This is a genomic window from Kitasatospora sp. GAS204B, from assembly GCF_029892155.1.
Classification (GTDB): domain Bacteria; phylum Actinomycetota; class Actinomycetes; order Streptomycetales; family Streptomycetaceae; genus Kitasatospora.
The window spans coordinates 1-54,761 of record NZ_JARZAG010000008.1 but is presented as its reverse complement, the minus strand read 5'-3'; the positions used below and the strand labels follow the sequence as shown (position 1 = coordinate 54,761).

The 54,761-nt window shown below is 72.0% G+C and carries 56 protein-coding genes (1 of these 56 running past the window's edge); 17 read left to right on the top strand and 39 right to left on the bottom strand.

Annotation, left to right across the window (positions count from 1 at the left end):
• From P3T41_RS13140 to egtA, 5 genes are all read right to left on the bottom strand, one after another.
• A protein-coding gene (locus P3T41_RS13140) for an alkaline phosphatase family protein (protein ID WP_280689960.1) crosses the window boundary here: on the bottom strand, positions 1-664 show its 5' end (the start). It extends 1,211 nt beyond the left edge of the window; the window shows 664 of its 1,875 coding nt (coding positions 1-664); its start codon is at positions 662-664; its stop codon lies off the left edge, out of view.
• A 161-nt stretch (positions 665-825) separates the two neighbouring features.
• Positions 826-1,800, bottom strand: coding sequence for an L-histidine N(alpha)-methyltransferase (gene egtD / locus P3T41_RS13135; protein WP_280689959.1), 975 nt, complete (start codon positions 1,798-1,800; stop codon positions 826-828).
• Entirely contained in the window at positions 1,797-2,570 is a 774-nt protein-coding gene (gene egtC, locus P3T41_RS13130) for an ergothioneine biosynthesis protein EgtC (RefSeq protein WP_280689958.1), read from the bottom strand. The genes egtD and egtC overlap by 4 nt, the downstream gene beginning before the upstream one ends.
• Entirely contained in the window at positions 2,570-3,892 is a 1,323-nt protein-coding gene (gene egtB / locus P3T41_RS13125; RefSeq protein ID WP_280690197.1) for an ergothioneine biosynthesis protein EgtB, read from the bottom strand. Before egtB ends, egtC begins: the two co-directional genes overlap by 1 nt.
• A gap of 86 nt (positions 3,893-3,978) precedes the next feature.
• The gene (gene egtA, locus P3T41_RS13120; protein ID WP_348533654.1) at positions 3,979-5,274 is read right to left on the bottom strand and encodes an ergothioneine biosynthesis glutamate--cysteine ligase EgtA; all 1,296 of its coding nucleotides are present in this window, start codon (positions 5,272-5,274) and stop codon (positions 3,979-3,981) included.
• A gap of 383 nt (positions 5,275-5,657) precedes the next feature.
• On the opposite strand from egtA, the gene P3T41_RS13115 reads away from it, so the two are divergent.
• The 3 genes from P3T41_RS13115 (at position 5,658) to P3T41_RS13105 (ending at position 9,184) form a co-directional block, all read left to right on the top strand.
• Complete coding sequence (locus P3T41_RS13115; protein ID WP_280689957.1) at positions 5,658-6,338, top strand: TetR/AcrR family transcriptional regulator; 681 nt, start codon at positions 5,658-5,660, stop codon at positions 6,336-6,338.
• 154 nt (positions 6,339-6,492) lie between these two features.
• Positions 6,493-7,998, top strand: a complete 1,506-nt coding sequence (locus tag P3T41_RS13110; RefSeq protein WP_280689955.1) for an MFS transporter — start codon at positions 6,493-6,495, stop codon at positions 7,996-7,998.
• Between the two features lie 142 nt (positions 7,999-8,140).
• Entirely contained in the window at positions 8,141-9,184 is a 1,044-nt protein-coding gene (locus tag P3T41_RS13105) for an LD-carboxypeptidase (RefSeq protein ID WP_280689954.1), read from the top strand.
• Between the two features lie 66 nt (positions 9,185-9,250).
• Here P3T41_RS13105 and P3T41_RS13100 read toward each other — a convergent pair whose 3' ends face one another.
• Together P3T41_RS13100 and P3T41_RS13095 are read right to left on the bottom strand one after the other, a co-directional pair.
• Entirely contained in the window at positions 9,251-10,537 is a 1,287-nt protein-coding gene (locus tag P3T41_RS13100; protein WP_280689952.1) for an MFS transporter, read from the bottom strand.
• The gene (locus P3T41_RS13095) at positions 10,534-11,775 is read right to left on the bottom strand and encodes an aminotransferase class V-fold PLP-dependent enzyme (RefSeq protein ID WP_280689951.1); all 1,242 of its coding nucleotides are present in this window, start codon (positions 11,773-11,775) and stop codon (positions 10,534-10,536) included. The genes P3T41_RS13100 and P3T41_RS13095 overlap by 4 nt, the downstream gene beginning before the upstream one ends.
• Here P3T41_RS13095 and P3T41_RS13090 point away from each other — a divergent pair.
• Complete coding sequence (locus tag P3T41_RS13090; RefSeq protein WP_280689950.1) at positions 11,774-13,189, top strand: PLP-dependent aminotransferase family protein; 1,416 nt, start codon at positions 11,774-11,776, stop codon at positions 13,187-13,189. The two genes, P3T41_RS13095 and P3T41_RS13090, sit on opposite strands and share 2 nt — an antisense overlap.
• 33 nt (positions 13,190-13,222) lie before the next feature.
• Here P3T41_RS13090 and P3T41_RS13085 read toward each other — a convergent pair whose 3' ends face one another.
• Genes P3T41_RS13085 through P3T41_RS13075 form a run of 3 tightly spaced genes read right to left on the bottom strand, consistent with a single transcriptional unit; the run spans position 13,223 to position 14,888 of the window.
• The gene (locus P3T41_RS13085; protein ID WP_280689949.1) at positions 13,223-13,672 is read right to left on the bottom strand and encodes a GNAT family N-acetyltransferase; all 450 of its coding nucleotides are present in this window, start codon (positions 13,670-13,672) and stop codon (positions 13,223-13,225) included.
• A 29-nt stretch (positions 13,673-13,701) separates the two neighbouring features.
• Positions 13,702-14,301 carry a class I SAM-dependent methyltransferase gene (locus P3T41_RS13080; protein ID WP_280689948.1) on the bottom strand — a complete coding sequence of 200 codons (600 nt, stop codon included), beginning with the start codon at positions 14,299-14,301 and terminating at the stop codon, positions 13,702-13,704.
• A gap of 14 nt (positions 14,302-14,315) precedes the next feature.
• Entirely contained in the window at positions 14,316-14,888 is a 573-nt protein-coding gene (locus P3T41_RS13075) for an alpha/beta hydrolase (RefSeq protein WP_280689947.1), read from the bottom strand.
• Positions 14,889-15,080: 192 nt separating this feature from the next.
• Between P3T41_RS13075 and P3T41_RS13070 the strand changes: the two genes are divergently transcribed.
• Entirely contained in the window at positions 15,081-17,030 is a 1,950-nt protein-coding gene (locus tag P3T41_RS13070; protein ID WP_280689945.1) for a phospholipase C, phosphocholine-specific, read from the top strand.
• A 127-nt stretch (positions 17,031-17,157) separates the two neighbouring features.
• On the opposite strand, the gene P3T41_RS13065 is transcribed toward P3T41_RS13070, so the two are convergent.
• Positions 17,158-17,508, bottom strand: a complete 351-nt coding sequence (locus P3T41_RS13065) for a hypothetical protein (RefSeq protein WP_280689944.1) — start codon at positions 17,506-17,508, stop codon at positions 17,158-17,160.
• A gap of 69 nt (positions 17,509-17,577) precedes the next feature.
• The gene (locus P3T41_RS13060; protein WP_280690195.1) at positions 17,578-18,441 is read right to left on the bottom strand and encodes an NAD(P)H-binding protein; all 864 of its coding nucleotides are present in this window, start codon (positions 18,439-18,441) and stop codon (positions 17,578-17,580) included.
• 94 nt (positions 18,442-18,535) lie between these two features.
• Between P3T41_RS13060 and P3T41_RS13055 the strand changes: the two genes are divergently transcribed.
• Positions 18,536-19,252: a helix-turn-helix domain-containing protein gene (locus tag P3T41_RS13055; protein WP_280689943.1), complete on the top strand. Its 717-nt coding sequence runs from the start codon at positions 18,536-18,538 to the stop codon at positions 19,250-19,252.
• Between the two features lie 104 nt (positions 19,253-19,356).
• Here the strand turns inward: P3T41_RS13055 and P3T41_RS13050 are convergent, their stop codons facing one another.
• The gene (locus tag P3T41_RS13050) at positions 19,357-20,346 is read right to left on the bottom strand and encodes a CehA/McbA family metallohydrolase (RefSeq protein WP_280689942.1); all 990 of its coding nucleotides are present in this window, start codon (positions 20,344-20,346) and stop codon (positions 19,357-19,359) included.
• Between the two features lie 103 nt (positions 20,347-20,449).
• Between P3T41_RS13050 and P3T41_RS13045 the strand changes: the two genes are divergently transcribed.
• On the top strand, positions 20,450-20,800 hold the full coding sequence (locus P3T41_RS13045; protein WP_280689941.1) for a PadR family transcriptional regulator: 351 nt from the start codon (positions 20,450-20,452) through the stop codon (positions 20,798-20,800).
• Entirely contained in the window at positions 20,797-21,798 is a 1,002-nt protein-coding gene (locus P3T41_RS13040) for a hypothetical protein (protein ID WP_280689940.1), read from the top strand. The genes P3T41_RS13045 and P3T41_RS13040 overlap by 4 nt, the downstream gene beginning before the upstream one ends.
• Positions 21,799-22,024: 226 nt before the next feature.
• Here P3T41_RS13040 and P3T41_RS13035 read toward each other — a convergent pair whose 3' ends face one another.
• The 3 genes from P3T41_RS13035 to P3T41_RS13025 are packed head-to-tail and all read right to left on the bottom strand — an operon-like array spanning position 22,025 to position 23,319.
• Complete coding sequence (locus tag P3T41_RS13035; RefSeq protein ID WP_280689938.1) at positions 22,025-22,234, bottom strand: DUF397 domain-containing protein; 210 nt, start codon at positions 22,232-22,234, stop codon at positions 22,025-22,027.
• A gap of 22 nt (positions 22,235-22,256) precedes the next feature.
• Positions 22,257-22,463 (bottom strand): DUF397 domain-containing protein, encoded by a 207-nt coding sequence (locus P3T41_RS13030; protein WP_280689937.1) that lies wholly within the window; start codon positions 22,461-22,463, stop codon positions 22,257-22,259.
• Complete coding sequence (locus P3T41_RS13025; protein WP_280689936.1) at positions 22,456-23,319, bottom strand: helix-turn-helix transcriptional regulator; 864 nt, start codon at positions 23,317-23,319, stop codon at positions 22,456-22,458. Before P3T41_RS13025 ends, P3T41_RS13030 begins: the two co-directional genes overlap by 8 nt.
• Positions 23,320-23,396: 77 nt before the next feature.
• Between P3T41_RS13025 and P3T41_RS13020 the strand changes: the two genes are divergently transcribed.
• From P3T41_RS13020 to P3T41_RS13010, 3 genes are read left to right on the top strand one after another with little or no spacing between them, the layout of a single operon-like run.
• Positions 23,397-23,648: a hypothetical protein gene (locus P3T41_RS13020; protein WP_280689935.1), complete on the top strand. Its 252-nt coding sequence runs from the start codon at positions 23,397-23,399 to the stop codon at positions 23,646-23,648.
• Positions 23,645-23,890 (top strand): hypothetical protein, encoded by a 246-nt coding sequence (locus tag P3T41_RS13015; protein WP_280689934.1) that lies wholly within the window; start codon positions 23,645-23,647, stop codon positions 23,888-23,890. The genes P3T41_RS13020 and P3T41_RS13015 overlap by 4 nt, the downstream gene beginning before the upstream one ends.
• Positions 23,887-24,090 (top strand): hypothetical protein, encoded by a 204-nt coding sequence (locus tag P3T41_RS13010; RefSeq protein WP_280689933.1) that lies wholly within the window; start codon positions 23,887-23,889, stop codon positions 24,088-24,090. Before P3T41_RS13015 ends, P3T41_RS13010 begins: the two co-directional genes overlap by 4 nt.
• On the opposite strand, the gene P3T41_RS13005 is transcribed toward P3T41_RS13010, so the two are convergent.
• The 5 genes from P3T41_RS13005 to P3T41_RS12985 all read right to left on the bottom strand — a co-directional run bounded on the left by P3T41_RS13005 (position 24,062) and on the right by P3T41_RS12985 (position 29,855).
• Entirely contained in the window at positions 24,062-24,769 is a 708-nt protein-coding gene (locus P3T41_RS13005) for a class I SAM-dependent methyltransferase (protein ID WP_280689932.1), read from the bottom strand. The two genes, P3T41_RS13010 and P3T41_RS13005, sit on opposite strands and share 29 nt — an antisense overlap.
• 193 nt (positions 24,770-24,962) lie before the next feature.
• On the bottom strand, positions 24,963-25,391 hold the full coding sequence (locus tag P3T41_RS13000) for a hypothetical protein (protein ID WP_280689930.1): 429 nt from the start codon (positions 25,389-25,391) through the stop codon (positions 24,963-24,965).
• 86 nt (positions 25,392-25,477) lie between these two features.
• On the bottom strand, positions 25,478-26,347 hold the full coding sequence (locus P3T41_RS12995) for an NAD(P)-dependent oxidoreductase (RefSeq protein WP_280689929.1): 870 nt from the start codon (positions 26,345-26,347) through the stop codon (positions 25,478-25,480).
• A gap of 142 nt (positions 26,348-26,489) precedes the next feature.
• On the bottom strand, positions 26,490-28,715 hold the full coding sequence (locus tag P3T41_RS12990; RefSeq protein WP_280689928.1) for a hypothetical protein: 2,226 nt from the start codon (positions 28,713-28,715) through the stop codon (positions 26,490-26,492).
• 522 nt (positions 28,716-29,237) lie between these two features.
• Positions 29,238-29,855 (bottom strand): helix-turn-helix domain-containing protein, encoded by a 618-nt coding sequence (locus P3T41_RS12985; protein WP_280689927.1) that lies wholly within the window; start codon positions 29,853-29,855, stop codon positions 29,238-29,240.
• Positions 29,856-29,926: 71 nt separating this feature from the next.
• Here P3T41_RS12985 and P3T41_RS12980 point away from each other — a divergent pair, with 71 nt between their 5' ends.
• Positions 29,927-30,574, top strand: a complete 648-nt coding sequence (locus P3T41_RS12980; protein ID WP_280689926.1) for an SDR family oxidoreductase — start codon at positions 29,927-29,929, stop codon at positions 30,572-30,574.
• A gap of 20 nt (positions 30,575-30,594) precedes the next feature.
• Here P3T41_RS12980 and P3T41_RS12975 read toward each other — a convergent pair whose 3' ends face one another.
• Entirely contained in the window at positions 30,595-31,149 is a 555-nt protein-coding gene (locus tag P3T41_RS12975; RefSeq protein ID WP_280689925.1) for an AAA family ATPase, read from the bottom strand.
• 95 nt (positions 31,150-31,244) lie between these two features.
• Between P3T41_RS12975 and P3T41_RS12970 the strand changes: the two genes are divergently transcribed.
• Positions 31,245-31,760: a DinB family protein gene (locus P3T41_RS12970; protein WP_280689924.1), complete on the top strand. Its 516-nt coding sequence runs from the start codon at positions 31,245-31,247 to the stop codon at positions 31,758-31,760.
• 37 nt (positions 31,761-31,797) lie between these two features.
• Here P3T41_RS12970 and P3T41_RS12965 read toward each other — a convergent pair whose 3' ends face one another.
• On the bottom strand, positions 31,798-32,466 hold the full coding sequence (locus P3T41_RS12965) for an MSMEG_1061 family FMN-dependent PPOX-type flavoprotein (protein WP_280689922.1): 669 nt from the start codon (positions 32,464-32,466) through the stop codon (positions 31,798-31,800).
• Positions 32,467-32,514: 48 nt separating this feature from the next.
• On the opposite strand from P3T41_RS12965, the gene P3T41_RS12960 reads away from it, so the two are divergent.
• Positions 32,515-33,921, top strand: coding sequence for an FAD-binding oxidoreductase (locus tag P3T41_RS12960; RefSeq protein WP_280689921.1), 1,407 nt, complete (start codon positions 32,515-32,517; stop codon positions 33,919-33,921).
• Positions 33,922-34,099: 178 nt separating this feature from the next.
• Here P3T41_RS12960 and P3T41_RS12955 read toward each other — a convergent pair whose 3' ends face one another.
• Positions 34,100-35,845 (bottom strand): carbohydrate binding domain-containing protein, encoded by a 1,746-nt coding sequence (locus P3T41_RS12955; RefSeq protein WP_280689920.1) that lies wholly within the window; start codon positions 35,843-35,845, stop codon positions 34,100-34,102.
• Between the two features lie 716 nt (positions 35,846-36,561).
• Here P3T41_RS12955 and P3T41_RS12950 point away from each other — a divergent pair.
• Complete coding sequence (locus tag P3T41_RS12950) at positions 36,562-37,371, top strand: transglycosylase SLT domain-containing protein (protein WP_280689919.1); 810 nt, start codon at positions 36,562-36,564, stop codon at positions 37,369-37,371.
• A gap of 117 nt (positions 37,372-37,488) precedes the next feature.
• On the opposite strand, the gene P3T41_RS12945 is transcribed toward P3T41_RS12950, so the two are convergent.
• The 10 genes from P3T41_RS12945 to P3T41_RS12900 form a co-directional block, all read right to left on the bottom strand.
• Positions 37,489-38,403: an ABC transporter substrate-binding protein gene (locus P3T41_RS12945; protein ID WP_280689918.1), complete on the bottom strand. Its 915-nt coding sequence runs from the start codon at positions 38,401-38,403 to the stop codon at positions 37,489-37,491.
• A gap of 46 nt (positions 38,404-38,449) precedes the next feature.
• Entirely contained in the window at positions 38,450-39,115 is a 666-nt protein-coding gene (locus tag P3T41_RS12940) for an ABC transporter permease (RefSeq protein WP_280689917.1), read from the bottom strand.
• A complete protein-coding gene (locus P3T41_RS12935) occupies positions 39,112-39,780 on the bottom strand; it encodes an ABC transporter permease (protein WP_280689915.1) in 669 nt (222 codons plus the stop codon). Before P3T41_RS12935 ends, P3T41_RS12940 begins: the two co-directional genes overlap by 4 nt.
• The gene (locus P3T41_RS12930; protein WP_280689914.1) at positions 39,770-40,993 is read right to left on the bottom strand and encodes an ATP-binding cassette domain-containing protein; all 1,224 of its coding nucleotides are present in this window, start codon (positions 40,991-40,993) and stop codon (positions 39,770-39,772) included. The genes P3T41_RS12935 and P3T41_RS12930 overlap by 11 nt, the downstream gene beginning before the upstream one ends.
• Positions 40,994-41,214: 221 nt before the next feature.
• A complete protein-coding gene (locus tag P3T41_RS12925; RefSeq protein ID WP_280689913.1) occupies positions 41,215-41,613 on the bottom strand; it encodes a rhodanese-like domain-containing protein in 399 nt (132 codons plus the stop codon).
• Positions 41,607-42,125, bottom strand: a complete 519-nt coding sequence (locus tag P3T41_RS12920) for a cysteine dioxygenase family protein (RefSeq protein ID WP_280689912.1) — start codon at positions 42,123-42,125, stop codon at positions 41,607-41,609. Before P3T41_RS12920 ends, P3T41_RS12925 begins: the two co-directional genes overlap by 7 nt.
• 526 nt (positions 42,126-42,651) lie before the next feature.
• Complete coding sequence (locus P3T41_RS12915) at positions 42,652-42,897, bottom strand: hypothetical protein (protein ID WP_280689911.1); 246 nt, start codon at positions 42,895-42,897, stop codon at positions 42,652-42,654.
• Positions 42,894-43,307: a hypothetical protein gene (locus P3T41_RS12910; RefSeq protein ID WP_280689910.1), complete on the bottom strand. Its 414-nt coding sequence runs from the start codon at positions 43,305-43,307 to the stop codon at positions 42,894-42,896. Before P3T41_RS12910 ends, P3T41_RS12915 begins: the two co-directional genes overlap by 4 nt.
• 126 nt (positions 43,308-43,433) lie before the next feature.
• Positions 43,434-44,897, bottom strand: a complete 1,464-nt coding sequence (locus tag P3T41_RS12905; protein WP_280689909.1) for a HAMP domain-containing sensor histidine kinase — start codon at positions 44,895-44,897, stop codon at positions 43,434-43,436.
• Entirely contained in the window at positions 44,894-45,631 is a 738-nt protein-coding gene (locus P3T41_RS12900) for a response regulator transcription factor (protein ID WP_280689908.1), read from the bottom strand. The genes P3T41_RS12905 and P3T41_RS12900 overlap by 4 nt, the downstream gene beginning before the upstream one ends.
• Positions 45,632-45,872: 241 nt before the next feature.
• Between P3T41_RS12900 and P3T41_RS12895 the strand changes: the two genes are divergently transcribed.
• Entirely contained in the window at positions 45,873-46,139 is a 267-nt protein-coding gene (locus P3T41_RS12895; protein WP_280689907.1) for a GlsB/YeaQ/YmgE family stress response membrane protein, read from the top strand.
• A 125-nt stretch (positions 46,140-46,264) separates the two neighbouring features.
• Here P3T41_RS12895 and P3T41_RS12890 read toward each other — a convergent pair whose 3' ends face one another.
• The 5 genes from P3T41_RS12890 to P3T41_RS12870 all read right to left on the bottom strand — a co-directional run bounded on the left by P3T41_RS12890 (position 46,265) and on the right by P3T41_RS12870 (position 51,829).
• The gene (locus tag P3T41_RS12890) at positions 46,265-46,774 is read right to left on the bottom strand and encodes a hypothetical protein (RefSeq protein ID WP_280689906.1); all 510 of its coding nucleotides are present in this window, start codon (positions 46,772-46,774) and stop codon (positions 46,265-46,267) included.
• On the bottom strand, positions 46,771-47,154 hold the full coding sequence (locus P3T41_RS12885; protein WP_280689904.1) for a type II toxin-antitoxin system RelE/ParE family toxin: 384 nt from the start codon (positions 47,152-47,154) through the stop codon (positions 46,771-46,773). Before P3T41_RS12885 ends, P3T41_RS12890 begins: the two co-directional genes overlap by 4 nt.
• A gap of 177 nt (positions 47,155-47,331) precedes the next feature.
• The gene (locus P3T41_RS12880) at positions 47,332-49,341 is read right to left on the bottom strand and encodes a putative Ig domain-containing protein (RefSeq protein WP_348533651.1); all 2,010 of its coding nucleotides are present in this window, start codon (positions 49,339-49,341) and stop codon (positions 47,332-47,334) included.
• 695 nt (positions 49,342-50,036) lie between these two features.
• Entirely contained in the window at positions 50,037-50,666 is a 630-nt protein-coding gene (locus P3T41_RS12875; protein WP_280689902.1) for a TetR family transcriptional regulator, read from the bottom strand.
• A 131-nt stretch (positions 50,667-50,797) separates the two neighbouring features.
• The gene (locus tag P3T41_RS12870; RefSeq protein ID WP_280689901.1) at positions 50,798-51,829 is read right to left on the bottom strand and encodes an aldo/keto reductase; all 1,032 of its coding nucleotides are present in this window, start codon (positions 51,827-51,829) and stop codon (positions 50,798-50,800) included.
• A gap of 290 nt (positions 51,830-52,119) precedes the next feature.
• On the opposite strand from P3T41_RS12870, the gene P3T41_RS12865 reads away from it, so the two are divergent.
• Positions 52,120-54,627 carry an RICIN domain-containing protein gene (locus P3T41_RS12865; protein WP_280689899.1) on the top strand — a complete coding sequence of 836 codons (2,508 nt, stop codon included), beginning with the start codon at positions 52,120-52,122 and terminating at the stop codon, positions 54,625-54,627.
• The last annotated feature ends 134 nt before the right edge of the window (positions 54,628-54,761 follow it).

Genomic DNA, 54,761 nt, shown 5'->3' with positions numbered 1-54,761 from the left:
TGATCAGCAGGCTGTTGTGGGTCTTCGCCCACTGGACGTAGCTGTCCAGGTTGTTCTTCAGCCAGGTGTCACCGGTGGAGATCGAGCAGTCGTGGATGTCGTCGCAGAGGTTGGGGATCACCCAGGAGACCGTGGGCAGCTTCGTGTAGTCGGTCGGGAAGGCCGAGAACGGCTGGCTGTCGGTGGCCGGCACGTTGCTGAAGTTGGTCCACGGCACGTGCTTGCGGGCGTACTCGCCCGAGGTGCAGGCCGTGGAGCCGACCGACGGCAGGCCCTCCGAGTAGCCGGTGAAGGTCAGGCCCTTGGCGATCAGCTGGGCGCCTTCGTTGTCACTGCTGAAGGTGTGCGGGCAGGAGTCGTCCGACACGCCCTGGTCGGAGCCCGAGAAGAGGTCCAGGTAGTTGGGCTGGCTGGGGTGCGAGATCGCGAACGAGTTGGTGAAGTTCGCCCCGGTGTTGGCGAGTTGGTTGAAGTAGGGGGCGCTGGAGTTGCCGACGATGGAGCTCTGTGAGGTGTTCTCGAAGAGCACGACGACGACGTGGTCCGGACGTGGTACCGAGGCGGCGGCGAGGGCCGGTTGCGCGGCGGTGGTGACGCTCGCGGTGAGACCGCAGAGCAGGCTCAGGGCGGCGGTGAGGCCGGCAGCCAGACGGGGAAGGCGCACGAAGTCTCCTCGGGGAGGCGGGTGTTGAGTGCCCATCATTCGCACTTGACGGTGTCCCTACAAGGGTCGTGCAGCGAACACCGTGCGAACTCCCGCTCCCCGAGGAGTGCTTCGGCCGACCCCGGTGCCACACCGGCTCGGCCGACCTCGGCGGTGAGGTCCTACATCGGCTCAGCCAGCGACAGCCCGAACCGCCCTTCGGGGTCGGTCCACCAGTGCCGCAGCGCGAAGGAGGCGGCGGCCAGCTCCGAAGACACCCTGTCACGGCGGAACTTCGCCGAGATCTCGGTGCGCAGCTGCTCGCCCTCGGCGAACTCCACCGTCATCCCCAGCGCCGGGATCGCCACCTGCTGCGCGAAGCGTGAGCGCAGCCGCATCTCGATCCACTCCTGCTCCGCGTCCCAGAGCGCCACATGATCGAAGGCGGCCGGGTCGAAGCTCGCGTCCAGCTCGCGGTCCAGCACGTTGAGCACGTTCTTGTTGAACTCGGCGGTCACGCCGGCCGCGTCGTCGTACGCCGCCACCAGCACGGCCGGGTCCTTGACCAGGTCGGTGCCGAGCAGCAGCGCGTCGCCGGGTGCCAGTTCGGCGCGAAGCGCGGCCAGGAAGCGGGACCGCTCAGCCGGCAGCAGGTTGCCCAGCGTGCCGCCCAGGAAGGCGACCAGTCTCGGCGCGCCCACCGCACGCGGCAGGGCCAGGCTCGCGGTGAAGTCGGAGACCACCCCGTGGATCGCCAACTCCGGGTAGTCGGCGGCCAGGGCCGCGCCGGCCTCGCGCAGCGCGCTCTCCGAGACGTCCACCGGCACGTAGGTGTCCAGGGTGCCGAGGTCGCGCAGCGCGTCCAGCAGCAGCCGGGTCTTCTCCGAGGAGCCGGAGCCCAGTTCGACCAGCGTGCGGGCCTTGGTGGCCTGCGCGATCTCGGTCGCCCGCTCGGTGAGGATGGCCCGCTCGGCACGGGTCGGGTAGTACTCGGGCAGTTTGGTGATGTCCTCGAACAGCTCGCTGCCCCGCTTGTCGTAGAACCACTTCGGCGGCAGCCACTTGGCCGGCGCGGTCAGCCCGTGCCGCACGTCCGCGCGCAGCGCCTGGGCGAAGTGGTCGGTGGGGAGCAGGCGGGTGAGCTCGAAGGCGGTCATCGGATCCGGTCCTCTCGGGAAGCGGCGGTGGCATCCAGCGGGCGGATGGTCACCGCGTCGGGGGTGGCCAGCAGGACGGAGCGGTCGGGCACCGGGGTCCAGCCCGGGCCGTCGTCGCCGGGTTCGGAGGCGACCAGCACGCTGCGGCCGCGCTCCAGGCGGTGGAACAGGGTGTCGCCCCAGGTGGTCGCCGCGATCGAACGACCGTCAGTGACCAGCAGGTTGAGCCGGGAGTCGGTATGGCTCGCGATCTCGCCGACGGTGGCCGCCAGCGCGTCGCCCACCGCCTGCCCGGCCCGCAGGCGCCGCCGCAGCAGTGCCCAGACCAGCACGGAGTCGCAGTGCGCCTCCAGCCCCAGCAGCTCGGCTGGTTCGAGCAGCGCGGCGAGTTCGCCGGCCGCCGCCGGCCAGCCGCCGATCACGCCGTTGTGGCTGAACAGCCAGCCGTCCCCGGTGTACGGGGCGGCCGCCGCCTCGCTCGCCGTGGTCCCCGCGGTGGCGGAGCGGACGGCCGCCAGCAGGGCCCCGGTGCGGATCACCCGGGCCAGATCGGTCAGGTTCTCGTCGGCCCAGATCGGCACCGCCCGCCGGTAGCGGGCCGGCAGCGGATCGCCCTCGGCGTACCAGCCGAGCCCGAAACCGTCGGCGTTGACCGTCCCGTGCCGCTGCAGCCGCGGTGACCAGGACTGCCGGTAGAGCCCGTAGGCCGGCTCGACCAGCAGCTCGGCCGGGCTCACCGGCTCGCCCAGGTAGGCGAGATGACGGCACATCAGCTACCGTCCAGCAGGTCGCGGGCAGTTCGGAAGCCGGCGAAGATCTGCCGCCGGATCGGGTAGTCCCAGTTGCGGAAGGTGCCCCGGCAGGCCACCGGCGCGACCGCGAAGCTACCGCCCCGCAGCACCTTGTACTCGGCCGGCTCGCCCGGCGGCGCGAAGAAGACCTCCGAGTACTCCCGGTAGGGCCAGGCCTTGAACCCCGGGTAGGGGGTGAAGTCGCTGGCCGTCCACTCCCACACGTCACCGATCAACTGCCGCACGCCGTACGGCGAGGCGCCCTCGGGGTAGCTGCCGACCGGGGCCGGCTGGAGGTGCCGCTGGCCCAGGTTGGCGTGCTGCGGCCCCGGTGCCTGGTCGCCCCAGGGGAAGCGGCGGGAGCGGCCGCTGACCGGGTCGTGGCGCGCGGCCTTCTCCCACTCGGCCTCGGTCGGCAGCCGCCGGCCGGCCCAGCGGGCGTAGGCGTCCGCCTCGTACCAAGTGACGTGCAGCACCGGCTCGTCGGCCGGGACGGGTTCTAGCTGCCCGAACCGGCGGCGCAGCCACTGGCCGTCGGTGCGGCTCCAGAACAGCGGCGCGGTCAGCCCGGCGGCCATCCGGTGCGTCCAGCCCGCCGGACTCCACCAGCGTGGCTCCTGGTAGCCGCCGTCCTCGATGAACCGCTGGTAGGCGGCGTTGCTGACCGGGGTGGTGTCGATCGCGAACCCCGGCAGCTCGACCTGGTGGGCGGGGCGCTCGTTGTCCAGTGCCCACGGCTCGGTGTCCGTGCCCATGGTGAACGGCCCGGCGGGGATGACGACTTCGGCGGGCAGCCGGCCTGCCGGTGCCGGACCGGGCGCCGGGGCGGTGAGCACGGCGGCGCCGGTGCGCAGCTGATGGGTGATCAGCATGGTCTCGTCGTGCTGCTGTTCGTGCTGGGCGATCAGCCCGAAGGCGAAACCGGCGGCCAGCAGCGGCCGGCCGGACAGCTGCACGCCGTCCAGCAGGTCGAGCACCCGGCCGCGCACCTCGTGGGCGTAGCCGCGGGCCTCGGCGGGCGGCAGCAGCGGCAGCGTGGGGCGTTCGGCGCGCGGGTGCTCGAAGGCGTCGTAGAGCGGGTCGATCTCGGGGTGCATCGGGTCGCGGCCGCCGACGTTGCGCAGCAGCCAGAGTTCCTCCTGGTTGCCGATGTGCGCCAGGTCCCAGACCAGCGGGGACATCAGACGCGAGTGCTGGGCGGTCAGTTCGTCGTCGGCCACCGAGTCGGTCAGCAGTCGGGTGCGCTCCCGGGCGGCCAGCAGCTCGGCGGCGATCGTCTCGCGCAACCGCTCCTCGCTCAGATCGGCGAGGCCGGTCGGTTCGGCGAGGCCGGTCGGTCCGGCGAGGTTCGGTTCGGCGAGGTGGTGCGCGGTGGTGGGGTCGGGGTTCAGCACGGTGCGTCCTCCTCGGGCGAGGGCTGGCGGAGCGCGGCCGGCGCCTCCAGCAGGTCGTCGGCCGGACATCGGCCCCTGGTGGTGTAGCGCTCGGCGAACTCGCCGACAGCCGACCGCAGTTGTCCGGCGGCGGGCTGGCCGGCCCGCTCCTGGTCGGCCAGCACCTGATCGGCCGCCGCGAAGCAGTCGAGCGCGGCCCGGCGCAACACCGGGTCGTCCATGCCCCGGGTCGCGGCCCTGGTCCAGGCCGGACCCCGCGGCCCCGGCTCGGCGGTGGCCGCCGCGAGCGGCTCCACGGCGGCGAGCGCGGCGTCGGCGGCCCGCGGGTCGGCGAACAGCGCGGCGGCCAGCGCCGCCGGGACCATCCAGCCGTCGCCCGGCTGTGCGTCGATCATCCGCAGCTCCAGGTAGCCGCGCGGTCGTACCGGGGGGAAGAGCGTGGTCATGTGGTAGTCGAGGTCCGCCAGGGTCGGCCGCTCGGCCTCGGGCCGGTCCAGCCAGTCGCGGAAGGTCAGCCCGTGGGGCGCGGTCCAGGAACGGCCGTCCGGCCGGCGCACGCAGAGCACCGCGGCGTCCAGCACGTAGCGGGCCCAGGCCGCGCGCGGATCGCCGTCCGCGCCATCGCCGTTCAGGACGCCGGGCGCCAGCGTGCGACTGGGGTCCATCCGCGACCAGACGGCCTGCCGGGTGGACCGGTAGCCGGTCGGCCGCCCGTCCAGCAGCGGGGAGTTGGCGAAGGCGGCGACCAGCACCGGGCCGAGCCGGTGGGCCAGCTCCCAGCGGGCCCGGAAGCCGTGTCCGGTACCGGGAGCGCTCTCGTCGTCGGTGCCCGCGTCCAGGCAGACCTGGGTGGACGCGGTGGCGCACATCATGATCTTGCCCCAGGGGCCGGCGCGCCCGAAGAACTCCTCCATCGCCAGGTAGCGAGGCTGGCGCAGGGTCACCTGACGCTTCCTCGGATGGGGTTCGGTGCCGTAGCCGGCGAGGGTCAGGCCCTGGGCGGCGAAGGCGGCCCGCAGGATGCCGAGGTCCAGGCTGGTGATCTCGATGCAGCCGGCCAGATCATCGGCGGCGGGGGAGCTGAGCTCGACCTGGCCGCCGGGCTCGCGGGTGAGCCGGGAGCCGTGCGGGAGAAACGGGTGATCGGGGGGTAGCCGCAGAGCGTCGAGGGCGGCGGTCACCCGATCGGGATCGGGTAGGGCGTGGGGACGACCGGGGTCGTGGACGAGCCATTCCAGCTCGACTCCGACTTGTCCGGGTGGTCCGATCTTGAAACACGTGCTGGCCACGTACGCCTCGGCGGACGACTGGGTCAGCGGGGTCACCGTCGGCGGTGCCTCTGGCTCGGTGTCGAGCGGGGAGCTCGACGGCCGTGCGACGTTCACTGCGTTCACCGTCCTCGTGCTGCGGATCAGGGCTTGTGCGGATCAGGGCTGACGGGGGTCAGCGCAACCAGACCTTCTTGCCCAGTCTGCGGCGGCCTATCCGGCGTTGCCCGGCCGTTTCGCCGCACCATCTCGATTCCCCGAGGTCAGCGCGGGCAACCGGGTGAGGTGAGGTGGCTCACACCTGACGCAACGGGCGCCTGGGCCGGAATATGTGGGGAGCTTCTCCCCGTTTGCAGGTACAGTTGAGCGAAGTGGGGACGGATTCCCCGGAAAGGAGTGCCGCGATGGGAACCAAGCAGGCGGGGACATGCACCTCCGCGATCGCTGCGGGCATCCGTGCGGCGGCACCCCGGCTCCGGAAGGACGCCACCCTCAACCGGGAACGGATCCTGGACGCCGCCAGGGAGCTCTTCGCCGACGCGGGCGACGACGTGCCGCTGGACGAGATCGCCAAGCGGGCCGGGGTCGGCAACGCGACGCTGTACCGCAACTTCCCCGACCGCACCGCCCTGGTCCACCAGGTCGCGCTGCGGGCGATGGAGGGCGGGGTGGAGCGGGCCCGGGAGGCGCTGGCCGCCCCGGGCGACCCGTTCGAGGCGATCTGCCGCTTCGCGCACGAGGCCGCCGACGAGCAGATCGGGGCGCTCTGCTCGCTGCTCTCCGACCACCTGGTGCTGCACGACGACGAGCAGCTCTTCGCCACCCGGGCGGAGATGGAGCGGCTGGTCGAGGAGCTGATGGCGCGGGCCCGGCTGGCCGGCTCGCTGCGCCCCGACGTGGGCCCGGGCGACCTGCTGGTCGCGCTGGCTCGGCTGACCCGCCCGCTGCCCGGCAGTGCCAACTGCCCGGACCACGACATGTTCGTCCGCCGTCACCTGCAGCTCTTCCTGGACGGGCTGCGCGCACCGGCGGCCTCCGTGCTGCCCGGACGCGCGGCCACCCTGGAGGACCTGCGCCGCTCGTGACCCGCTGACCCGCTCATGACCTGCTGACCCGCTCATGACCCCCACGTCGAACCGCTGATCCCGTTGCCGGCACCGCCCGGCCCTCGACTTCTCCTTTGACGCGGCACCGCCGCGCCGACCCGTAAGCAATTCCTGCCGTTAGGTGAGTACCTCCATGTCTCAAACCGTCCCGCAGGCCGACCCCAGGCGCTGGAAGGCACTGGGCTTCATCGGTCTGGCCCAGCTGATGGTCGTGCTGGACGCGACCATCGTGAACATCGCCCTGCCGTCCGCCCAGCGCGCGCTGCACTTCACCGACGCCAACCGCACCTGGGTGATCACCGCCTACGCGCTGGCCTTCGGCGGGCTGCTGCTCTTCGGTGGCCGTATCGCGGACCTCTGGGGACGTCGGCGCACCTTCATCACCGGCCTGATCGGCTTCGCCGCCGCCTCGGCGATCGGTGGCGCCTCGCAGAGCATCGGGATGCTGATCGGCGCCCGCGCTCTGCAGGGTCTGTTCGGCGCGCTGCTCGCGCCGGCCGCGCTCTCGCTGCTGACCGTCATGTTCACCGAGGCGAAGGAGCGGGCCAAGGCCTTCGGCATCTACGGTGCGATCGCCGGTGGTGGTGGCGCGCTCGGTCTGATCCTGGGCGGCGCGCTCACCCAGTACCTGAACTGGCGCTGGACCTTCTTCATCAACGTCCCGTTCGCGGTGATCGCGGTGGCCGGCGCGATCCTGGTGATCCGGGAGCCGGAGGGTACCCGCAACCGCAACAAGCTGGACATCCCCGGCGTGCTGCTGGTCTCCACCGGCCTGGTCTCGCTGGTCTACGGCTTCACCAAGGCGTCCGAGGACGGCTGGAGCTCGCACACCACGATCGGCCTGTTCATCGCCGCCGCGGTGCTGCTGGCAGCCTTCGTGGTGGTCGAGAACATGGTCAAGTCCCCGCTGCTGCCGATGCGGGTGGTGCTCGACCGCAACCGCGGTGGCGCCTACCTCTCGCTGGGCCTGGCCGTGATCGGCATGTTCGGCCTGTTCCTCTTCCTCACCTACTACCTGCAGAACATCCTCGGCTACTCCCCGGTGATGACCGGCGTCGCCTTCCTGCCGATGGTGGCGGGCATGATCACCGGCTCCACCCAGATCGGCGCCCGTCTGATGAACCGGGTCCCGGCCCGGATGCTGATGGGCCCCGGCTTCGTGGTCGCCTCGGTGGGCATGCTGATCCTCACCCAGATCAAGGTCGACTCCTCGTACCTGCTGCTGCTGCCCGGCCTGGTCCTGATGGGTCTCGGCATGGGTACCGCGTTCATGCCGGCGATGAGCCTGGCCACCTTCCGGGTCCGCCCGCAGGACGCCGGTGTCGCCTCCGCGATGGTGAACACCTCGCAGCAGGTCGGCGGTGCGATCGGCACCGCGCTGCTGAGCACGGTGGCGACCAGCGCGACCGCGGCCTACGCCAAGACCCACGTCCTGCCCACGTCGCCGAAGCAGCTGCAGATGCTGGAGACGGCCCAGGCCGCGGTGCACGGCTTCTCCACCGCGATCTGGTGGTCCTTCGGGCTCCTGCTGCTGGCCGCGGCGATCGCCACGGCGCTGCTGAACGGCGGCGGCAAGGCCAACCACATCGCCGCCTCCGGTGACGGCGAGGTCGCCGACATCCCGGTGATGGCGCACTGAGCACCGGTGCAGGAGTGCTGACGGGGCGTCACCCGTAGTCGGTCGGTGGGCCGGATCTCCCCAAGGGGGGGGTCCGGCCCACCGGCGTGTGCGGCTGTAAAGCGCTGGCCGGGCCATGGTTGGTGTTCATAGGATCAGCGCCATGACAGATCCCGTGCACCCGCCCAAGCCCCGCCCCGGCGACCGCGTCGCCGTCATCTCACCGTCCTTCGCCGGGCCCGCGGTCTTCCCGCACCCGTACGAACTCGGGGCGCGGCGGCTGCGCGAGGACTTCGGTCTCGACCTGGTCGAGTACCCGACCACCCGCAAGCTCGACGCCACCCCGCAGGAGCGGGCGGCCGACGTGAACGCGGCCTTCGCCGACCCGAGTATCAAGGCGGTGCTGGCCACCATCGGCGGCGAGGACCAGATCACCGTGCTGCCGCACCTGGACCGGGAGCTGATCCGGGCCAACCCGAAGCCGTTCTTCGGCTACAGCGACAACACCGCGCTGCTGCTCTTCCTGCGCAACCTGGGCATGGTCTCCTACCACGGCAGCTCGGTGATGGTGCACGCCGGCCGCGGCGGGGCGATGCACCCGGCCAGCGCGGAGTCGCTGCGCGCGGCGCTCTTCACGTCGGGGCCGTACGAGCTGCGGCCCAGCGAGTTGGTCGGCGACCAGCCGTGGCACTGGACCCAGCCCGAACTGCTGGAGCTCGAACCGGTGATGGAGGCCGCTGAGGGCTGGATCTGGCACAACGCCGACCAGGTGGTCGACGGGCTGGGCTGGGGTGGCAACCTGGAGATCCTCTCCTGGCTGGCGATGGCCGACCGGGAGATCCGCCCGGTCGAGGAGTACGCCGGGCAGGTGCTCTACCTGGAGACCTCCGAGGAGATGCCGAGCGCCACGGAGATCTACCGGATCCTGCGCAACCTGGGCGAGCGCGGCCTGCTGCGCCGGTTCCCCGCGTTGCTGATGGCCCGCGCGAAGGCCTGGAGCTTCGCCAAGCCGCTGGAGCCGGCCGCGAAGGCCGAGTACCGCAAGGGCCAGCGCGAGGCGGTGCTGCGGGCGCTGAAGGAGTACGCACCGGAGACGATGGCGGTCTTCGACGTCGACTTCGGGCACACCGACCCGCAGCTGATCCTGCCCTGCGGCGGGCGGATCCGGGTGGACGGACCGGAACGGCGGATCACCGTCTGGTACTGACCAGCCGTCAGTTTCCGTGTTCGGGGCGGGGGAGCGCGCGGCGCTACCCCGCCCCGGCCGCGACGGTCACCGCGGCGTCGGCAGCTCCCGCAGCCGGCTGACCGGCGAGACCAGCAGGCCCAGCACCACGGCGGCCGAGCCGGCGGCGGCGACCACCAGCGCCTCCCGAGCCCCGAGCCAGCCGGTCGCCAGCCCGGCGAAGAGGCCGCCGAGCGATCCGCCGCCGAACAGCAGGGTGCGGAACACCGCCGTCATCCGGCCCATCATCGCCTGCGGCGTGTTGGTCTGGCGCAGGCTCACGATGATCACTCCGGCCACGCCCAGCCCCAGGTAGGTGACGAAGAAGGAGAGCACGAACATCGCGATCCGCACCGGCCGTGGCCCGTCGGCCAGCACGATCAGGCTCGGTCCGAGCAGCAGCGCCGACTGCGCCACCAGGTAGACCCGGCCGAGCGGGAACCGTCTGATCACCCGTCCGGAGAGCAGCGCGCCGAGCAGGCCGCCCACCGAGGCGGTCGCGAAGATGCCGCCCAGGGTGGCCGCGGACAGGTGCAGGTCGTGGGTGCCGTAGAGCAGGAACATGGTCCAGACGGTGATCATCGAGAAGTTGCAGCAGAAGCCGACCAGCGCGAGCGCCCGCAGGATGCGGTCGCCCAGCACCCAGCGCAGGCCGTCGCGCAGTTCGGTCGGCGCGTGCCGCCGGGTCGCCGTGGCGGGGTCCGGCTCCGGGGTGCGGATCAGCAGCAGTGAGAGCACCGAGACCGCGTAGGAGGCGGCGTCGACCACCAGTGCCACCGGTGCGGTGAGCGCGGAGACCAGCAGGCCGGCGAGCCCGGGGCCGGCCACGTCGGCGGCCGAGGAGCTGACCCCCATCCGGGCGGAGGCCGCCACGTACTGCTGCGGGTCCCGCACCAGGATCGGCACGTAGGACATCCAGTTGACGTCGAAGACCACGGAGGCGACGCCCACCGCGCAGGCGATCACCAGCAGGGAGGTGAAGTCGAGCGCGTGCGCCCAGGAGAGCACCGGGACGAGGCCGAGCAGCACCAGCCGGATCAGGTTGGCCGCGAGCATCAGAGGGCGCCGGCGGACCCGGTCGCTCCAGACGCCGATCAGCAGGGCCAGCCCCAGGTACGGCACCAACTGCAGGAAGCGCAGCAGCCCGACCTGCTGGTCGGTGGCGTGGAAGGCGTCGATGGCGGTCAACGGCAGGGCGAGCGAGGTCACTTGAGTGCCGAAGAGCGAGACCGTCTCGCCGAGCCAGAAGCGCAGGAAGTCGCCGTTGCGCCACAGGCTCGCGGCGGCCGAGCCCGGGGTGCCGACCGGTGCGGCCACGGTGGCGGCGGGGCTCATCGCCGGGCTCCAGGAGTGCTCAACTCGCTTATCATCGCGGCGACTTCGTCCACCTCGTCCTCGGTGTTGTAGTAGTGCGGCGACAGGCGCAGGCACCAGTCGACGTCCTTCTCCTCGAAGTCGTAGCGGGCGAACTCCCGGAAGCTCAGCGCCGAGTTGACGCGCAGCGTGTCCAGCGCCTGCTTGAACGGCTGTGGCCGCCAGCCCTCGACGGCGAAGGTGACCAGTGCTGCCGGGGCCGGCCCGCCGTCCAGCACCCGGACACCGGGCAGTGCGGCGAGTCGCTCGCGCAGCCGCCCGGCCAGCGCCGGGGTGCGGCGGGCGATCGCGGCCTGGCCCACCCACAGGGCGTAGCGCGCGGCGGCCGCGCAGCCGAGCAGGGTGGCGTAGGGGAACTCCCACTCCTCGAAGCGGGCGGCCGACTCCACCGGGCGGTACTCCTCGGGAGCCGTCCAGCGGGCGCCGTACATGTCGATGAAGAGCGGTTCGAAGCCGGCCTCCAGCACCCGCTCCGAGACGTACAGGAAGCCCGAACCGCGTGGCCCGCGTAGGAACTTGCGGCAGGTCGCGGTCAGCAGGTCGCAGCCGATCGCAGTGACGTCCAGCTCGAACTGGCCCACCGACTGGCAGGCGTCGACCAGGTAGAGCAGGTCGAGTTCGCGGCAGTGCCGGCCGATCTCGGCGATCGGCTGCACCAGCCCCGAGTTGGTCGGCACGTGGGTCACCGCGACCAGCCGGGGACGTCGGGTGCGCATCAGGGCGGCCATCGCGGCCACGTCCACGCCGGTGCCGTCCGGGCGGTCCGGCGCGTGCACCAGCTCGACACCGAACCGCTTGCGCAGCGCCAGGAAGGCGATCTGGTTGGAGATGAAGTCGTTGCGGGTGGTCAGGATGACGTCGCCGGGGTGGAAGTCGATCGCCGAGAGTGCCTTCGAGTAGGCGTGGGTGGCGCTGCCGGCGAAGGCGATCTGCTCCGGGCGGGCGCCGATCAACTCGCCGATCGAGCTGTAGAACTCGCGGACCTGCTCGGCTCGGACGGCCGCCGCCTCGTAGCCGCCGATCTCGGCCTCCAGCTGGAGGTGGTCCACCATCGCCCGGAGCACCGGGCCGGGCGCCAGCCCGCAGCCCGCGTTGTTGAAGTGGATCACCCTTGCGCAGCCCGGGGTGTCGGCCCGCAGGGCGGCCAGGTCGAGGAGCGGTTCACGGCTGCCGACAGTAGCGCTATTCTGTTTCTCCATGAACGAGAGTAGCAGTGTCGACTCGCTGCTGACCATCCTGCGGACCGAGGCGGCCCGCCTGACGCCCGGTGACCAGCTGCCCAGCAGCCGGGAGTTGGTCAATCGACACGGCGTCAGTCCGGTCACCGTGTCGCGCGCGATCGCGCTGCTCGCGGCCGAGGGCGCGGTGTTCACCCGGCCCGGGAGCGGGACCTACGTGGCCGTCCGCCCGAGCCGGGCGAGTGAGCCGGCGGACACCTCCTGGCAGGCGGTCGCGCTCGGTGGCCGATCGATCGAGCCCGCCGTGGCCGACGCCTCGTCGGCGCCGCCGGCCGGGACGATCATGCTGAGCGGCGGCTACCCGCATGAGTCGCTCCAGCCGACCAAGGCACTGGGCGCGGCGCTGGCCCGCGCCGCCCGACGCCCCGACGCCTGGCGCCGGGCCCCCGCCGCCGGCCTGGCCCCGTTGCGCGCGATCTTCGCCGGGCTGCCTGGCGGCTCGGTGACCCCCGAGGACGTGCTGATCACCGGCGGCGGCCAAGGCGCGCTCTCCCTGCTGTTCCGCGCGATCGTGCCGCCAGGCAGCCCGGTCCTGGTCGAATCGCCCAGCTACCCCGGCGCCCTGGCCGCCGCCCGGGCGGCCGGCCTGCGCCCGGTACCGGTGCCGATGGACCAGCACGGCCTGCGCCTCGAACTGCTGGCCGACGCCTTCGCGATGACCGGCGCGCGGCTGCTCTACTGCCAGCCCAGCTGCCACAATCCCACCGGCACCGTGCTCGCCGCCGAGCGGCGGCAGCAGGTGGTGGACGTGGCCCGGGCGGCCGGCGCCTTCCTGATCGAGGACGACTACGCGCGCCACCTCGGCCACGGCCGCCCGCTGCCGCGTCCACTGGTCGCCGACGACCGGGACGGCACGGTGGTGTACCTGACCTCGCTGACCAAGCCCGCCTCGCCCAGCCTGCGGATCGGCGCCGTGATCGCGCGCGGCCCGGTGCTGCGGCGCCTGCTCGGCATGCGGCGGGTGGACGACTTCTTCATCGCCCGGCCGCTCCAGGAGGCCGCCGTCGAACTGCTCAGCACCCCCGCCTGGGACCGCCACCTGCGGACCCTCGCCACCGACCTGCGGGAGCGCTGCGCCGCGCTGGCCACCGGCGTCGCCCGCGAGTTGCCCGACTGGAGCCTCGAGGTGCTGCCGGTCGGCGGCCTGCACCTCTGGCTGCGCCTGCCGCCGGACCTGCCCGAAGCCGCCCTGGCCGACACCGCGCGCCGCCACGGCGTGGCCACCGATCCGGGTGCCCCGTTCTTCCCCGCGGAGTCCGCCGCCGCCCACCTCCGCCTCGGCTTCGCCGCCGCCGCCGACCAGTCCGAGCTGGCCGAGGCCACCCGCCGCCTGGCCGGGGCGGCCGCCGAACTGCGGGAGCGGCGGGGGGAGTAGGGCCGGGTTTGTCTCCTGGCGCCGTCGACCGGGCTACTGGCTGCCCAGCACCATCAACCCCTCCGGCGTCGTCACCGGCTCGAACCCCACCTTGGCATACACCTCGTGGGCGTCGGCGGTGTTCAGCATGACCCGGCGCAGGCCCCAGGGGGCGAGGTGGTCGCGGACGGCGGTGGCGAGGGCGGTGCCCAGGCCCAGGCCGCGCGCCTCGCGGGCGATGTACACGTCGCAGAGCCAGGCGAAGGTGACGCGGTCGGTGATCACCCGGGCGTAGCCGAGCTGGCTGCCGGTGGCCGTGCGGTAGACCCCGAAGTTGAGCGAGCCGGCCACGGCCCGGTCCTGCTGCTCGCGGGACCGGCCGAGCGCCCAGTAGGAGTCCTCGGAGAGCCAGCGGTGGATCAGGTCCGGGTCCAGCCGTGCCGGGTCGATGGAGATCTGGTAGCCGTCAGGCAGGCCGACGGGTATCACGGAGTCGGAGTGCATGCCTTCATCCAAGCAAGCCTGATCCGCCGTCAGCCGCGCAGGGTCCCGATCACGCTGCTGAGGTCCGGGGCGAGCCGCACCTCGGTGGCGCGCAGGGCGGGGTGCTCCAGCCACTGCAGGCGGGCGGTGTCCGGCCGGCTGTCGTGCAGCGGCGGCCAACCGCTGCTCGGGGTGAAGTCGTCGACCACCACGGTGCCGCCCGGGGCCAGCAGCCGCGCCGGGTCGGCGGCCGCCCCGTCGCCCTTGCCCTGGCCGCCGCCGTCCAGGATCAGCAGGTCGAACGGTCCGAGCCGGTGCAGTTCGCTCCAGTCGCCGCAGACCACCTCGATCTGCGGCTGGTCGGCGAAGACCTCGGCCGCGACGGCGGCGCGGGCCGGGTCCCGTTCGACGCTGATCAGCCGGACCCCGGCCGCCGCCCCCGAGGCGAGCCAGGCCAGGCCCACCCCGCAGCCGGTGCCGCTCTCGCCGATCAGGGTGGGCGCACCCTGGGCCAGCGCGCGGATCAGCTGGCCCTGTTCGGGGCGGCAGGAGTTGCCGAAGCCGTGCGCGTCGGCGGCCGCGAGGGCGCGGCGGACCAGCGGTGGCAGGTCGGTGGCGGCGAGGTGGGCGGCGGTGCCGTGCAGTGACATGGGATTCCCGTGGGTCAGCGTGTGATGGGCTGAAGCTCCGTCAGCAGAGCTCGCCCCTCGGGCCAGTCGCCCAGCCCGGAGTCGGCGTTGAGGTGGCCGCGCGGCCCGGTCTCCACCAGCCGGGAGCCCCAGCCGCCGGCGAAGAGCCGGGCACGCTCCGGCGTGCAGTACGGGTCGTCCGAGCTCGCCACCAGGATGCTCGGGAAGGGCAGCGGCAGCAGCGGGATCGGGCTGAAGGTGGCCAGCGCCGGGATCCGCGCGTTGTCGATGTCGGCCGGCACGACCAGCAGCGCCCCGAGCACCGTCGCGGGCGCCTGGTCTGCCTGTTCCGCCTTGGCCGCCTGGTCCGCCCAGTGCGCGACCGTCACGCACCCCAGACTGTGCGCCGCCAGCAGGACCGGGCCCGGCTGCGCCCGTACCGCCCGGTCCAGGGCGGCGACCCAGTCGGCGCACCGCGGTTCGTCCCAGTCGGCCTGCTCGACCCGCACCATCCGCGGGTCGAGCCGCTCCCAGCGGCTCTGCCAGTGCTCGGCGCCGGAGCCCTGCCAGCCGGGCAGGACGAGGACGGTGGGAAAGTCGGCGGTCATGGCGGGAGCCTAGCGTTCTGACGCTGGATCAGGTGCCGGACGGTCACCATCCGGACCCGTGTCGGTGGCGGACATGTACAGACACCTCAACGGCAGTCCCGGGGTCTTCCGTCGTTCACTCGTCCCTGGAATCATCCCTACCCGCAAGTAACGACCCCTCAGCTGTCCGGCCCCGGACCTCCAGGAGGACCCGTGTCCCCGCTCTCCCGCCGTACACTGCTCGGCTCGGCCGCCGCCTCCGGCGCCGCGCTCGGCCTCGGCGCGCTGCCCGGCTCGCTCCAGCAGGCACTTGCCGCCCCCTCGATCCCCGGCACGCTCGACGACGTCGAGCACGTCGTGGTGCTGATGCAGGAGAACCGTTCCTTCGACCACTACTTCGGCACCCTGAACGGCGTGCGCGGCTACGGCGACACCTCCAGGGTGCGGTTCCCCGGCGGTTCGGACGTGCTGCAGCAGAAGATGTTCGGCAGCTGGGGCAGCACGCTGCTGCCCTGGCACCTGGACACCTCGACCAGCGACGCCCAGCGGATCTTCGACCTGGACCACTCCTGGGGCGGCACCCACAACGCCTGGGCCAACGGCCAGTGGAACGACTGGATCCCGGCCAAGACCTGGTACACCATGGGGTACTACCGACGCCAGGACATCCCGTTCCAGTACGCGCTCGCCGACAACTTCACCGTCTGCGACCAGTACTTCTGCTCGGCCATGACCTCCACCGACCCGAACCGGCTCTACCTCTGGTCGGGCATGATCGACCCGAACGGCATCGGCGGCGGCCCGGCCACCGACAACAGCAAGTCCGGCTTCACCTGGACCACCTACCCCGAGCGCCTGCAGGCCGCGGGCATCTCCTGGAAGGTCTACCAGCAGCAGGACAACTTCGACGACAACGCGCTGGCCTGGTTCAAGTCCTTCCAGACCGCGCCGACCAGCTCCCCGCTCTACGTCAACGGCATGGCCCGGGCCGGCGCGGACGACTTCGCCAACGACGTGGCGGCCGGCCGGCTCCCGGCGGTCAGCTGGGTGGTCGCCCCGACCGCGCAGTCCGAGCACCCGAACTACCCGCCGGCCCAGGGCGCCGACTTCACCGCCTCGGTGGTGCTGGAGGCGCTGGCCGCCAACCCGGAGGTCTGGGCGAAGACTGTCGTCCTCCTCAACTACGACGAGAACGACGGCTTCTTCGACCACGTGGTGCCGCCGGTGGCGCCCGACGGCACGCCGGACGAGTTCATCGGCGGAGCGCCGATCGGCCTCGGCCCGCGGGTGCCGATGATCGTGATCTCGCCGTGGAGCCGGGGCGGCAAGGTCAACTCCGAGGTCTTCGACCACACGTCGGTGCTGCGCTTCCTGGAGAACTGGACCGGCGTGAAGGAGACCAACATCTCCGCCTGGCGCCGCACCGTCTGCGGCGACCTGATGTCCGCCTTCGACTTCACCACCAGCGACCGCAGCTTCCCGGGCCTGCCGGACACCAAGCAGCTGCTCGCCGACCTGGCCCAGCAGGACAAGCTGCTGCTGCCGCCGATCTTCCCCCCGATCGTCCAGCAGCAGCCGCAGATCGAGTCGGGCGACCGGCCCGCGCTGCCGACCGGCTACCGCTTCGGCTCCTCCTCGCGCACCGACACCGGCACCGGACAGCTCTGGATCACCCTGGACAACCTGGGCACGCTGGGCGCGGGCATCTCGATGTACACGGTGAACTTCCGTCAGTTCGGCGCCTGGCGCTACACCCTGCCGGCGGGCGGCACGGTCAGCGACTTCTTCAGCGCACTCGGCGTCAGCGGCGGCCCCTACGACATCGATGCGCACGGCCCCGACGGCTTCCTGCGCGGCTACAAGGGCGACGTGCGGACCTGGACCAACAGCGGGAAGGGTCACCCGGAGGTCGCCTCGGTGGAGGCGCCGGACGGCGTGCGGATCACGCTGAGCAACGCGGGCAGCCAGCCGGTGGTCTTCACCATCGGCGTCAACACCGCTTTCGGGGCGAGCGGTTCGGCCCCCGTGGCGGTGACGGTGGCCCCCGGTGCGACGGCCCAGAAGGTACTCGCACCGACCGCCGCCGGACGCTACGACTACGCGGTGACGGCGGACACCGGCGACGGCTTCGAGCGGCGCTTCGCGGGGCGACTGCAGCCGTGAGGCGGTAGCGCGCGCACCGGTGGCGCCCGGATGGTCGAGGGCGCTACCGGTGCACGTGCGCTACCGAGTGGCCCCGGGCCCGTGGCGCAGCTGCGCGACGCGCTGGGCAGCTACTCCCAGCTCCAGCTCACCCGTTCACCGCCGCGTACGCGCTGCGGTAGAGCTCGGCGACCTCGACGGCGTGCGTGCGGCACTCCTCGATGCTCTCGGCGTGATTGGCCAGGTAGTTGGCCCGGTGGTAGACCTTCGCGGTCTGCGAGTGCCGTTCGATCTCCACGACGGTGGCCCAGCGGGCGACGAAGGCACGGATCGGGTTGACGCTGCCCTCTTTGATGGCCTCCGCCATGGCCCGGGTCTGCCCGTCGACCAGCTCCGGCAGGCGGTCCGCGGCGACAACGGCGATTGCGGCCTTGAGCGCGGCAGGGTTCTTCTCGGGCCGGGGGATGAGCTCGACGCCGTCGTCCACGGGCAGACTCACTGGGCGCTCCTTTCGTCTCGTGTCAGGCTATTCGCCGCCTGCACCGGTTGTGCCAGGAAGCCGGGCGTTTCACCCGGCCGGTATGAGCCCCGCCTTCAGGACCTCGCGCAGGGGCGTCGTCGGGCGGCCGAGGAGGTGGGCGAGTGCCGGGTCGACGTGGGCGAACTCGCCTTGCCTGCTTGCGGCGAACAGGCCCAGGGTCAGCTCCACCCGTGCTTCGGGCAGGCCCTGGGCGAGCAGCGATGCCCGGTACTGCTCGTCCGGTACGACGACCCGTCGGATCGTTCGTCCGGTCAGCTCGGCGGCGAGCTCCGCGGCCCCGGCCAGGTCGAGGGCCGCGCCGGCGGTCAGGGCCGGTGTCGGGCCGTCGAAGCTCTCCTCGGCCAGGGTGATCGCGGCGGCCTCGGCCAGGTCGGCGTGGGCGGTCCAGGAGACCGGCCCGTCCTGGGGTGCGGTCAGTTCGCCCGTCTTCAGGGCCTCGGTGAGCAGCCACAGCGTGGTGGACGCGTAGAAGCCGTTGCGCAGCGAGGTGAAGGCCATGCCGGACTCGCGCAGCAGCGCTTCGGTGGCCGCGTGGTCGACCATGGGCGGGAACGGCGAGGACGGGTTCACGCCCATGTGGCTGGTGTAGAGGATGCGGTGGGCGCCGGCCGCCTCGGCCGCCTCGATCGCGGTCCGGTGCTGGGTGATCGCCGCCCCGCCGGTGGTGGCGGCGGACACGATCAGGACCTGCGAGGCCCCCTCGAAAGCATGGGCCAGGCTCGCGGGGTCGGTGAAGTCGCCCCGGCGCACACGGACGCCCTGCACCGCCAACTCCCGCGCCTGCTCAGGGTCGCGGACGCTCACGGCGATCTGCTCGGCGGGGACGCGGCCGAGCAACTGCTCGACGATTCCCCGGCCGAGCGTGCCGTTGGCCCCGGTGATGACGATCATGACGACCTCCAGTTGGTCCGCACTCACTGCTAATGCCTATGACGCTAGCAGCGCTACCGTAAAGGTGCAAACCGCTTCGTGTTATCGTTGATATATGACTGAAGGCGACCTGCCGGCTGCCGGGCACGGCCCCCGGGAACGGATCCTCGCCGCCACGGCCGAACTGCTGGCCACCGGCGGCCGGGAGGCCGTGTCGACGCGCACGGTGGGCGCCGCCGCCGCCGTGCAGGCCCCGACCATCTACCGGCTCTTCGGCGACATGCGGGGCCTGCTCGACGCGGTCGCGGCCGAAGGCTTCGAGGCCTACCTGGCCAGGAAGACCGACCGGAAACCGATCGCGGACCCGGTGGAAGACCTGCGCGCGGGCTGGGACCTGCACATCGACTTCGGCCTGGCCAACCCAGCCCTGTACCTGATCATGTCGGAGCAGGGACGGCCCGGGACCGCCGCGCCGCCGGCGGCCCTCGCCGGCCTCGAGATCCTCACCGCGCGCATCCACCGGATCGCCGAGGCCGGCCGGCTGCGCGTCAGCGAGGAGCGGGCCGCCAACCTCGTCCAGGCCGCCGGCCGCGGCACGACCCTGATGCTGATCGACATGCCCGCGGACCATCGCGACCCGGAACTGTCGGTCATGGCCCGCGAAGCGGTCATCGCCGCCGTCACCACCGACGCTCCGGCCCTCGCGGCACCCGGACCAGTCACCGCCGCGGTCGCCCTGCGCGCCGTCCTGCCGCAGACCACCGCGCTGACCGACCTGGAGCGGGCTCTCCTACGCGAGTGGCTCGACCGCATCGCCAACCCCGCGCGGTAGCGCGGCTCCAGGAACGACGCGCCGACCTCCACCCGGGCCTGCTCGAACCGGTCTGCAGCCCCATCTGCCCACGCCGCCTGTGCACCTCGTGTTGAAGCGATCGGTCAGGTCAGGACGATCGGGTTGGTGAGTGCGGCGACGTGTCCGTCGGGATGGCGGACCTCGATGCGGACGAATGTCGAGTCCTCCGCCGTCGTGTGCCACTGCACCGCACCTGCTCCGTCACCGGGAAGCGGCACGCGGTGGACCTTCCCTCTGTCGGTGTGGAAGCTGACGACCGCCGCCGGCACGCCGAGTACTGCTGCCTGCACTTCGACCCGCCCACCATGAGTTGCGAGCTGTTCGCCCACCCCGGCGACGCGGCCACCAACGCTGGCGGTGAACGACACGTCCACCTGCGCCGACTCGGCGATCCAGCTGCGGCCTGAGCGGATCCCGGCGAGGATCGCCTGAGTGCTCAACTCCTCGGCGAAGACCACGGTGTGCGGGATCCCGATCTGACCCTCCAGGTGTGTGTCGCTGTTGCCCATCGCCGGCCGCCACGAGCCCGTCCGGACATCGGCTGCGAGGCTCCGTCCCCACTCGGCCAGGGCGGCCTCGTTGTCGGCATTCCAGGGCCGGTCCGAAGTCCACAGCCCGTTCCACACCTCCACCACGTCCAGGCCTCGGAAAGGGAACATGAAGTCGCCCGACGGATAGGGCGCGTGGGGATGCGCGGCCACGCACAGGCCTCCCACCTGATGGACCTGATCCAGGCACCGATCGATCAGTCCGTTCCTGACCTCGTGGTTCCAGTCGACGACCTGACCGGGGGTGGTGCCGAGCGCGAGCCAGTGCCCGGTCCTCGTGGTCACTTCCTCTCCCAGCATGATCAAGAAGTCATCGGCAGCCAGCCGGGCCCATGTATCGGGTGCCGCGGCAGAGTTGTGCTCTGTCGTCGCGATGAAGTCGAGCCCGGCGTCCCGCGCCCGCAGTGCCAACTCTTCGGGAGTGAGTTCGCCGTCCGAGTGGACGGAGTGGACATGGCAGTCCCCGCGGTACCAGCTTGCTCCGCGTCCCAGCGCCCGTATCGGCGGGAAGCTCAAACTCGACAAGGGGGTTCTCCTCCCTCAAAGGCCTGTCGAGCGAACGTCCGGGCAGGGCAACCGGTTCCGTGGGGGTTGTGCATGGGCCGATGATCTACCTATGCTTCGGATCATGACGCAGCGCGCACTGCAGGAACCGACCCTGCTCATGCTCACGGTCCTGGCCGATCAGCCGCGACACGGATACGCGATCGTCCAGGAAGTCCTGACCATCTCTCAGGGGCGGGTACGGCTACGCACCGGCACCCTGTACAGCGCCCTGGAACGCCTCGTCCTGGAAGACCTCATCGAGGTGCACAGCGAGGAGACCGTGGCGGGCAGGCTCCGCCGCAGCTACTGCCTGACCGGGCAAGGGCGGGTGGTGCTCGCCACCGAGGCCGAGCGCCTGCGCTCCACCGCCGCGGAAGCCGAACGTCGCCTTGCCAGCCCCTTCACGTCCCGTTGGAAGGAATCCTTCGCGTGAACCCACAGCACCCCGCCGCTTCCCCGGACCAGACGGGCGAAGCGGCAACCGGCCGCACCGAACCGGTGCCGCCGGCCCCCAGCCGTCTGCTGCGCCTCTACCCCGCCGCGTACCGGCAGCAGCACGGCGAGGAGATCGCGGCCCTCCACTGGGAGGCCCGGGAAGCGGCCGCCGGGCCGGTGGCCCGCGCACGGGAGAGCCTCGACCTGTTCGGCCACGCGGCCCGGGTCCGGCTGGGGATCTCGTCCGCCACCGTGGCGGGCAAGGCACTTGGCGCCGCCGCACCGTACGTGCTCGTCGGCGCCGCCGCATCGGCGGTGATCAGCCTCGTCCCGAGCATCCACACCCCCGAGTCCGAGCTGCTGGGGCCCCTCGGCATCGTGCTCAATGCGCTGCTGGCGCTCGCTCTGCTCGGTGCCGTCGCCGGACGCTGGGCCTGGGCAAGGCCGTTGGCCCTGCTCAGCAGCACGGCGCTGCTCCTGGCGTCGGCGGTTGCCCTGGGGCGGCACGTCGCGCCCGCGCGGATCCGGGTGGGCGATCAGCTGCTTCTGATCGACACCCATCAGCACGTCGCGCCCGCGCGGATCCCGTTCCTCGCGCTGGTCGTCGTGCTGCTGCTGTGCGCACCGCTCGACCTGCAGCCGCTCTCGCCCCGCAACCGGTGGGCCATGCTGGGCACCGCAGCCGCGATCGTGCTGCCACCGGTGGCCTGGAGCCTGGGAGTTCCGGGACTCGTCCCGTCCGATCGCTCGCCGTGGCCCGTCATCGTGATGGCCGTGGTGATCATCGCCTCCCTCGCCCGCTCCCGGTCGAACCCCGCCCTCGTCGCCGGCGCATTCCTGGCCACGCTGCCCTGGTTCTGCAACGTCCTCGCCTACCACCCGACTCCGCTGCTCCAGATCGAGATCGGTGCCTACGCGGGCCTGATGCTGGTGGCCTACGGCTGGCACCTGACGGGACGCACCGGACGGTCCGGGGCTGAGCTCCCCAGCTCGTAGCGGTTGGTTGCCAGCCCCTGCTGTCCGACGTCCGGGCTCACGCGGTCGCGGCCCCAGCCGCGCTGCCCGCCAGCGAGCTGATGCCGCATCAGGCATGGTTCGCCGTTGTATGAGCGGCGGCCCGGTTCACAGCGCTTCGCCCCGCCGATCCAGCGATCGACGGGGCAGAGCAGGTTCCGGATCAGGCAACAGCATCCGCCGAGCGGCGCGGGCCGCCCCTGCGGGGTCAGACGATGGTGCCGAACTCGCCGGTGGCGGTGCTGTGGGCGAAGGCTTGCCAGGCGTGGGCGGTGAAGATGAGGGCGGGGCCGTTGGGGTCTTTGGAGTCGCGGACGGGGACCATGTCGGGGTAGCCGTCGGCCACTTCGACGCAGCCGCCTTGTCCGTTGCTGTAGGTGCTCTTGCGCCAGGGGGCGCTGGCCAGGTCAACCTGCATGGTGTTCCAGCTCCTTCTGTAGTCAGATGGCGCCGAACTCGCCGGTGGCGGTGCTGTGGGCGAAGGCTTGCCAGGCGTGGGCGGTGAAGATGAGGGCGGGGCCGCTGGGGTCCTTTGAGTCGCGAACGGGGACTATGTCGGGGAAGCCGTCGGCGACTTCCACACAGCCGCCGCTCCCATTGCTATGGGTGCTCTTGCGCCAGTGAGCGTTGCTCAGGTCATCATGCATGGCTTTCAAGTTCCTTCCGTGCCTTACGGATCGCTGCCAGGGACGCAGCTCGCGAGAGCGCTTCAACCTGGAGCCGATCGTAGTCCTTGGCCCAGGTCGTCACTGTTTCGGCGTCCCGCTCCAGATAGCCGCGCTTCATGGTCTCGGTGTACCCAAGCAATGTGCGGGTGGGCATCGTAAGCAGCACGACCGCGTGGGCGAACGGGTGGTCTTCAGCCAAGCTGTACGGAGCAACCTGAAGGATCACGTTTGGCCGTTGGGCCAGCTCTTCCAGGTGCTTGAGCTGCCGCGTCATGGCTGCTCGACCGCCGATCGGACGACGCAAGCATCCTTCGTCCAGGACCGCGTGAATGATCGGCGCCGGGCTCCGCTCCAGGCAACGTTGGCGAATTCGAAGGACCTTCACGCGCTCGTCGGCTTGGGCCTGGGTGGCGCTGCCACGCCGAACATTCCCGGACTCCCAGGCCTGTGCGTACTCCAGCGTCTGCAGCAGGCCAGGAATCACTCGAAACTCGACCACCCGAATAGTCGTCGCCTCGGCTTCCTTGCCCGTGTACTCCGGGAACCCTTCGATCAGCGCACTGTGTTCAAGTTGCCGCCACATCAGCTCAAGCGTGCCGCCGGTCTTCAGAGCCGCATCTGCTTTGCAGATGAACTTGAAGCTTGGTGGTCGCTTGGCGCGTTCGACACTCGAGATGTACGCCCCCGAGTACTTGATCAGTGCTCCCAATCCAACCTGTGTCAGCCCCCGCGCCTCGCGTGATCGGCGAAGCTGCACACCCAGGGCTGCCAGCGGAGATGACGATGGATCAAGTGTACGACGGTTCAAGGTCAACTCCAATTGAACCTGTGTCAAGTGGCGAATTGAACTGCTTCCCATAGTAGCCCCGGATGCCGATGCTTGTAGCGGAACGACTACAGAACGGAGTCGGCATGACGACCCGCAGAACGCCCCCACCGGTGCTCTACACCCCTCAAGTCGGGGAGCTGGTCCGCGACCTGAAGCACGGTCTCAACGGCATCTACATGGGCCCCGGCTACGGCAAGCACCCCACCGTCCACCTGCGCCCCGAGCGCGGCGGCTGCGAGTGGGAGACCCCGGCCAGTGAGATCCAACCGCTCACCACGGAACCGGCGTTGCAGCCAGCCCGCACCCCCGCCCGCGTCACCGGGGAGCCCCGGTGACGCCCCAGCAGGCTGTCACCGCTCCCGTCCCCCTGCCGCCCCGGCGGCAGTGGCGGTTCGGGTGGTGCGTCTGCTGTGACCGGCAGACGCTGGTGGCGCCCGGACCTCAAATCGCCACGGACAGCGGCCTGATGGCGCTGCCGTTCTGCGTGGACGGCTTCGAGCGGGCCGGGCGGTACGTCCATCGCGTGCGCGTCAAGGTGCGGGCGCGCTCCGAGATCCGAAGGAACGACGAACGATGAGCAACCCCACCCCCCGAAGCCCGTTCGACCGCAGGGCCGCACTGACCGAGCTCCGCGCCCTCGGGCGGCAGCTCGACCAGCAGGTGGCGAACCGCAGTGGCACCACGCCGGACGAGCTGGATGCGACGCTCGACGCCACGCTCGACGCGATGCGCGCCGTTCACGCCCGGATCATCGCCGACCAGGACCACCCGGCCTGACCGGGGAGGCCGGGTGGCCAGGCCTGCGGGCGTAGGCGAACAGGTGCTGCTCCACGCCCATGGCGGGGAAGTCGGGTTGAAAGAAGCTCAGTTGGTCATGCAGGATCTCAAGTCCGATGTCCCGCAGGCGTTCCAGGTAGACCTTGGCGGGATAGCTGGTGGCGGTGACGTGGTGGCCCAACCACTCGACCGGCAGGTTCTCCGCGTCGAACGGGACGGTGGCGAAGATGAAGTGGCCGCCGGGGACCAGCCAGTCGGCGATCCGCTCCAGCGTGCGGTCGAGGTCGCTGCGGGGCATCTGCAGAAGCGGGAAGAACGCACAGACCGCATCCCAACTCCCGCTCGCATACGCCACGGTGCGCACGTCGCCCGGCTCGAAGCGGGCGCCGGGCACCTGGGAGCGGGCGAGGTCGACCATGGTCGTGGAGACGTCGATGCCGGTCACCCGGTGGCCGGCGCGGGCGAGCAGGTCGGCGGTGGGGCGGCCGGTGCCCGAGCCGATGTCCAGCACGCGCGCCCGGGCCGGCAGGCGGGCGGCGAGCCAGTCGATCGCGGCGAGTTGCTCGGGCAGGTGGCCGTAGGCCTGTTCATAGGTCAGGCCGAGGGTGTCGAACAGCTGGGCGGCTCGCTCGGCCGAATCCGGGCATGCCGATGGGGCGAGCGTTGCGTCAGGGGTCATCGCGAGCGGTCCACTTCCATGGTCATCGACACGTCGCGCAGGACACTACACTGCGCGACCAGATTCTCACGTAACGTGAATATCGATGTGGTGATCCATGCTCACGCGTCGGCCTGCCGACGGACCGGGACGGCCCGTGGCGCCACCGCTGCGGCGCCAAGGGCCGGCCGGAGCGTCTGACGGATCTGACGGATCAGCAGCCCGGGCCGGAGTGCAGGCCGGAGTTCCAGTTGACGATCTGGTGGTTGTTGGGGTCGAACTCGGTGACCTGCTCCCGGACGCACACGCCGACTCCGTTGACCGTCACCGGGCCGGCGTAGGTGGTGTAGGGCTGGCCGTCGTAGCCACCGTGGACGCCGGCCGAGGTCGTGATCGAGATCTCGGTGAGCGTCCTGGTGCCCGCGTACTCCGACTTGACGAAGACGGCGCAGTTGGTGGTGCCGTCCCAGTAGCCGTAGTCCCAGCCGGCGGTGCCGCCGTTGACGTCGGTCACCATGCCGGACCACACGAGGTTGCCCGCGCAGCCGTAGGAGCCGGCGTGGGCGGCCGGGGCCGCCGCGACGCCGCCCAGCATCGCGAGGCCGGTGACGGAGAGGGTGGATATCAGCTTGCGTGCGCGCATGGTCGGCTGCCGATCTGCGAAGGAATGTAACCGACCGTCAGTTGATCACAGCCGGTCGGCGCCGCCCTGACCGGGGTTGGGGCGCGTCACGCCAGCCCCGCGCGCCGCCGGGCCGTCTCGCCCAGCGCCGCCAGGTCCCGCTCGCCGTCGCCGTGCGCGACGCTCTCCAGCAGGGCGTCGCGCAGCACGCTCGCGATCGGTAGTGGGACGTGCGCCGCGGCGCCCGCGTTCAGCGCGAGGCCGACGTCCTTGAGGCCGAGGGAGAGGCGGAACGCCGGGTCGTAGCGGCGGGCGGCGATCATGGCGCCGTAGCCGGTGTAGACCGGGCCGGGGAAGACGGTGCCGGTGAGCACCTCCAGCAGATCGGTGGCGGCCAGCCCGTTGGCCTCGGCCAGCGCGGTCGCCTCGGAGAGCGCCTCGACCGCCGAGACCAGCAGGAAGTTGGCGCTGATCTTCGCCACGTTGGCCAGCTCGGGGCGCTCGCCCAGCCGGTAGGTCTGCCGGCCCATCGCCGTGAAGAGCGGTGCCACCCGGTCGAGCAGCGCCGCCTCGCCGGCCGCCAGGATGTTGAGGTTGCCGGCCGCCGCCACGTCGGTGCGGCCCAGTACCGGGGCTGCCACATAACCGATCCCGTGCCGCTGGTGCAGCTCGGCCGCCCGGCGGGCCAACTCCGGTGACACGGTCGCCATGTTGACGTGCACCGTGATGGTGGCCGAGGCCAGTAGCGCCTCGTCGAGCAGCAGCGATTCCACTGCCGCGTCGTCGGCGAGCATCGAGACCAGCACCTCGCCGGCCAGCGCCGCAGCCGGTGTGGCCGCCGCCTCGGCGCCCTGCGCGACCAGCGCCGCCACCGGCTCGGGGGAGCGGTTCCAGGCCCGCACCTGGTGGCCCGCCTTGACGAGCTGTGCGGCCATCTCGCGCCCCATGGCGCCCAGGCCGATGAATCCGACGTTCATGAGGTCACTCCTCGTGTTCAGTGCTGACGGTCGGTCATATCGTAGCCGTCGGCTCTGCGTCGGCTCTGCGTCGGCCGCACCGGACGCCTGAACGCCCTGCCGGGAGAACCGGCAGGGCGTTCAGGGGGGAGCTGATGGACCGTCAGCCTCGGTCCGCCCGGATCCTGGTGGTGTCGCCCGGGCCGAAGGGCAGCGGGACGCGCACGGTGGCCGGCGCCTTGGGGCCGGCCACCGTCACCGGGGCGGCCGCCGCCGTCCGCACGGCCTGGCCGGCCGGCGGCTGCGCCGGGGCGGCGGGCAACTGCACGGTGACGGCGCTCTGCCCGGCGGCCGGGGCGAGCCAGCCGGAGAGCTCGCCGGCGTAGGCCGCGCCGGCCGTCGTGCTCGCGGTGCCGGTCGGCTGGACCTGGACGGTGCCGCTCGGCGCGGTCACCGGGACCTGCACCCCGGCCGGGGCCGTGACGGTCACGGTGCCGCTGCTCTGGTAGGCCGTCACGGTGCCGGCCGCGAGCGCGGCGTTCCAGGCCGCCTGGTGCTGCTCCTGGGTCGCGATGTCCTTCAGCCGCAGGTTGACCACCGGCGTGTTGGTGTTGAAGAAGCCCTGGTAGCTGCTGAGGATCTGGTTGAGCACCGGGTAGGCGATCCGGTCCTCGGCGAAGTTGCCCTGGTAGAGCACCTCGGGGGTGGGGTCGTTGCCCAGGACCCGCGCCAGCGCGATCCGGGCCTCGGTCGGCACGATGCTGCTCGCGAAGCCGGTGGTGGTGTCCAGCGGCGCCGCCAGGCAGGTCGAGGTGGTTGAGGTGCTGCAGGCGCCGCTGCCGCCCTGGGCGGTGGAGGTGTAGAGCCAGTTGTACTCGTCGGTCTCCTCGGCCGCGGTCGCGGCGTTGTGGAAGACGTCGCTCGGGTGTCCGGGCACCGTGGTCGCCGAGCCGACCTGGCGCGAGGCGGACTCCGCCGAGCCGTTGGAGGCCAGCGCGGTCACCCCGAGCGCGGTCAGCGCGGGAGCCAGCGAGGGGTTGTCGGCTGTCTGCTGCGGAGCCAGCGCCAGGCCCGAGTTCTGCGCGGTGACCAGCTCGCTCGGGTCGACCGGCAGGCCCTTGGCCTGGGCCCAGGTGAGGTTGGACTGGACGGCCGAGGTGATCGCCGCCTGGCTGGTCCACTGGATCGCGCCGGTGCCGTCGGTGGCGCAGGTCCACGGCACCACCGTGGTGTTCTGCACGCAGCCGAGGAACGGGTGGCCGTAGGTGGCGTTCGCGAAGCGGAAGGACGCGGCGTTGGCGGCCAGTTCAGCCACGGTCGGGTCGGTGCCGGGCGCGGTCGGGGTGGTCGCGGCGGCGGCCGCGGCGTCGCTGCCCGCGCCGTCGACGGCCAGGTCCAGGGTGATGCCGTTGGCCGCCTCCCAGGCCTTGGCGGCGTCCACGTCGGCCGCGGTCAACCGGATCGGCACGCTGTCGGGGCTGCCCGCCGCCACCTTGCAACCGGCGTCGCCAGCCGTGCACTTGAGGGTGGTGCTCCACCGGCTGTCGGTGTTCAGCACGTTCTGGACCTGGACCGCGAGGTAGTCGCGGTCGAAGCCGAGGTGGACGCCCTGGGTCATCCAGTCCACCACGCCACGGGCCAGCAGCCGCCACTGCTGCTGGTACTGGTTGTAGGCGAAGGTGATGACCAACTCGTCGATGCCGTCGTGGTGGTAGTCGCCGAGCAGGCTGCCGCGCGCGGTGCTGTTCGGGATCGGCACGTCCACCAGCGGGGTGAAACTGGCCCCGGCCGCCTGGGTGGCCAGCGGGGTGGAGAGGAAGCCGTAGCTCTCCACCACGCTCGGGTTGAGCTGCTCGAACGGCACCGGGCCCTTGAGGTAGTCGAAGGCACCGGCCGCGCCCGCGGCGGTGGTGGCGGCGGCCATCCCGTCCAGCGAGCCGAGGTAGCCGGGGTTCTGCGGCCAGTTGAGGCCGACCGACGGCTGCGAGTAGGTGTCGGCGTCCACCTGCCGGACGTTGTAGGCCTGTTCGTAGGAGAGCAGCGCGGCCGACTCGGCGGTGCCGGCGCCCAGCGCGCCGGCGCTGGAGAGCACCACGGCCTGGTACTGGGCCTCGGTGGAGCCGTCCGGCAGGGTCGCGGTGAGGAAGGCCGCGTTGATGGTGGGCCGGTTGGCGTTGCCGACCAGGAGGTCGGTGAACGGGACGCCCTCGCTGGTCAGTTCCGCGGTGATCGAGGCGACCGAGGGGCCGCCGTCGTCGATCACCAGGACCCGCAGGTCGGTGCGGTAGGCGGGCGTCGTGCCGGCCGCGTGGGCGGCGACGGGTGCCGCGCCCAGTGCCAGCAGCGAGCCGGCGGCCAGCGCGGCGGCCCATCGTTTGCTGAAGCCCATTGGTTCCTCCACGTCGAGGGGCACTCCGCAGCCGCGGAGTACCTCGGACAGAAGCGCGCCGCGGGCACGGGTCGGCCCGTGCGCGGATGTTCTGGTGGATCCCCCGTCGGGTGGCCCCCGCCTGGCCGCGATTTCCCCCCGCGTCCCGGCAAACCCCCCGGTCGTACCCGCGACGTGGCCACCGGGGCCCTGGGTCGCGGCGTCGACCGGAGGGAACGCTAACGCAGGGTCAGGCGCGTGGACCAGAGGGTGAGTTCGGTGCCGGTGCGACCCACCTGTCCGATTCCGCGCCGGCCGTAGCGGTCCGCCCGGCACGCCGCGTCCGGTCCGGCGTCCGGGCGGGCGGCGGTCTGCCTAGGCCACGGGCATGTGCGGGTCGACGTGCGTGCCGTCGGGCGAGTACCGTGCGCGCTCCCGTGGTGGCGGCGGGTAATGGCGCAAACTCGCCGTCCGGCGGCCGGCGTTGCGGTCGCGGGCCGGGCGACTCGGCGGCAGGCTGGGACAGTGCGCCGCCAGGCCGGCTCAGCGCAGCGCGGCCCAGGTGGTCCCGGCCACGGCGGGCGCGAACTCCTCGATCGGGCGCACCATCGACTCGCCCGAGAAGTGCAGGAAGAACGCCCGCTGGAAGCAGGCGCCGAGCAGCAGCGCAGCCGCCGCGTAGGGGTCGGCGTCGGGCCGCAGCCGCCCCTGCGCCAGCTCCCGCTCCAGGTAGCCGGTGAGCGCGTCGAGCACCAGGTGCGGCCCGCGCCCGATCTCGTGCAGCCCGTCCCGGTGGCGGCTGAGCAGCGGCGGGTCGGCGAAGAGCGAGGCGGCGACCGGCATGGCCTCGGCGTAGAAGAGCGCGGCGTGCCGGGCGATCGCCGTCAGGTGCTCCTCGACGCTGCGCGAGCCGGGGTCGGCGGCCAGCTCGGCCATCAGCGGGGCGGCGTTCGGCGAGCGCTCGACCAGCACGCAGACGAAGAGCTCCTCCTTGTTGGCGAAGTGCTTGTAGAGCGCGCCCTCCGAGCAGCCGGCCTCGCGGGCGATGGCCTTGGTGGTGGCGGCGGCCAGCCCGACGGTCCGCATCAGTCGCTCGGCGGCGTCCAGCAGGCGCTGCCGGGTGGGCGGGTTCGGCCGGTCGCTTGACTTGGAGGTGAGCATTCACTCACTCTAGCGGAAGAGGGGTGAGTGAATACTCACCCACCAGATCTGACGAGAATCGGGAGACGGTCATGAAGCTCACCGTTTTCGGCGCGACCGGCGGGGTGGGCCGCGAGGTGGTCCGGCAGGCGCTCGGCGCGGGGCACGAGGTCACGGCCGTGGTGCGCGACCCCGCCCGGCTGCCGGTGCCGGATCGGCCGGGGCTCACCGTCGCGACCGTGGCCGACCTGACCGACCCGGCGGCGCTGACCCCGGTGCTGGCGGGCCGGTCCGCCGTGGTCTCCGCGCTTGGGCCGCGCAGCCGCAAGCAGGCCAAGGCGGCGCCGGTGGCCGGCCCGGCGCTGCGGGCCATCGTCGAGGTGATGGACCGGCTGGAGGTGCGGCGGCTCGCCGTGGTCAGCGCCGCGCCGCTCGGCCCGACCCCGCCGGGCGAGGGCCTGTTGCTGCGGGCCGGGTACTCGGTGCTGCGCACCGTGCTCAGCGACGTGTACGCGGACCTGGCGGTGATGGAGCGGGTGCTCGCCGAGAGCGGCATCGAGTGGACGGTGATCCGGCCGCCCCGGCTGCTCGACCGGCCGCACACCGGCAGCTACCGGCAGGTCGTCGAGGGCAACGTCCCGAACGGCCGGAGCATCGGCCGCGCGGACGTCGCCGACGCGCTGCTGACCTGCCTGGACGATCCGGCGACCGTCCGGCACGCAGTCGGGGTCTCGTCCTGACGCGGTGGGAAGTGGTGCGGTCAGACGGCCGCCGCGGCCGCCCGCAGCTGTTCGAACGCGGTCGGTGTCGGCCGCGCGGGTAGGAACTTCTTGATCTGCTCGGCGCACTCCAGCGGCGAGGCCAGGCTGGTGTCGACCTCGATGTCGTAGACGCCGTGGGCGTGCACCTGGGCGAACTGCCGGGCGGCCATTCCCGGTCGGCGGTCGCCACGGGCCAGCTCGCGCCGTTCCAGCTCCGGCAGCGGGCAGTGCACGCCGACCAGCACGACGTCCTTGGGCGGGAACAGCGCCAGGCAGTCGTCGAGCCGCCACCGCTCGCTGAACAGGTGATCCACCACGACGTTGTTGCCGCCGGCCGCCATCCCGGCGACCGCCCGGTGGAAGCCCGACCAGGTCCGCAGCAGATCGGCGCGCAGCTCGGCCTCGTCGGCGTACTCGCGCTTGGCCCGCATCGCGTGGAAGCGGTCGACCGGCAGGTGGAAGTACGTCTCGTCGAGGATCGGCAGCAGCTCCTGCGCGATGCTCGACTTGCCGGAGCTGGAGGTGCCGTTCAGGAAGATGATCATTCCGCTCATGGCCTTCACTGTAGGCGGACGGTGCGCGTGGCGGTCGCGCCGGGTTGTCAGTGGGGCGTGCGATGGTGAGAGGAGCCGCTTCGCAGGAGGTTCCGATGCCCCGCTTCGTTCCGCCCGTCGCCGATGAGAGCACCGCCCTGCTCGCCTTCCTCGCCCAGCAGCGGTCCGCCCTGCGGTATTCGGTGCTGGGACTGACGGAGGATCAGGTCTGGTCGGTGCCCACCGTCAGTGAGCTGTCGCTCGGCGGCCTGCTCAAACACACCACGGTCACCGAGCGCCGCTGGGTGGTCGCGGCCCTGGCCGGCCGCCCACTGCCGGGGCTGTGGCCGATCGAGGACTCCGGAGCCGACCTGCGCCGCGCCGAGGGGGAGACCACCGGCGGCCTGCTGGCGGCCTATCAGCAGGCCGCCGAGGAGACCGAGAAGATCATCATCGATCTGCCCGACCTGGGCGTCGGCTGCGCCAACGAGCAGGCGGCGCACTGGTCGGCCCGCTGGGTGCTGCTCCACCTGATCGAGGAGACCGCCCGCCACGCCGGCCATGCGGACGTGATCCGCCAGTCCATCGACGGTGCCCACGCCGCCGATCTGCTGGCGCGGGCCGAGGGGTGAGGGCGCCGCTGGGAGCTCCTCACGTGGATGACCCGTATCACTCGTAGCGGTAGAGCAGCGCCTCACGCTCGTTCTGCTCGATCTTCTCCAGGGTCAGGCCGTCGAGCTTGGCGGAGAGGTGGGCGAGCGTCACCTCGGCGGAGCTGGGGATGGTGTCCTTGGGCAGCCACTGCTCGGGCTTCCACATGACGCCGCGCATCAGCGACTTGGGGCAGTGCCCGTAGACCTCCTCGACCTGCAGCACGATCGCGCTGCGCGGCGGCTTGCCGACGGCGGTCAGCTGGGCGAGCAGTTGCGGGTCGGTCGAGACGCAGGCCCGGCCGTTCACCCGCAGCGTGTCGTTGCGGCCCGGGATCAGGAAGAGCAGCCCGGCCCGCCCGGTGGCCACGATGTTCTGCAGCGAGTCCAGCCGCTTGTTGCCGGTGGCGTCCGGTATCGCCAGCGTGTGCTCGTCCAGCACCGCGACGAAGCCGGCCGGGCCGCCGCGCGGGCTCACATCGCAGTTGCCCGCCGCGTCCGCGCTCGCCACCAGCACGAAGGAGGAGCAGCCGATCAGCCGCCGGGACACCTCGTGGATCCGGTCCACCTGCTTGTGCACGGCGGCCGCGCCCGGCATCTCGTAGACCTCGCGCAACTCGGTGAGATCGCGGACGGCGTCGGCGCTCAGCAGCTCGAACAGGCCGGTGGACGGCGAAGTGGTGGTCATGCGCGCAATCCAATCAGAGGTCTGGCGGTTGGGGATACCGTGGTTTCCATGACCCGACCCGCAACACCGCAGGCCGGCGGCCTGCCCGTGGCGCTCGCCGAGCTGCGCCGGGCGCTCGGCCCCGGCGGGGTGCTCGCGCCGGACGATGCCGCCGCCGGCTTCGTGCGCGACGAGCGCGGAGTGCTGCCGGCGCACCCGGCCGCCGTCCTGCGTCCGCGCAGCACGGCGGAGGTGGCCACGGCGGTCACGCTCTGCGCCCGGTACGGGGTGCCGGTGGTCCCGTTCGCCGGCGGCACCGGGCTGGTCGGCGGGGCCCTGCCGCTCGGCACTGGCAGCCAACTGGTGCTGAGCGTGCGCGAGTTGAATCGGATCCGCAGCGTCGAGGCGGCCGACTTCGCGCTCACCGCCGAGGCCGGCTGCGTGGTCGCCGACGTGCAGCGGGCAGCGGACCGGGCCGGGCTGCTCTTCCCGCTGCGGCTTGCCTCCGAGGGCAGCTGCCGGATCGGCGGCGTGGTCGCCACCAACGCCGGCGGCAGCAACGTGCTGCGCTACGGCATGACCCGCGACCTGGTACTCGGCCTGGAGGCGGTGCTTCCGGACGGCCAGGTGTGGCACGGGCTGCGCACGCTGCGCAAGGACAACACCGGCTACGACCTCAAGCAGCTGCTGATCGGCTCCGAGGGCACGCTCGGCATCGTCACCGCCGCCACCCTGCGGCTCTTCCCCAAGCCCCGGCACCACGCGGTCGCGCTGCTCGCGCTGCCCGGACTCGAGGCGCTCACCCCCCTGCTGGCGCTGGCCCGGGAGCTGCTGGAGGACCGCCTCACCGCTCTGGAACTGTTCGGTCGCACCGGTCTTGACCTGGTGCTCCAGCACCTCACCGGCGCCAGGGACCCGTTCGACCGTCCGCACCCCTGGTACGTCCTGGTCGAGGCCACCGCGACCCGGGACGGGGCCGCGCTGGCCGCGCTCCTCGAAGGCTTCCTGACCGAGGTGACCGAGCGCGGCCTGGCGGCGGACGCGGTCCCGGCCCTCGACCAGGCCCAGGCCCGCGCGTTCTGGGCGCTGCGCGAGGCGCTTCCGGAGGCCGAGAAGCGTGCGGGCGGCGCGGTCAAGCATGACGTGAGCGTGCCGCTGGGCAGCGTCGCGGCCTTCGTCGAGGCGGCCCGGGCGGCGGTGGCGGTGGCCTGCCCGGGCGCACCGGTGAACGTCTTCGGACACGTCGGGGACGGTAACGTCCACTTCAACGTGCTTTCCCAGAAGGACAGTTCGGCGGTGATCTATCGGCTGGTCGGCGAGTTCGGCGGCAGTGTCAGCGCCGAGCACGGGATCGGCGTGCTCAAGCGGGAGGCGCTGGCCGCCACCCGCTCGCCGCTGGAACTCACCCTGCTGCGCACGCTGAAGGCGGCGCTGGACCCGCAGGGGATCATGAACCCGGGCAAGCTGCTCAGCTGAGCGCGTTGAAGTGACGCGGCGTCAGTTCGATGCCGACCAGGGTTCGGCGGTGCGGCAGCGCTGATCATCGCTGATCACCGCTGGTGTCGCACCGCCGATCATCGCGCATCACCGCAGTGGCCGGATCCCGGGGCCCCGGCCGCCCGGGATCCGGCCACCACCGCTGCTCGGCTGCCCGCTAGTTGATCGCGAAGTCGTCCGCGTAGACGTTGCCCTGCGCGTACCAGCCGTGCACGTACACGGAGGCCTTGCCGGTCGAGTCGGTGGTGAACGGCACGCTCAGCTGGGTCCAGCCGCTGCCGGAGACCCAGGTGGAGTTGCCGCCGGCCAGGCCGATGTACGCGTAGTTGCCCTGGACCCAACCGCTCAGCGTGTAGGAGTGGTTGGGCAGCAGGGTGACGCTCTGGTCGCACTCGCCGGTCTGGCTGGAGGTCGGCGCGACCTGGAGCGCGTGGCTGCCGGAGTGGACCGGCGAGCCGACCACCGCGCCGCCGGGCTGGCAGGTCCACGGGCCCAGGCTGCCGGTCTCGAAGCCGCCGTTGACCAGGCCGCTGCCACCGCCGCCGGAGCCGGTGACGGTGAGCGTGTAGCTCGCGGTGTGGCTGCCGGAGGCGGCGGTGCCGGTGATGGTGAGCGGGTAGCTGCCCGGGGTGGCCGCGGTGGTGGTGCTGATGTTGAGCGTCGAACCGGCGCCGGCGGTGACGCTGTTCGGGCTGAGCGAGGCGGTGACGCCCGCCGGGGCGCCGGAGACCGAGAGTGCCACGCTCTGCGCGCTGCCCGAGGTGACCGCCGTGCCGATCGTCGCGCTGGTCGAGGCGCCGGGCTGCACCGAGCCGCTCGCGGGGGAGGCGCTCAGCGAGAAGTCGTTGGACGGCACGCCGCTGCCGGAGGTGAACGGCTCCAGCGCGTGGCTGAAGTCCCAGGTGTTCTGGGCGATGCCGGAGCAGGTGTCCGAGCCCCCCGTCCCGACGCAACCGCCGTTGTCCCGCTCCAGGGCCCAGAACGCCAGGGTGTTGACGCCCTTGGCGGTGGCCCAACTCGCCACGTTGGCGGCGTCCGCGACGGTGGTGGTCTCGGCCGCGCCGTAGTCGTCGATGCCGGGCATCAGGGTGATGCCGATCGAACCCCAGAGCTGAGCGGGCGTCTTGCTCGGGTAGAGGCTCGCCAACTGGTTGTACAGGCCGCTGGCGGCGTTCTCCGCGTCGGTGCCCATCTCGTGGCTGGCGCCGTCGTAGTAGTCGAAGGTCATGATGTTGACCACGTCGACCCGGGCGCCGTTGCTGACCGCGTTCTTCAGCACGTTCAGGCCGGTGCTGGCCAGGCCGCTGGTGGTGGTCGGCAGCGTGTAGGAGAACTGGACGTTGTGCCCGTTCGTCGCCGCCCAGCTTTCGACCAGCTTGATCGCCTTGTTGCGGCGGTCGATCCCGGCGGTGTTGGTCAGCGAGTTGTCCTCGGTGTCGAGGTCGATCCGGTTGACGTTGTAGGTGGTGATCACGTTCTCGTACTGCGCCGCGATCTGGTTGACGTCGGTGCAGCTGTCGGCGATCTCGGTGCCGCCGTGGTCGGCGGCGTAGCCGCCGAAGGACGGGACGACGTCGCCGCCGTTCGCCTGCAGCGAGCTGATCTGGCTGCCGTAGGTCGAGCTGGAGATCGGGGTGCTCGTGGCGCCGTTCCAGTCGGCCGTGCAGGAGCCCGCGGAGGGGGCCTGGAGGAACGCCATCGACAGGTACTTGTTGCCCGACTGCGAGGCCAACGCGGCCGGGTCGTCGCTGCTGTAGGCCTCGAAGTACGGGGCGAAGACGTGCGCGGGCAGCGGCGCGGTCGCCGCGTGGGCGGCGGTGGTGGCGCCGACCAGCAGGCCGGCCGAGGCCGCCAGGGTGGCGGCGGCGGTCAGCGCGGCCTGGACGGATCTGTGAAGTCGCATCAGTGCTCCAGCAGACGTGAACGAGTGGGGGAGGTGGGGGTTCGGGGGTGCGGGTTTGCGCATGACAACGGGCGGCGCGCGAGCGTCGCGTCGTCGGGAGATCGGTAGGGGGCGGTGGGTGAAGGAGGGCAGGGCAGGGCACGTCACTGCCGGCCGGTGGTCACCCCCACAGTGCATCCCGGTCGGAGATGGACAGACCTCATGGTTGGACTAGACCAGTTGTCTGTCAAGAGTCCTAACAATCGCGCGACTTCGGAGGTGCGTCCGGGGGTGGGGGAGTCCGTCATGATCTGTAGGACCGACTGGGCCGAATCGGGCTGGTAGGCGCCTTCCTTCGGTGGTCGCCCAGGTACTCGCAGTCGCGAAGCTGGTGACAACGACCACAGGCGGATCGGGAGTACGGTCCACCGTCGTAGCCGCCGCACCCCGAAAAATGAGGCCGAAACGGTCAGAACGCACCCCGATCAACGATCGATCGTCGTACTGGCGCTGCTTGCTGCCCCATCCTGAACCGGGTTAAACCTGGACGAGTCGCCAAGCGCGCCACCCGCACCGGGCTCCGGCCCGGTGCCGCTCTTTGCGGTGAAGCGCTTTCCGTACGGCACCGACCGATATCGGGGTGCCCACGGTCACCACTGCCTTCGACAGCCAGCGGCCTGCTGCCGCGCTGTCGCCGTGCGCCTGGAGACCGGCCAATCAAGCGAGGTAGACCAAGCATGCGCAGTGCCCTGATGACCACCGTTCGTCGACGATCCTCCGTGGTTCTGGCCTCGGCCGGCCTGGCCACCGCCGTCGTCGCCTCCGCCGTGGCCTTCGCACTGCCGTCCGACGCCGCCACCGTCGCCGCCCCGGTCGCGGTCGGCCACGCCGCCGGCGAGACCGCTGGTGCGCACGGTGACGATCTGCGGATCACCGCGACCAGCACGCCGCACGCGGCCACCCCGATCGCGGCCGCCTCCTACCTGCAGCCGGCCGCCCCGCAGAACACCGGCCACCTGGCGACCTTCGCGCCGTACGGCACGCCGGCGCAGCCGCAGCAGGCCACCCCGGCCGCCGACGCCCAGCCGAAGCCGGCCGAGCAGGCTCAGCAGGCCCCGCAGCAGCAGGCGCCCGCCCCGGCCGAGCAGCCGCAGCCGCAGGCCCCGGCTCCCGCGCCGGCCCCCCAGCCGCAGCCCGCGCCGGCCCCCGCTCCGGCCCCCGCGCCGCAGCCGGCCGTCACCGTGGCCACCGACACCAGCCCGAGCGGCCTGCGCGCGCTGGCCCAGAGCATGGTGCCGGCCAACCAGTGGGCGTCCTTCTCCAGCATCGTCAGCCACGAGAGCAGCTGGAACTACACGGCCACCAACCCGTCCTCCGGCTCCTACGGCCTGGGCCAGGCGCTGCCCGCGAGCAAGATGGCCTCGGCCGGCTCGGACTGGCGCACCAACCCGGTGACCCAGATCAAGTGGACGCTGAACTACATGAACGACCGCTACGGCAGCCCGAACGCCGCCTGGTCGTGGTGGCAGGCCCACCACTGGTACTAAGCCGAAGAGTCGCTGGTACTGAGTCGCTGAACGCCGCGGGGCCGGCACGGAGAGATCCGTGCCGGCCCCGCGGCGTGCTGTGCGACCAAGGCCGCGACCTCAGCCGCGGCTGAGGACTCAGCCGAGCCCGTTGGCCTTGACCCAGTCCTTGGCCACCGCCTGCGGGTCGTCCTTGTCGATCGACACCTTCTTCATCAGCGCCACCAGCCCGGCGGTGTCCAGCTTCGCCGACACCGCGTTGAGCGCCGCGGCGGCCGTGGCGTTCACCCCCGCCTTGTAGACCAGCGGCGTCACGTTCTGCGCGCCGAACACGTTCTTCGGGTCGGCCAGCGACACCAGCCCCAGCTGCAGCAACTTCGGGTCGGTGGTGAAGACGTCGCCGACCTGCACGGTGCCGTCCTTGATCGCGTTCGCGGTGGTGTCCGCGGTCGGCTTCCAGTCCTTGAAGGTCAGCCCGTAGGCGTCCTTGAACTGCTGCTCACGGCGCGACTTGAACTCCGGCATCCCGCCGACGGTGAAGCTCGCGGCCTGCGGGCCCAGGTCGGCGATGGTCTTCAGGTTGTCCTTCGTGGCGGTGTCCTGAGTGACCGTCAGCGAGTCCTTGTCCTCGGCTGCGGCGGAGTCCAGGATCCCGAGGCTGCTGGGGAGTTCCTTGGTCAGCGCCGTGTTGACGTCGGACTCGGTGGCCGCCGTCGACTTGCTGTCCAGGTAGGCGAGCAGTGCGCCGTTGTACTCCGGCAGCACGGTCAGGTTGCCGTCCTTGATCTGCCCGTAGAGCAGCTCGCGACTGCCGATGTTGAACTTCTCGGTCACCTTGACGCCCTTGGCCTGCAGCGCCTGCGAGTAGATCGAGGCGAGCAGCACGTTCTCGGGGTAGTTCGCCGAACCGACCACCACCGTCGAGCCGTTGTCGGCGGCCTTCGAACTCCCGCTCAGCGGATCGCTCGACGAGGAACCGGAGCAGGCGCTGGCGGCCAGCGCGACGGTGGCGAGCAGGGCGGCGGAGCTGACGGCGCGCGAACGCGAAGACATGGGAAGGGTCCCTTCGGAGTGAATGAGTAAGGGTGAAAGACGAGGCTCAGCGCCGGCGCAGGCCGGCGGGCAGCGCGAAACGGTTCAGCGCCGCGAAGAGCAACTGGGTGGCGACCGCGAGCAGCACCACGAGCAGTGCGCCGCCGAGGGTCTGCGGGAAGTCCTTGGTGGCCAGCCCGTCGACCACGTAGCGGCCGAGACCGCCCAGGCCCACGTAGGCGGCGACCGTGGCGGTGGCGATCACCTGGACGGCGGCGGTGCGCAGGCCCGCCAGCAGTGCGGGCAGCGCCCACGGCACGCAGACCTGCCAGAGCACCTGAGGATGGGTCAGGCCGATGCCGCGGGCGGCGTCGCGCAGATCGGGGTCGGTGCCGCGCACCCCCTCGCAGGCCGCGACCAGCAGCACCGGCGCCGCCAGCGCCACCAGCGGCACCAGCACGGCGGTGTCGCCGACCCCGGCCAGCAGCACCGCGAGGGTGACCAGGCCCAGGGTGGGCAGCGCCCGGGCGGCGCCGGTCAGCGCCGTCACCAGCGCGGCCGCCCGTCCGGTGTAGCCGAGCAGCAGGCCCAGCGGCACCGCGAGCACGATCGCCAGGCCCAGCGCCTCGCCGGTGAGGATCAGGTGCTCGCCGACCCGGTGCACGATCGAGTCCGGGCCGTGCAGCCGGTCGGGGTCGGTGAAGAACGTCGACAGCCAGCTGAACCAGTTCATCGTCCCACCACCGTCTCCCGGACCGCCCACGGCGCCAGCAGCCGGCGGGCCAGCAGCAGCACCGCGTCGGTGACCAGCGCGAGCAGCGCCACCAGCACGATGCCCGCCACGATCGGGGTCGGGAAGGTGCGTTGGAACCCGTCGATGAAGAGGTAGCCCAGGCCGCCGCGCCCGACCAGCGCGCCCACGCTGGCCAGCGAGATGCTGGAGACCGCCGCCACCCGCAGGCCGGCCACCAGGTACGGCACGGCGGACGGCAGTTCGACCGCCGCCAGCCGTCGCCAGGGCCCGTAGCCGAGCGCGGTGGCCGCCTGTCGCACCGGCTCGGGCACCGCGCGCAGCCCGTCCACCGTGGTGGGCAGCAGCACGGCGAGCGCGTAGCAGGCCAGCGGGATCATCACGGTCGCCTGGGTGGCCAGCCCGGTGTACGGGATCAGCACGACGAAGACGGCCAGCGAGGGCAGTGCGTAGACCACGTTGAAGACGGCGGCGAGCGGCTGGTAGAGCCGCGGGAAGCGGGTGCAGAGCAGGCCGAGCGGCAAGGCCAGGGCCAGCCCGATCAGCACCGGGACCAGGGAGATCACCGCGTGGTCCCGGAGCAGGCCCCAGAGGTAACCGAGGTGGTCGCCGATCCAGCGCCAGCGGACCAGGGGTTCACCGTCCATGGCCGGCTCCACTGCCGCTGGGAGCGGGGTCGGGGGCCGGGTCCGAGTCCGGGTCTGGGGCCGAGCCCGGGTCCTGGCCGGGCTCCTGGCCGGGGTCTGGGACGCGGTCGGCGGGTATGCCGGCGGGTTCGCCGGCGGCCTCCGCCGCCTCCCAGGCCGCCTCGTCGGTCAGCGCGGCCGCCTGCGGGCCGGCCGCGTCCAGCGCGTCGAGCACTGCCGCGCGTGGCGCCAGCCCGAGCACCCGGCCGTCCCCGTCCACGGCCACGGCCGCCCGCGCGGGGGAGAGGACAGCGCTGTCCAGCGCCGTGCGCAGGGTGTCCACCCCCGGCTGGAAGACGGCCACTTGCCGGACCGTTTCGCTGGCTGCCGCGCGCTGCCAGCCGCTGGGGCGGCCGTGCTCGTCCACGGTCAGCGTCCAGCCCTCGAACGGCTCGGCGTGCGGCACCAGGGGGATCCCCGCCGCCGGGCGCAGCGCCAGGCCGCGCAGACCCCGGTCGCGGCCGAGGAAAGCGCTGACCTGCTCGTCGGCGGGCGCGTTCAGCAGGGTGGCGGGGTCGGCGACCTGGCCGATCCGGCCGTGCTCGCGCAGCACCACGATCTGGTCGCCGAGCCGCACCGCTTCCTCGATGTCGTGGGTGACGAAGAGCACCGTCTTGTTCAGCTCGCTCTGCAGCCGCAACAGCTCCTCCTGGAGCCCCGCCCGCACCACCGGGTCGACCGCGCTGAACGGCTCGTCCATCAGCAGCAGCGGCGGATCGGCGGCCAGCGCCCGGGCCACCCCCACCCGCTGCTGCTGACCGCCGGAGAGCTGGTACGGATAGCGCTTCCCCGTCTCCGGCGCCAGCCCCACCAACTCCAGCATCTCCATCGCCCGGGTCCGGGCCCGCTTGCGGTCCCAGCCGAGCAGGTACGGCACGGTGGCGATGTTGTCGAGCACCTTGCGGTGCGGGAAGAGCCCGGCCTGCTGGATCACGTAGCCGATCCCCCGGCGGAGCTTGGCGGCCTCCAACTGCGCGACGTCGGTGCCGTCCAGCAGGACCCGGCCCGAGGTCGGCTCGACCATCCGGTTGACCATCCGCAGGATGGTCGTCTTGCCGCAGCCGGACGGTCCCACCAGCACGGTGGTCCGGCCGGCGGGCACGGTGAGATCGAGGCCCTCGACGGCGATGGTGCCGTCCGGGTGGCGCTTTCCGGCGCCGTCGAATCTGATCACTGGACAAGTTCCTAAGCTGGGTGCCGGAGCACCGTCGTCGGTACGGCGGGTGAAGCGTGGTCAGGGCTGACACCCGTCGCTGCCTGCCCCCGCCAGGACCAAGGGAAACCCTGAACGGTGATTGGTGACGGATCCGACACGCCGTGCGGACCTGGTGTGATGTCAGATTCCGGGTGAGATTCGGTCGACAATAGACCGATTGTGCGCAGTGCTTGTGCGCTTTACGTGTTCTGCGGCCCCGGGACGGTCGGCAGTCCGGCGGCGGCCCAGCCGACGAAACCGCCGTCCAGGTCGGTCGCGCGGTGCAGCCCCAGCTCACGCAGCGAGGCAGCGGCCAGGCTGGAGGCGTAGCCCTCCGAGCAGACCAGCACGACCGGCAGGTCGTACCCGGTGGCCTCGGCGATCCGGTGACTGCCGGTCGGGTCGAGCCGCCACTCCAGCACGTTGCGCTCGATCACCAGGGCACCCGGGATCTGCCCCTCGACGCCGCGCTGGGCCGCCGGCCGGATGTCGATCAGCAGGGCCGCCTCGGCCTGCTGGGCGTGGTACGCCTCGCGCGCGCCCGGGCGGTGCACGCCCGCGCGGGCGCGCGCCACCAAGTCCTCGACTGTGGTCACCACTGCTCCTTCCCCTCACGCGCGGTCAACCGCAGGCCACTGGCGCGCAGCTCGTACCGGGACATCTCGTCCAGCGGCGGCGAGTACGCGTGGATGGTAACCGCGGGCCCGCCGGTCGTGTTCCGCACATCGTGCAGGAACTCGGGCCCGAACGCCCGAGCCGCGCCGGTGGGCAGCCGCCGGGTGCGCAACTCGCCGTCCGCGCCGCCGATCGACAACTCCTCCAACTCCCCGAGCGCCACGGTGAAGGCGCCGCGCGAGCCGCCGTGGTCGTGGAAGCCGGTGGACTGACCCGGCAGCCAGCTGATCAGCCAGACCTCGTGGTCCTCGGTTAGGCTCAGCCGCTCGTACCAGCGCTCGCCGACCGAGAGGCGGACCTTGTGGATCCACTCCTGCGGCCGCTCGGCCAGCTCGGTGACCAGGGCGCGCAGGGCGGCGGGGGTGAGCGGGGGGATCTCGGTACTCGCAGTGGTACTCACATCGGTACTCGCGGTGGTACTCGCGTCGGTACTCATGGGGAGTCCTCACGGAAGCTCGGGGTGCGCTGACGCACGCCGGTCCTGGACGAAGAACGGACGGGCCGGCGGAGCGCGCGTGAACGGCAACGGGGGAAACGGGGGTGAAGACGGCCGCGCACCCTGGCAGGTGGTCACAGGGTCGGCTGCGGCGAAGCGGGAGAGCGCAGGCTCAACCGGTCAACAGGCACACATGTCGCTCGCCTGGCGTCGCAGATCGACGTGCAGGCGGCAGACGAGAGCGGTGCCGTGGTCCATGGTCGAGATAGTGGTTGATCGGTTGCGGCGCCGTCAAGCCGCCGTCCGGCGGGTCTCGCCAATCGGGCCTGGCGGGTCAGGCCCGACGGCTCTCGTTTCGAGCGCGCCGCGAGTCGCGGTCGAGGTCGTATACGACCAGGAGGGGGACTCCCGTGGACCTTCTCCTGCTTCGGTCTGCGGCTTCGGTTTCCTGCAGCACCAATGCGTTCGGCGCCGGTGCCGACCCGAGGGTCCGTACCGGCGCCGAAGGCGTGGTGCCGAGGTGTCGTCAGTTGTTCTGTGCCGCATCCGAGTCGGCGTCGGCAGCGGCGCTGTCGGCCGCGTCGAGCTTCTGCTGCATGTCCTTCAGCTGCTGGTCGGCCGTGCCGGCCCCCGCGCCCGCCGAGCCGGTGGCGCTCGGCCCCGGCGCGGGCGGCTGCGTCGCGCCCGAGCCCGAGCCGCCGCACGCCGTCAGGGTGACGGCGGCCACCAGGGCCGCCGCCGTCAGGCCGGCCGCGCGCAGTGCCCTGCTCACTGGGACGGGGCGGACGAGGCGCCGAGGCCCTGCGAGGAGCACCAGCTCGCCACTGCGGTGAGGTCGTTCTGACGGGTGGTCAGGGTCGGGATCAGGCTCTTGCGGAAGGTGAGCCGGTCGTTGAGGTAGGTGTAGATCGCGGTCTGGCCGGCGGTCTTGGCGTTGCCCACCCGCTGCTCCAGGCGGGCCACCGAGCCGGCCTCGGTGTCCGGGCCGTTCAGGCGGGTCAGCGCCTTCTGGATCCGGGCCTCGGTCTTCGGCAGCCGCTTGCAGATGCTCTTGGCGCCGTCGCCCTTCGGGACCGGCAGCGGCGAGGGGCTCGCGGCCTGGGCGGGGGCGGCGGCCGCGAGCAGCGTGCCGCCGAGAGCGAGAGCGCCGAGGGTGGCGCCGGCCTTGCGGTAGGAGAGCATGACGGGGTCCTCCAGATCCTGGGGATGGCTGGTTCGCCGGACCGATGGGCGGTCCGGCTGAGCAGGACGGTAGAGCGGCTCTTTGTGGATTCCTTGTGAGTCCTCGCAAGCCGTGCCGCCGAGGGGTCAGGCGGTCGCGCCGATCCAGTCGGGGCGGGCGGGCAGCGGCAGCGTCGGCGCGTCGGCGGCGATCAGCGGCAGCCGGATCTCGAACCGGCAGCCGTGCCCGCTCGGCGGCGTCGACACGGTCACGGTGCCCCGGTGCAGGGCCACTTGCTGGGCCACCAGGGTCAGGCCGAGCCCGGAGCCGGGGCTGTCCGGACGCCGGTGGAACCGGTCGAACACGGCGGCCCGCTCCGCCGGCGGGATGCCCGGGCCCTGGTCGTCCACGGTCACTACCGCCGCGTCGCCGTCCGGCCGCAGGGTGACCGCGATCCGGGTCGGGCCGTCGGGCGCGTGCCCGTGCACGGCGGCGTTCAGCAGCAGGTTGTCGCAGACGATCCGCAGCCCGGCCTCCCAGCCGTACACGCGCAGGCCGCCGGTCCCCTCCAGCGCCTGGAGGTCGACCCGCAGGTCCAGTTCCGGCCGCCGGCGGCGCAGTTCGGCGACCGCCGCGGTGGCCGGCTCGGCCAGGTCGAGCGGTCCGAACGCCTCCTGCTCCACCAGGTCGCCGCGGGCGAGCGTGCGCAGCGCGGTGAGCAGGTCGAGCAGCCGGCGGTGGTCGGCGCGCAGGTCGGCGAGGATTTCGGCCCGCTCGGTGGACGGGAGGTCGGGGTGGGCGCTGAGCACGTCCAGGTTGGTCTGCAGCCCCATCAGCGGGGTGCGCAGCTCGTGCGAGGCGGCGGCCGAGAAGGAGCGCGCGGTCTCCAGGGCCTGGGTGGTCCGGGCGGCCTGACCGTCGTAGCGGGCCAGCGCGCTCTCCAGGGCGGCGGCCAGCTCGTCCACCTCGGCGATGCCGCTGCGCTGGTGGCCGAAGTCGGCGGCACCGGCGGTGGGATCCAGCGCGGCGGCGCGGCGGCCGAGCCGGCTGAGCGGCCTGGTGGCCCGGCGGGCCAGCCCGAAGGCGAGCAGCCCGGAGAGCGGTGCGGCCAGCAGGGCGACCAGGATGATCCGCCCGCGCACCGCGCTGACCTGCGGATTCGCCGCCGACGCCGGTACCGCGACCCAGAGCGTACCCGGGTTGGCACCGTTCACCTGGCGGGCCAGCACGCGCCAGGACTGCCCGCCGGAGCGCACGGTGAGCGGGCCGAGTGCGGCGCCGGTGGGCACCGGCAGCGCGGCGGGGCCGGGGAGTTGACCTTCGGCCAGCAGCTCCTGGCCGTTCGCGTCGTCGACCTGGAGGCCGACGTCCAGTGCGGCGGACAGCACCTTCTGGTGCTGGCTCTGCTCGACCTTGGGCCGGCCCTGCCGGTCAGCGGTGAGATACGCGCGGACGTACGGCAGCTCCAGCTCGGCGCGGTCGCGCAGTTTGGCGTCCTGCTCGTTGCGCAGGTCGTGGGTGACCAGGCCGAGCAGCAGCGCGCCGGTGCCCAGCACCAGCACCGGGAGGATGACCGCGGCCCAGATGGCGATCCGGGTGGCCAGTCTCATCGGGTGGCTCCGGCCTCGGGTCGGGTGGGTCCGGCCTCGGGTCCGGGGATCCGCAGTACGAACCCCACCCCGCGCACGGTGTGGATCAGGCGCGGCCGTCCGCCGTCCTCCAACTTGCGGCGCAGGTAGCTGATGAAGGTGTCGACGGCGTCGGTCCGCACGTCGAAGTCGTAGCCCCAGACCCGGTCCAGCAACTGGTCCCGGGTCAGCACCAGGCCGGCGTTGCGGGCCAGGTGCTCCAGCAACTCGAACTCCCGGCGGGTCAGCCGCAGCGGCTCGCCGTCCCGGCGCACCTCGCGGGTGCTGGGCGCGATCTCCAGCGGGCCGACCCGCAGCACGTCGTCGGTGACCGGCGGACGCCGGCGCAGCAGGGCGCGCAGCCGGAGCACCAGTTCCTCCAACGCGAACGGCTTGACCAGGTAGTCATCGGCCCCGGCCTGCAACCCGGCGACCCGATCGGCCAGTTCGTCGAGGGCGGAGAGCATCAGCACCGGGGTGTCGGTGCCCTGCTCCCGCAGGATCCGGCAGACCTCGGTGCCGGTCAGGTCCGGCATCGAGACGTCGAGCACCAGCACGTCCGGCGGTTCGGCCGCGATCAGCTCCAGCGCCGCCCGGCCGCCGCCGGCCGAGCGGACGGCGAAGCCGCTCAGCCGCAGCCCGCGTTCCAGCGAGCGGCGGATCGTGTCGTCGTCGTCCACCACCAGCACCCGGCCGCTGCTCTCACCGCTGGTCATCGGCGCTCCTCGTACTTCCTGCACGGCTCTTCCCGCATTGCTCTTCCGTGCTGCGCTTCCCGTGCTGCTCTTCCCGCACTGCTCGACGGGCCGCCCACGGTCGCACGCGTCGATGAGAGTTCACTCAGGAAGCGCCCAGTCGACGCTCAGCCTGCTGCCGCGCAACCGGGCGGGCGGCGCCGAGCGTCTGGAGCGACAGACTGCCACGTAGCCAGGGCAGCGGAGCAGAGGGGCAGACAGCATGGGCGTCGTCGGTTGGATCGTGCTCGGCCTGCTGGCCGGGGCCATCGCCAAACTGCTGCTGCCCGGGCGCGACCCGGGCGGCATCATCGTCACCACCCTGATCGGCGTCGCGGGATCGTTCGTCGGCGGCTGGCTCTCCGCACGCTTCCTGCACCGGCCGGTCGCCACGCACTTCTTCGACCTCGCCACCTGGGGTTCGGCGATCGCGGGCTCGCTGGTGCTGCTGATCCTCTACCGGATCTTCTTCGGCAACTCGCGCCGCTGAGGGTTTCCCGGCGGGGGCCTGGGGCGGCTTGTCGGCCGGGGCGTACGCGTCTCATCGACATCGGCACAGCCGTGCCCGCACCCCCGGACAGTCTTCGTGGCGGAGCGGGACCGCTGATCCGATCGTCAGGCGACCGTCGTCCGCAGCCCGTCCAGCTCCGCTACGACCTGTACATCGACGTACCGGGAGTGATCATCGAGTCGGGCATCGTCCTCGGCGGACAGCAGGATCACGTTCGAGGCCGGCGAGTCCGCGAGCAGGCGCTGTAGCAGGCTCGCCCGGTCGGCGACGTCCACCCGGGGCCACCGGTTCGCCTCCACCACGTGCAAGCTGCCGTCCGCAGCGACCAGTACCAGGTCCAGTTCCCCACCGATAGCGCTCATGTACGCGGCCAGGTCCCGCACCGTGGCGAAGCCACCCTCTATGGCTGCGACCTCTTCCAGGGCTACGCCCATATGCCGGGCCACATCCTCGCGGGTGGCCCGCGCGCGCTCGCGGAGCTCTACCAGCCGCCGTCCACGGTTCTCAGCGACCAGGAGGTCAGCGCCCCGCTTGATCTCCTCCCGCTCGGCCGGGTCGTCGTAGAACTCGGCGAGGAAGTCGTCTTCGCCGGTGTAGTGGGTGAAGCCGCTCATCGCTTGTCCTCCTCCGTCATCGCCTTCAAGTGTCGCGCGTAGCGCTCCTCAGCCAGCGGAATCGCCTCCCGGTACCAGGACTGCCAGCGGTCTCGCTTGTCACCGGCCACCAGCAGTACCGCGCGGCGTTTCGGGTCGAATGCGAACAAGATCCGCGTCGACATCGTAGGCCGAAGCTCTTTCATATGCGGCAACGTGCCCTCCAGCCGGTCCACCAGCGGCCGGCCGAGGCCAGGGCCTTCCCGTCGCAGTGCTGTCACTGCCTCGCTGACCGCGCGCAGCAGCTTCGGGTCGTCGCGGCGCAGGTCGTGGAGCCAACTCTTCACCTCGTCGGCGATCAGCAGCTCGTACAGGCGTGACGACGGCTTCTCCGCACCCACAAGTGCCCTCCCTCATCGCGGTACGACCCTATCGCGATGCTCGGGCACGCACAGTATCCACGCGATGGCTCGATGTGCAGCCTGGCCGGACCACTCAGGTCGATCTTCTCGTTCGGACAGCCCGAAGGGCCGCGGCACACGGCCACGGCCCCCGGTATCAGACTGGCTGACGCAGCGTCAGCTGGCGTTCAGTGCGGTGTCGTCGATCACGAAGCTGGTCTGTGCGGAGGAGGAGTTCTCCACGCCGGTGAACTTCAGGGCGACGCTCTTGCCCGCGTAGGAGGAGAGGTTGAGGTTGATCTGGGTGTAGCCGTTGTTGGCGTTGAGGTTGCTGTAGGTGGCCAGGGTGGTGCCGTTGGCGGTGACGGTGAGCTTGTCGGCTGCGGTGGTGCCGGTCTTGTTGGTGTCGATGTGCAGCCAGAAGCTGAAGTTCGCGGAGCAGCCGGCCGGGATGGTGACGGTCTGCGCCAGGGTGTCGGTGTGGGAGGAGCCGTAGCCGTCCAGCCAGGCGTCGTAGTTGCCGGAGTGGGCGGGCTCGCTGACGGTGTCGTTGTTGATGACGCCGGAGGTCGCGGTCCACGGGGAGGCGCTGCCGGTCTCGAAGCCGGGGTTGCCGAGCAACTGGGCCGGGGTGCAGCCGCTGGAGCTGGGGCTGACGGTCCAGCTGAAGGTGGTGCTGCCGGTGGCGCCGGTGGTGTCGGTGGCCGTGGCGGTCACCGAGGAGGTGCCGGCGGTGGTCGGGGTGCCGGAGATCAGACCGCTGGAGTTGATGGTGAGGCCGGCGGGCAGGCCGCTGGCGGTGTAGGTGAGGCTCTGGCCGGAGGCGCTGTCACTCGCCTTGACCTGCAGGCTGACCGCGCCGCCGGCGGCGGTGGTCTGGCTGCCGGGGCTGGTCACCGTGACGGTGTTGCCGCCGGTGCTGCCGCCCGCGGTGAAGGCCGCCAGGCCGTTGGGGGTGCCCCAGCCGGTCGGGCCGTCGTAGCCGGTGCCCGCGGTGCAGAGGTAGGACGGCGAGCAACTGCCGTTGTTGCCGCTGGTCACGTCGTTCAGCGCCGAGGTGTGGGCGTACGGGTAGGACGCCGGGTAGTCGCTCGCACCCGGGGTGCCGGCGTCCGCGTAGACGCTGGCGATGATCGGCGAGGAGGCGCTGGTGCCGCCGTAGACGGCCCAGCCGGAGCCGCCGTAGGTCTGGTAGACCGCGACGCCGGTGGCCGGGTCGGCGACCGCGGAGACGTCGGAGACGGTGCGGTTGCTGCAGCCGGAGTCGGTCTGCCAGCTCGGCTTGGGGTCGTAGGCAGAGCAGCCGGAGCCGGTGCCCTCGGTGCTGCTGGTGTTCCAGACGCTCTCGCTCCAGCCGCGGGCGCTGGAGTCCTTGGTCAGCGCGGTGCCGCCGACCGAGGTCACGTACTGCGAGGAGGCCGGGTACTCGGCGCCGTAGCCGCCGTCACCGGCGGAGACGGTGATGGCCACCCCGGGGTGGTTGAAGTACTGGCTGTCCGAACTGGTGTCGGTGGAGTCCTCGGAGCCGCCGTAGCTGTTGGAGACGAACTTCGCGCCCTGCGAGACGGCCTGGTTGACCGCGGTGCCCAGGTCGCTCATGTTCGCCGAGGTCGCCTCGACCAGCAGGATGTGCGCGTTGGGCGCGGCGGCCGAGACCATGTCCAGGTCCAGCGAGATCTCGCCGGCCCAACCGGTGTCACCGGTGGGGTAGTTGGTGCTGCCGTCCTCGGCGATCTTCTTGAAGCAGCCGTTCGCCGTGGTGCAGGCCGGCAGGCCGTACTGGGAGCGGTAGGTGGCCAGGTCCGACTCGGCGTTGGGGTCGTCCTGCGCGTCGACGATCGCCACCGTCTGCCCGGCGCCGCCGTTGGCGGGCAGGTTGTACGCGCTCTGCAGGTCGCTGGGGCCGTAGCCGGACGGCGTGGCGTTCGGCGAGACGGCGTGCAGCGCGAAGGCGTGCGGCTGGGTCACGTTGGTGCGGGCCAGCGCGAGGCAGGCCATCTCGCCGGGGTGGGTCGGGGCGGCACAGACGTGCTTGACCGTGACCTGGTCGCCGGCGGGGCCCTGCGCGTCGGCCGCGTGGGCGGTCGGGGCGAGCAGGCCCAGGGCGGCGAGTGCGGTGGACGGCAGGACGGCGGTCAGCGCGCGCAGCTTGCGCGGGCGTGGGCCGGCCGAGGTATGGGTGCGCAAGGGAGAACCCTCCGTGGGGGTCGGGGCCGCGCCTGGCCGGCCTGGGGTACGGCCGGGGACCGGGACGGGCCCGTGCTGGTGGATCTCGGCACGTGCGGATGGCCCGACGGCTGGTGGCCGCGGGCCGACGCACCGCACGCGGGTGCATGCCGCATGCGGTGCGGGCAGTGGGGGTGGCACGGGTGGTGCGGGATGGCACGGGTGACACGGGTGACACCGGGCAGCGCGGATGGTGCGCAGAGCACGGGCGATGCGATGGCACGGGCGGTGCGGAGAGCACGGGCAGTGCGCGTGGCGCGGGCGGTGCACGTGCCACGGGCGGTGCGGATGCGCTGATCGGTACGGCGTGACCGGCCCGCCTGCCGGGGGCCGCGCACGCGGGTGGGGGAGCGAGCGCAGACTGCGAAGCCATCACTGGCAGGGGCATGACATCTGATGGGATGTCAAGTACCTGACAGCAGAAAGCCCCACACCCGACCGCGATGGCGCGGGTTGGTGTGGGGCTGACGCTAGTGCGCGGTCAGGATCGGCGGCAAGGCACGGGAGCGATCCTTTACACGGATGAAATCCTCAACTTGGCTGATCAGTGGCGGTGTTCGCGGAAAACCGGCCGCCCGTCGGATTGACGTACCGTCAGTTCTACGTCACTTCTCCGCGCCACTTCTCTGCGTTACTTCTTCGCGTCACTTCTCGCGTCACTTCTTCGCGGGGCGCGGTTTCGCTTCGCCGTTGCCCCACTTGCCGCGCAGGCCCGCGTGCAGCAGGGACCAGAGTGCCTCGAAGTCGGCGCTCGAGCGGCGTTCGTCGGCCCACTCGGCGGCGTGCGCGGGGTCGTGGAAGTGTGCGGTGGCCTGGAACACCGCACGGGCCATGGTCTCGACCTGGACCGCGCTGAACTCGCCCTGCCAGATGCCGTCCTGGATGACGTGCGCGAGCTGTGCGGTGAGCGTGTCCAGGTGCGCGTCGACGGTGCCGCTGTTCTCGGTGACCAGGGTGAGGTAGGTGGCGAACAGCTCGGGGTCGTCCAGCGCCTTCTTGCGCTTGGCCGCGAAGAGCGTGGCCAGCCAGCGGTGCAGCCGCTCGCCGGCCGGGCCGGCCTCCAGGGTGATCGCTTGCAGGCTCTCGTGCTCCTGGTCCAGCCAGCGCTGGGTGACCGCCTCGCGCAGCGCGGCCTTGCTGGGGAAGTGCCGGTAGACGCTGCCGTGGCTGACGCCGAGGACGCGCGCGATGTCCACCACGGTGGCCTTGGCCGGGCCGAACCGCCGCAGCACGTCCTCGGCCGCGCTGAGGATCTGCTCGGGGGTGAGGGTGGTGTCGCTGGTCACGGAGCGCTACGTCCTATCTGGTGCGGCGGATGCGGCCGACGGCTGACGGCTGACGGCTGACGGCCTGGGCTGTCGGAAGGCCCGAGCGGTCTTCCCGGGGTGATGCCCGCCCCGGGAGACCGCCGATCGACTCAGTGCTCGCGGGGCGCGCTGTGCTCGCTCCGCTCGCTGTCGAGGTGGGCCATCTGTGCGGCAGCGTACCTCTCACCAGCGGCGGCATCGGCGGGGACGGCCGCCTCGATGGCCGCGAGGTCGGCGGCGTCCAGGTGCACGTCGACCGAGCCGAGCGCCTCGCTCAGCCGCTCCCGGCGACGGGCGCCGACCAGCGGCACGACGTCCGCGCCGCGCCCGGCGACCCAGGCGATCGCCACCTGGGCCACGCTGGCGCCCTTCTCCTCGGCGATCGCGCGCAGTGCCTCGACCAGGGCGAGGTTGTGGGCCAGGTTCTCCCCCTGGAAGCGGGGGCTGTGGCCGCGGAAGTCGGTGCCGGCCAGCTCGCGCTGCGGCGTCCAGTGGCCGCTGAGCAGGCCGCGGGAGAGTACGCCGTAGGCCGTCACGCCGATGCCCAGCTCGCGGGCGGTGGGCAGCACCTCGGCCTCCGGGCTGCGGGAGATCAGCGAGTACTCGATCTGCAGGTCGCTGATCGGGTGTACGGCGGCGGCCCGGCGCAGGGTCGCAGCGCCGACCTCGGAGAGGCCGATGTGGCGGACGTAGCCGGCCTTCACCAGGTCGGCGATGGCGCCGACGGTCTCCTCGATCGGGACGTTCGGGTCGAGCCGGGCGGGGCGGTAGACGTCGACGTAGTCGGTGCGCAGGCGGCGCAGCGTATAGGCGAGGGCGGTCTTGGTGGCGGCGGGGCTCGCGTCGTAGCCCAGCCAGGAGCCGTCCGGGCCGCGCTGGGCGCCGAACTTGACGCTGAGCTGGACGGACTCGCGGTCGCGGCCGCGCAGCGCGTCGTGGATCAGCAGCTCGTTGTGGCCCATGCCGTAGAAGTCGCCGGTGTCGATCAGGGTGACCCCGGCGTCCAGGGCGGCGTGGATGGTCGCGATGCTCTCGGCCTCGTCGGCCGGGCCGTACATGTCGGACATGCCCATCGCGCCGAGGCCGAGGGCGGAGGTGGTGGGGCCGGTGCGGCCGAGCTTGCGGGTGCCGATGACGGTCATCTGGGGCTCCGGGGGAGGGGGTGGGCGGGGTTGTGCGGGGCGGGGCGGGTGGCGGGTGCCCTCGGAGACAACTTTGGCATGACGGATGACAGATTTCAATAACTGTCATCGGTCATCTGTCCGCTGGCATCGGTCATCCGTCATCCGGACGCGCCCAACTGCCACCCCGCGCACGATCCTTGACGGTGCGTCATCCCGTCCCTACTGTGTGATTTTGCTCAGTTGCGTTCGTTTCACCGCACCCCCCGCGCATAATCCCCCACAGCGAACCACGGGAGTACTGCATCCAGATGCGAACCCACCCCCGCACCCGACCGCGCAGCCTCGCCCCGGCCACCCTGGCCGTCCTCGCGCTCTGCCTGTCCCTGCTCACCAGCCGCGCCCAGGCCGCGCCGGCCCCCGCCGCGCCGCCCCCCGCCGCCTCGGCGACCACCTCCCGCGCCGCCGCCCAAGCGGCGATCGCCCCCACCACCGTCACCGTCGACGGCACCTCGTCCGGCCGCACCTTCGACGGCGTCGGCGCGATCAGCGGCGGCGGCGGCAACTCGCGCCTGCTGCTCGACTACCCCGAGCCGCAGCGCGGCCAGATCCTCGACGACCTCTTCGCCCCCGGCCACGGCGCCGCGCTGCAGATCCTCAAGGTGGAGATCGGCGGCGACACCAACTCCACCGACGGCGCCGAGTCCTCCATCGAGCACACCCGGGGCAGCATCGACTGCGACAACGGCTACGAGTGGTGGCTGATGGAGCAGGCCAAGGCCCGCAACCCGGGGATCAAGCTCTACGCCCTCTCCTGGGGCGCCCCCGGCTGGATCGGCAACGGCAACTTCTGGTCCCAGGACACGATCGACTACCTGATGTCTTGGCTCGGCTGCGCCAGGCAGCACAACCTGACCATCGACTACCTCGGTGGCTGGAACGAGCGCGGCTACAACGCCGCCTGGTACGAGAACCTGCACGCCACCCTGGCCGCCACGGGCTTCGGCGCGACCAAGGTGGTCGGCGCCGACGACACCTGGGACATCGCCACCGCGATGCGGAGCGACCAGGCGCTGAACGACGCCGTCGACATCGTCGGCACCCACTACCCCTGCGGCTACATGTCGGCGATGACCAGCTGCAGCAGTACGCCCGACGCGCAGGCCACCGGCAAACAGCTCTGGGCCAGCGAGAACGGCTCCGAGGACGCCGACACCGGCGCCGCCCCGATCGCCCGCGCCCTCAACCGCGGCTACCTGGACGCCAAGCTGACCGCCTTCATCAACTGGCCGCTGGTCGCCGGTCTTTACTCCAACCTCGGCTTCAACACCATGGGCCTGGTCACGGCCGACCAGCCGTGGTCCGGCGCCTACGCCGTCGGCCGCAGCACCTGGGCCATCGCGCAGACCACCCAGTTCACCGCGCCCGGCTGGCAGTACCTGGACACCGGCTCCGGCTACCTGGCCGGTGACCGGGCCAACGGCAGCTACGTCAGCTACGCCGCACCCGACCGCAGCGCCTGGAGCAGCGTCTTCGAGACGATGGACGCCACCGGTCCGCAGACCGCGACCCTGCGCGTCACCGGCGGCCTGCCCGGCGGTGCGCTGCACGTCTGGTCCACCGACTTCTCCTCCAACTCCTCGACCGCGCACCTGGTCCCGGGCCCGGACCTGGCCCCGGCCGCCGACGGCAGCTACCGGCTGACCCTGCAGCCCGGCCGGATCTACACCGTGACCACCACCACCGGACAGGGCGCCGGCGCCGCCAGCTCCCCGCAGCGCAGCGTGCTCGCCCTGCCGTACCAGGACAGCCTGGCCGGCACCGGAACCGGACAGGAGGCCCGCTACTTCAGCAGCATGAACGGCGCCTTCGAGACCGAGCCGTGCGCCGGCGGCCGGGCCGGCAACTGCCTGCGCCAGCAGGCCCCGACCACCCCGATCCGGTGGACCGACGAGAGCGGTGACCAGCCCTACGCCACCATGGGCGACCTGAGCTGGACCAACTACACCGTCGGCGCCGACGCCCTGCTCGAGCAGTCCGGCACCGCCGAACTGCTCGGCCGGGTCGGCACCCAGGGCCGCAACAACAACGGCCTGAACGCCTACAACCTGCGGGTCGGCGACGACGGCCGCTGGACGATCCTGAAGGACGGCCAGAGCTGGACCTTCACCACCCTCGCCTCCGGCCAGGTCGCCGCGCTCGGCCTGAACACCTGGCACCACCTGGAGCTGTCGTTCCAGGACAGCACCATCACCGCCCGGCTCGACGGGGTCACGCTGGCCACCGTCACCGACAGCAGCTACGGCGCCGGCCAGATCACGCTCGGCACCGGCGGCTACTACAACGCGCAGTTCAGCAATCTGTCCATCACCCCGGGCGACAGCACCTCGCTGGACGGCACCTACCAGCTGGTCAACGGCAACAGCGGCCAGCTGCTGGACGCCGCCAACCAGGGCACCGCCGACGGCACCCCGGTCATCCAGTGGCCGGGTGACGGCGGAAGCAACCAGCAGTGGCGGCTGACCGCCACCGGCGACGGCTACTACACCGTCACCGGCGTGGCCAGCGGCAAGGCCCTCGACGTGCCGAACACCAGCCCGGTGCCCGGCACCCAGCTCGACCTCTGGACGCCGAACGGCGGGACCAACCAGCAGTGGCTGGTGGTCCCGGCCGGCAACGGCCGCTACACCCTGGAGTCGCGCTCGGACGGGGAGCTGGTCGACATCAACGGGGCCTCGCTGGTGATGGGCGCCGAGGCGATCGAGTGGCCGGCGAACGGCGGCGCCAACCAGAGCTGGCAGCTGGCCAAGGTCGGCTGAGCGAGGCTGAAACAGCGCTGAGCAGGGCTGAACAGGGCTGAACAGGGGTGGGGGGGGGCGCCCCCCCCGCGGGGGGGGCCCCCCCCCCCCCCCCCCCCCCCCCCCCCCCCCCCCCCCCCCCCCCCCCCCCCCCC

Coding starts and splice junctions, on each gene's coding strand:
- egtD (WP_280689959.1), bottom strand. CDS start 1,800: ATGACCGCCTTCGAGCTCACCCGCCTGCTCCCCACCGACCACTTCGCC.
- egtC (WP_280689958.1), bottom strand. CDS start 2,570: ATGTGCCGTCATCTCGCCTACCTGGGCGAGCCGGTGAGCCCGGCCGAG.
- P3T41_RS13115 (WP_280689957.1), top strand. CDS start 5,658: ATGGGAACCAAGCAGGCGGGGACATGCACCTCCGCGATCGCTGCGGGC.
- P3T41_RS13110 (WP_280689955.1), top strand. CDS start 6,493: ATGTCTCAAACCGTCCCGCAGGCCGACCCCAGGCGCTGGAAGGCACTG.
- P3T41_RS13105 (WP_280689954.1), top strand. CDS start 8,141: ATGACAGATCCCGTGCACCCGCCCAAGCCCCGCCCCGGCGACCGCGTC.
- P3T41_RS13100 (WP_280689952.1), bottom strand. CDS start 10,537: ATGAGCCCCGCCGCCACCGTGGCCGCACCGGTCGGCACCCCGGGCTCG.
- P3T41_RS13090 (WP_280689950.1), top strand. CDS start 11,774: ATGAACGAGAGTAGCAGTGTCGACTCGCTGCTGACCATCCTGCGGACC.
- P3T41_RS13095 (WP_280689951.1), bottom strand. CDS start 11,775: ATGGAGAAACAGAATAGCGCTACTGTCGGCAGCCGTGAACCGCTCCTC.
- P3T41_RS13085 (WP_280689949.1), bottom strand. CDS start 13,672: ATGCACTCCGACTCCGTGATACCCGTCGGCCTGCCTGACGGCTACCAG.
- P3T41_RS13080 (WP_280689948.1), bottom strand. CDS start 14,301: ATGTCACTGCACGGCACCGCCGCCCACCTCGCCGCCACCGACCTGCCA.
- P3T41_RS13075 (WP_280689947.1), bottom strand. CDS start 14,888: ATGACCGCCGACTTTCCCACCGTCCTCGTCCTGCCCGGCTGGCAGGGC.
- P3T41_RS13060 (WP_280690195.1), bottom strand. CDS start 18,441: ATGATCGTCATCACCGGGGCCAACGGCACGCTCGGCCGGGGAATCGTC.
- P3T41_RS13055 (WP_280689943.1), top strand. CDS start 18,536: ATGACTGAAGGCGACCTGCCGGCTGCCGGGCACGGCCCCCGGGAACGG.
- P3T41_RS13045 (WP_280689941.1), top strand. CDS start 20,450: ATGACGCAGCGCGCACTGCAGGAACCGACCCTGCTCATGCTCACGGTC.
- P3T41_RS13035 (WP_280689938.1), bottom strand. CDS start 22,234: ATGCAGGTTGACCTGGCCAGCGCCCCCTGGCGCAAGAGCACCTACAGC.
- P3T41_RS13030 (WP_280689937.1), bottom strand. CDS start 22,463: ATGCATGATGACCTGAGCAACGCTCACTGGCGCAAGAGCACCCATAGC.
- P3T41_RS13020 (WP_280689935.1), top strand. CDS start 23,397: ATGACGACCCGCAGAACGCCCCCACCGGTGCTCTACACCCCTCAAGTC.
- P3T41_RS13010 (WP_280689933.1), top strand. CDS start 23,887: ATGAGCAACCCCACCCCCCGAAGCCCGTTCGACCGCAGGGCCGCACTG.
- P3T41_RS13005 (WP_280689932.1), bottom strand. CDS start 24,769: ATGACCCCTGACGCAACGCTCGCCCCATCGGCATGCCCGGATTCGGCC.
- P3T41_RS13000 (WP_280689930.1), bottom strand. CDS start 25,391: ATGCGCGCACGCAAGCTGATATCCACCCTCTCCGTCACCGGCCTCGCG.
- P3T41_RS12995 (WP_280689929.1), bottom strand. CDS start 26,347: ATGAACGTCGGATTCATCGGCCTGGGCGCCATGGGGCGCGAGATGGCC.
- P3T41_RS12990 (WP_280689928.1), bottom strand. CDS start 28,715: ATGGGCTTCAGCAAACGATGGGCCGCCGCGCTGGCCGCCGGCTCGCTG.
- P3T41_RS12985 (WP_280689927.1), bottom strand. CDS start 29,855: ATGCTCACCTCCAAGTCAAGCGACCGGCCGAACCCGCCCACCCGGCAG.
- P3T41_RS12980 (WP_280689926.1), top strand. CDS start 29,927: ATGAAGCTCACCGTTTTCGGCGCGACCGGCGGGGTGGGCCGCGAGGTG.
- P3T41_RS12975 (WP_280689925.1), bottom strand. CDS start 31,149: ATGAGCGGAATGATCATCTTCCTGAACGGCACCTCCAGCTCCGGCAAG.
- P3T41_RS12970 (WP_280689924.1), top strand. CDS start 31,245: ATGCCCCGCTTCGTTCCGCCCGTCGCCGATGAGAGCACCGCCCTGCTC.
- P3T41_RS12965 (WP_280689922.1), bottom strand. CDS start 32,466: ATGACCACCACTTCGCCGTCCACCGGCCTGTTCGAGCTGCTGAGCGCC.
- P3T41_RS12960 (WP_280689921.1), top strand. CDS start 32,515: ATGACCCGACCCGCAACACCGCAGGCCGGCGGCCTGCCCGTGGCGCTC.
- P3T41_RS12955 (WP_280689920.1), bottom strand. CDS start 35,845: ATGCGACTTCACAGATCCGTCCAGGCCGCGCTGACCGCCGCCGCCACC.
- P3T41_RS12950 (WP_280689919.1), top strand. CDS start 36,562: ATGCGCAGTGCCCTGATGACCACCGTTCGTCGACGATCCTCCGTGGTT.
- P3T41_RS12945 (WP_280689918.1), bottom strand. CDS start 38,403: ATGTCTTCGCGTTCGCGCGCCGTCAGCTCCGCCGCCCTGCTCGCCACC.
- P3T41_RS12940 (WP_280689917.1), bottom strand. CDS start 39,115: ATGAACTGGTTCAGCTGGCTGTCGACGTTCTTCACCGACCCCGACCGG.
- P3T41_RS12935 (WP_280689915.1), bottom strand. CDS start 39,780: ATGGACGGTGAACCCCTGGTCCGCTGGCGCTGGATCGGCGACCACCTC.
- P3T41_RS12920 (WP_280689912.1), bottom strand. CDS start 42,125: ATGAGTACCGACGCGAGTACCACCGCGAGTACCGATGTGAGTACCACT.
- P3T41_RS12910 (WP_280689910.1), bottom strand. CDS start 43,307: ATGCTCTCCTACCGCAAGGCCGGCGCCACCCTCGGCGCTCTCGCTCTC.
- P3T41_RS12905 (WP_280689909.1), bottom strand. CDS start 44,897: ATGAGACTGGCCACCCGGATCGCCATCTGGGCCGCGGTCATCCTCCCG.
- P3T41_RS12900 (WP_280689908.1), bottom strand. CDS start 45,631: ATGACCAGCGGTGAGAGCAGCGGCCGGGTGCTGGTGGTGGACGACGAC.
- P3T41_RS12895 (WP_280689907.1), top strand. CDS start 45,873: ATGGGCGTCGTCGGTTGGATCGTGCTCGGCCTGCTGGCCGGGGCCATC.
- P3T41_RS12890 (WP_280689906.1), bottom strand. CDS start 46,774: ATGAGCGGCTTCACCCACTACACCGGCGAAGACGACTTCCTCGCCGAG.
- P3T41_RS12870 (WP_280689901.1), bottom strand. CDS start 51,829: ATGACCGTCATCGGCACCCGCAAGCTCGGCCGCACCGGCCCCACCACC.
- P3T41_RS12865 (WP_280689899.1), top strand. CDS start 52,120: ATGCGAACCCACCCCCGCACCCGACCGCGCAGCCTCGCCCCGGCCACC.